Origin of the sequence: Sphingobium limneticum, from assembly GCF_008710155.1 — a bacterium.
GTDB lineage: Bacteria > Pseudomonadota > Alphaproteobacteria > Sphingomonadales > Sphingomonadaceae > Sphingobium > Sphingobium limneticum.
In genome coordinates, this window is record NZ_VYPZ01000005.1 from 223,333 (window position 1) to 278,021 (window position 54,689).

64 protein-coding genes and 1 tRNA gene (1 of these 65 running past the window's edge) are annotated in these 54,689 nt (G+C 62.4%); 32 read left to right on the top strand and 33 right to left on the bottom strand.

Annotation, left to right across the window (positions count from 1 at the left end):
- Positions 1–162, top strand: partial view of a 3-keto-disaccharide hydrolase gene (locus F4U94_RS08840; RefSeq protein ID WP_120252226.1) — the 3' portion only. Its footprint begins 606 nt before the window's first position; the window shows 162 of its 768 coding nt (coding positions 607–768); its start codon lies beyond the left edge, outside the window; it ends in the stop codon at positions 160–162.
- 115 nt (positions 163–277) lie between these two features.
- On the opposite strand, the gene uvrB is transcribed toward F4U94_RS08840, so the two are convergent.
- Together uvrB and F4U94_RS24965 are read right to left on the bottom strand one after the other, a co-directional pair.
- On the bottom strand, positions 278–2,461 hold the full coding sequence (gene uvrB, locus F4U94_RS08845; protein WP_120251209.1) for an excinuclease ABC subunit UvrB: 2,184 nt from the start codon (positions 2,459–2,461) through the stop codon (positions 278–280).
- 458 nt (positions 2,462–2,919) lie between these two features.
- Positions 2,920–3,411, bottom strand: coding sequence for a DNA/RNA non-specific endonuclease (locus tag F4U94_RS24965; RefSeq protein ID WP_341897531.1), 492 nt, complete (start codon positions 3,409–3,411; stop codon positions 2,920–2,922).
- A gap of 630 nt (positions 3,412–4,041) precedes the next feature.
- On the opposite strand from F4U94_RS24965, the gene F4U94_RS08860 reads away from it, so the two are divergent.
- The 3 genes from F4U94_RS08860 to F4U94_RS08870 all read left to right on the top strand — a co-directional run bounded on the left by F4U94_RS08860 (position 4,042) and on the right by F4U94_RS08870 (position 5,480).
- Positions 4,042–4,608, top strand: a complete 567-nt coding sequence (locus tag F4U94_RS08860) for a DUF3617 domain-containing protein (RefSeq protein WP_120252225.1) — start codon at positions 4,042–4,044, stop codon at positions 4,606–4,608.
- Positions 4,584–4,892 (top strand): HNH endonuclease, encoded by a 309-nt coding sequence (locus F4U94_RS08865; protein ID WP_232015752.1) that lies wholly within the window; start codon positions 4,584–4,586, stop codon positions 4,890–4,892. Before F4U94_RS08860 ends, F4U94_RS08865 begins: the two co-directional genes overlap by 25 nt.
- Before the next feature lie 69 nt (positions 4,893–4,961).
- The gene (locus F4U94_RS08870; protein WP_120251207.1) at positions 4,962–5,480 is read left to right on the top strand and encodes a DUF3617 domain-containing protein; all 519 of its coding nucleotides are present in this window, start codon (positions 4,962–4,964) and stop codon (positions 5,478–5,480) included.
- Between the two features lie 7 nt (positions 5,481–5,487).
- On the opposite strand, the gene F4U94_RS08875 is transcribed toward F4U94_RS08870, so the two are convergent.
- From F4U94_RS08875 to F4U94_RS08900, 6 genes are all read right to left on the bottom strand, one after another.
- Entirely contained in the window at positions 5,488–5,928 is a 441-nt protein-coding gene (locus F4U94_RS08875; protein ID WP_197716406.1) for a GFA family protein, read from the bottom strand.
- A 75-nt stretch (positions 5,929–6,003) separates the two neighbouring features.
- Positions 6,004–7,221 (bottom strand): MBL fold metallo-hydrolase, encoded by a 1,218-nt coding sequence (locus F4U94_RS08880; protein WP_120251205.1) that lies wholly within the window; start codon positions 7,219–7,221, stop codon positions 6,004–6,006.
- Between the two features lie 351 nt (positions 7,222–7,572).
- On the bottom strand, positions 7,573–8,934 hold the full coding sequence (locus F4U94_RS08885) for a methyl-accepting chemotaxis protein (RefSeq protein WP_120252223.1): 1,362 nt from the start codon (positions 8,932–8,934) through the stop codon (positions 7,573–7,575).
- A 98-nt stretch (positions 8,935–9,032) separates the two neighbouring features.
- Positions 9,033–9,950 carry a DMT family transporter gene (locus F4U94_RS08890; RefSeq protein WP_120251204.1) on the bottom strand — a complete coding sequence of 306 codons (918 nt, stop codon included), beginning with the start codon at positions 9,948–9,950 and terminating at the stop codon, positions 9,033–9,035.
- Between the two features lie 197 nt (positions 9,951–10,147).
- On the bottom strand, positions 10,148–10,384 hold the full coding sequence (locus tag F4U94_RS08895; RefSeq protein WP_120251203.1) for a hypothetical protein: 237 nt from the start codon (positions 10,382–10,384) through the stop codon (positions 10,148–10,150).
- A 110-nt stretch (positions 10,385–10,494) separates the two neighbouring features.
- Complete coding sequence (locus tag F4U94_RS08900) at positions 10,495–12,015, bottom strand: fumarate hydratase (RefSeq protein ID WP_120251202.1); 1,521 nt, start codon at positions 12,013–12,015, stop codon at positions 10,495–10,497.
- A gap of 723 nt (positions 12,016–12,738) precedes the next feature.
- Here F4U94_RS08900 and F4U94_RS08905 point away from each other — a divergent pair.
- The 7 genes from F4U94_RS08905 (at position 12,739) to F4U94_RS08935 (ending at position 17,870) form a co-directional block, all read left to right on the top strand.
- Positions 12,739–14,634 carry a ribonucleoside-diphosphate reductase subunit alpha gene (locus F4U94_RS08905; protein WP_120251201.1) on the top strand — a complete coding sequence of 632 codons (1,896 nt, stop codon included), beginning with the start codon at positions 12,739–12,741 and terminating at the stop codon, positions 14,632–14,634.
- A 4-nt stretch (positions 14,635–14,638) separates the two neighbouring features.
- Positions 14,639–15,115, top strand: a complete 477-nt coding sequence (locus tag F4U94_RS08910) for an endonuclease domain-containing protein (RefSeq protein ID WP_249042036.1) — start codon at positions 14,639–14,641, stop codon at positions 15,113–15,115.
- Between the two features lie 6 nt (positions 15,116–15,121).
- Positions 15,122–16,171: a ribonucleotide-diphosphate reductase subunit beta gene (locus F4U94_RS08915; protein WP_120251200.1), complete on the top strand. Its 1,050-nt coding sequence runs from the start codon at positions 15,122–15,124 to the stop codon at positions 16,169–16,171.
- Positions 16,172–16,243: 72 nt separating this feature from the next.
- Positions 16,244–16,486 (top strand): DUF4160 domain-containing protein, encoded by a 243-nt coding sequence (locus F4U94_RS08920; RefSeq protein WP_120251199.1) that lies wholly within the window; start codon positions 16,244–16,246, stop codon positions 16,484–16,486.
- Positions 16,470–16,724, top strand: coding sequence for a DUF2442 domain-containing protein (locus tag F4U94_RS08925; RefSeq protein WP_120251198.1), 255 nt, complete (start codon positions 16,470–16,472; stop codon positions 16,722–16,724). The genes F4U94_RS08920 and F4U94_RS08925 overlap by 17 nt, the downstream gene beginning before the upstream one ends.
- 79 nt (positions 16,725–16,803) lie before the next feature.
- A complete protein-coding gene (locus tag F4U94_RS08930) occupies positions 16,804–17,001 on the top strand; it encodes a hypothetical protein (RefSeq protein ID WP_120251197.1) in 198 nt (65 codons plus the stop codon).
- Positions 17,002–17,318: 317 nt separating this feature from the next.
- Positions 17,319–17,870: a glycine zipper 2TM domain-containing protein gene (locus tag F4U94_RS08935; RefSeq protein ID WP_120251196.1), complete on the top strand. Its 552-nt coding sequence runs from the start codon at positions 17,319–17,321 to the stop codon at positions 17,868–17,870.
- Here F4U94_RS08935 and F4U94_RS08940 read toward each other — a convergent pair whose 3' ends face one another.
- Complete coding sequence (locus F4U94_RS08940) at positions 17,871–18,389, bottom strand: thermonuclease family protein (protein ID WP_120251195.1); 519 nt, start codon at positions 18,387–18,389, stop codon at positions 17,871–17,873.
- Between the two features lie 149 nt (positions 18,390–18,538).
- Between F4U94_RS08940 and F4U94_RS08945 the strand changes: the two genes are divergently transcribed.
- Positions 18,539–18,955, top strand: coding sequence for a group II truncated hemoglobin (locus F4U94_RS08945; RefSeq protein WP_120251194.1), 417 nt, complete (start codon positions 18,539–18,541; stop codon positions 18,953–18,955).
- Here F4U94_RS08945 and F4U94_RS08950 read toward each other — a convergent pair.
- Positions 18,952–19,251 (bottom strand): hypothetical protein, encoded by a 300-nt coding sequence (locus F4U94_RS08950; RefSeq protein ID WP_120251193.1) that lies wholly within the window; start codon positions 19,249–19,251, stop codon positions 18,952–18,954. The genes F4U94_RS08945 and F4U94_RS08950 overlap by 4 nt on opposite strands.
- Before the next feature lie 140 nt (positions 19,252–19,391).
- On the opposite strand from F4U94_RS08950, the gene F4U94_RS08955 reads away from it, so the two are divergent.
- From F4U94_RS08955 to F4U94_RS08975, 5 genes are all read left to right on the top strand, one after another.
- Positions 19,392–19,772, top strand: a complete 381-nt coding sequence (locus tag F4U94_RS08955) for a RidA family protein (RefSeq protein WP_120251192.1) — start codon at positions 19,392–19,394, stop codon at positions 19,770–19,772.
- 15 nt (positions 19,773–19,787) lie between these two features.
- Positions 19,788–20,144, top strand: a complete 357-nt coding sequence (locus F4U94_RS08960) for an ArsC family reductase (RefSeq protein ID WP_120251191.1) — start codon at positions 19,788–19,790, stop codon at positions 20,142–20,144.
- Positions 20,141–21,184 (top strand): glycerophosphodiester phosphodiesterase, encoded by a 1,044-nt coding sequence (locus tag F4U94_RS08965; protein WP_120251190.1) that lies wholly within the window; start codon positions 20,141–20,143, stop codon positions 21,182–21,184. Before F4U94_RS08960 ends, F4U94_RS08965 begins: the two co-directional genes overlap by 4 nt.
- 91 nt (positions 21,185–21,275) lie before the next feature.
- Complete coding sequence (locus tag F4U94_RS08970; protein WP_120251189.1) at positions 21,276–21,701, top strand: RrF2 family transcriptional regulator; 426 nt, start codon at positions 21,276–21,278, stop codon at positions 21,699–21,701.
- Between the two features lie 134 nt (positions 21,702–21,835).
- Positions 21,836–22,495, top strand: a complete 660-nt coding sequence (locus F4U94_RS08975) for an MBL fold metallo-hydrolase (RefSeq protein ID WP_120251188.1) — start codon at positions 21,836–21,838, stop codon at positions 22,493–22,495.
- Positions 22,496–22,617: 122 nt separating this feature from the next.
- Here F4U94_RS08975 and F4U94_RS08980 read toward each other — a convergent pair whose 3' ends face one another.
- The gene (locus F4U94_RS08980; RefSeq protein ID WP_120251187.1) at positions 22,618–23,049 is read right to left on the bottom strand and encodes an MAPEG family protein; all 432 of its coding nucleotides are present in this window, start codon (positions 23,047–23,049) and stop codon (positions 22,618–22,620) included.
- 207 nt (positions 23,050–23,256) lie between these two features.
- Between F4U94_RS08980 and rpmF the strand changes: the two genes are divergently transcribed.
- The 5 genes from rpmF to F4U94_RS09005 all read left to right on the top strand — a co-directional run bounded on the left by rpmF (position 23,257) and on the right by F4U94_RS09005 (position 26,439).
- Positions 23,257–23,436: a 50S ribosomal protein L32 gene (rpmF, locus tag F4U94_RS08985; protein WP_066606737.1), complete on the top strand. Its 180-nt coding sequence runs from the start codon at positions 23,257–23,259 to the stop codon at positions 23,434–23,436.
- A 68-nt stretch (positions 23,437–23,504) separates the two neighbouring features.
- Positions 23,505–24,530 carry a phosphate acyltransferase PlsX gene (gene plsX, locus F4U94_RS08990; protein WP_232016087.1) on the top strand — a complete coding sequence of 342 codons (1,026 nt, stop codon included), beginning with the start codon at positions 23,505–23,507 and terminating at the stop codon, positions 24,528–24,530.
- On the top strand, positions 24,527–25,507 hold the full coding sequence (locus F4U94_RS08995) for a beta-ketoacyl-ACP synthase III (RefSeq protein ID WP_120251185.1): 981 nt from the start codon (positions 24,527–24,529) through the stop codon (positions 25,505–25,507). The genes plsX and F4U94_RS08995 overlap by 4 nt, the downstream gene beginning before the upstream one ends.
- Before the next feature lie 112 nt (positions 25,508–25,619).
- Positions 25,620–25,916: an integration host factor subunit alpha gene (gene ihfA, locus F4U94_RS09000; protein WP_120251184.1), complete on the top strand. Its 297-nt coding sequence runs from the start codon at positions 25,620–25,622 to the stop codon at positions 25,914–25,916.
- 151 nt (positions 25,917–26,067) lie between these two features.
- Positions 26,068–26,439 (top strand): MerR family transcriptional regulator, encoded by a 372-nt coding sequence (locus tag F4U94_RS09005; RefSeq protein ID WP_120251183.1) that lies wholly within the window; start codon positions 26,068–26,070, stop codon positions 26,437–26,439.
- A gap of 6 nt (positions 26,440–26,445) precedes the next feature.
- Here the strand turns inward: F4U94_RS09005 and F4U94_RS09010 are convergent, their stop codons facing one another.
- The 3 genes from F4U94_RS09010 to F4U94_RS09020 all read right to left on the bottom strand — a co-directional run bounded on the left by F4U94_RS09010 (position 26,446) and on the right by F4U94_RS09020 (position 28,113).
- Positions 26,446–26,862, bottom strand: coding sequence for a hypothetical protein (locus F4U94_RS09010; RefSeq protein WP_120251182.1), 417 nt, complete (start codon positions 26,860–26,862; stop codon positions 26,446–26,448).
- A gap of 88 nt (positions 26,863–26,950) precedes the next feature.
- A complete protein-coding gene (gene gloB, locus F4U94_RS09015; RefSeq protein ID WP_120251181.1) occupies positions 26,951–27,673 on the bottom strand; it encodes a hydroxyacylglutathione hydrolase in 723 nt (240 codons plus the stop codon).
- Between the two features lie 5 nt (positions 27,674–27,678).
- Entirely contained in the window at positions 27,679–28,113 is a 435-nt protein-coding gene (locus F4U94_RS09020; RefSeq protein WP_120251180.1) for a VOC family protein, read from the bottom strand.
- Positions 28,114–28,217: 104 nt separating this feature from the next.
- Here F4U94_RS09020 and F4U94_RS09025 point away from each other — a divergent pair, with 104 nt between their 5' ends.
- Positions 28,218–28,925, top strand: coding sequence for an SIMPL domain-containing protein (locus F4U94_RS09025; RefSeq protein WP_120251179.1), 708 nt, complete (start codon positions 28,218–28,220; stop codon positions 28,923–28,925).
- A gap of 117 nt (positions 28,926–29,042) precedes the next feature.
- On the opposite strand, the gene F4U94_RS09030 is transcribed toward F4U94_RS09025, so the two are convergent.
- The 3 genes from F4U94_RS09030 to F4U94_RS09040 all read right to left on the bottom strand — a co-directional run bounded on the left by F4U94_RS09030 (position 29,043) and on the right by F4U94_RS09040 (position 31,013).
- The gene (locus F4U94_RS09030) at positions 29,043–29,285 is read right to left on the bottom strand and encodes a hypothetical protein (RefSeq protein WP_120252221.1); all 243 of its coding nucleotides are present in this window, start codon (positions 29,283–29,285) and stop codon (positions 29,043–29,045) included.
- Positions 29,286–29,373: 88 nt separating this feature from the next.
- The gene (locus F4U94_RS09035) at positions 29,374–30,246 is read right to left on the bottom strand and encodes a tetratricopeptide repeat protein (RefSeq protein WP_120251178.1); all 873 of its coding nucleotides are present in this window, start codon (positions 30,244–30,246) and stop codon (positions 29,374–29,376) included.
- Complete coding sequence (locus F4U94_RS09040) at positions 30,246–31,013, bottom strand: alpha/beta fold hydrolase (protein WP_120251177.1); 768 nt, start codon at positions 31,011–31,013, stop codon at positions 30,246–30,248. The genes F4U94_RS09035 and F4U94_RS09040 overlap by 1 nt, the downstream gene beginning before the upstream one ends.
- A 187-nt stretch (positions 31,014–31,200) precedes the next feature.
- Here F4U94_RS09040 and F4U94_RS09045 point away from each other — a divergent pair.
- A tRNA-Leu gene (locus F4U94_RS09045) sits at positions 31,201–31,287 on the top strand.
- 174 nt (positions 31,288–31,461) lie between these two features.
- Positions 31,462–32,697, top strand: coding sequence for a tyrosine-type recombinase/integrase (locus F4U94_RS09050; protein ID WP_120252220.1), 1,236 nt, complete (start codon positions 31,462–31,464; stop codon positions 32,695–32,697).
- Here F4U94_RS09050 and F4U94_RS09055 read toward each other — a convergent pair.
- The 14 genes from F4U94_RS09055 to F4U94_RS09120 all read right to left on the bottom strand — a co-directional run bounded on the left by F4U94_RS09055 (position 32,694) and on the right by F4U94_RS09120 (position 45,769).
- A complete protein-coding gene (locus tag F4U94_RS09055; RefSeq protein WP_024018360.1) occupies positions 32,694–32,894 on the bottom strand; it encodes a helix-turn-helix domain-containing protein in 201 nt (66 codons plus the stop codon). The genes F4U94_RS09050 and F4U94_RS09055 overlap by 4 nt on opposite strands.
- Positions 32,895–32,897: 3 nt before the next feature.
- The gene (locus tag F4U94_RS09060; protein ID WP_062731525.1) at positions 32,898–33,113 is read right to left on the bottom strand and encodes a DUF2274 domain-containing protein; all 216 of its coding nucleotides are present in this window, start codon (positions 33,111–33,113) and stop codon (positions 32,898–32,900) included.
- 1 nt (position 33,114) lies between these two features.
- Positions 33,115–34,344, bottom strand: a complete 1,230-nt coding sequence (locus F4U94_RS09065; RefSeq protein ID WP_120251176.1) for a TraB/TrbI/VirB10 family type IV secretion system protein — start codon at positions 34,342–34,344, stop codon at positions 33,115–33,117.
- Positions 34,341–35,198 (bottom strand): P-type conjugative transfer protein TrbG, encoded by an 858-nt coding sequence (gene trbG / locus F4U94_RS09070; protein ID WP_120251175.1) that lies wholly within the window; start codon positions 35,196–35,198, stop codon positions 34,341–34,343. Before trbG ends, F4U94_RS09065 begins: the two co-directional genes overlap by 4 nt.
- Positions 35,195–35,995, bottom strand: a complete 801-nt coding sequence (gene trbF / locus F4U94_RS09075) for a conjugal transfer protein TrbF (protein WP_120251174.1) — start codon at positions 35,993–35,995, stop codon at positions 35,195–35,197. The genes trbG and trbF overlap by 4 nt, the downstream gene beginning before the upstream one ends.
- Before the next feature lie 19 nt (positions 35,996–36,014).
- Positions 36,015–37,319, bottom strand: a complete 1,305-nt coding sequence (gene trbL, locus F4U94_RS09080) for a P-type conjugative transfer protein TrbL (protein WP_120251173.1) — start codon at positions 37,317–37,319, stop codon at positions 36,015–36,017.
- Positions 37,320–37,432: 113 nt separating this feature from the next.
- Positions 37,433–38,176: a P-type conjugative transfer protein TrbJ gene (gene trbJ / locus F4U94_RS09085; protein ID WP_120251172.1), complete on the bottom strand. Its 744-nt coding sequence runs from the start codon at positions 38,174–38,176 to the stop codon at positions 37,433–37,435.
- A 6-nt stretch (positions 38,177–38,182) separates the two neighbouring features.
- On the bottom strand, positions 38,183–40,621 hold the full coding sequence (gene trbE, locus F4U94_RS09090) for a conjugal transfer protein TrbE (RefSeq protein ID WP_120251171.1): 2,439 nt from the start codon (positions 40,619–40,621) through the stop codon (positions 38,183–38,185).
- Entirely contained in the window at positions 40,615–40,890 is a 276-nt protein-coding gene (locus F4U94_RS09095) for a VirB3 family type IV secretion system protein (protein WP_120251170.1), read from the bottom strand. Before F4U94_RS09095 ends, trbE begins: the two co-directional genes overlap by 7 nt.
- A complete protein-coding gene (locus tag F4U94_RS09100) occupies positions 40,887–41,222 on the bottom strand; it encodes a TrbC/VirB2 family type IV secretion system protein (RefSeq protein WP_062731517.1) in 336 nt (111 codons plus the stop codon). The genes F4U94_RS09095 and F4U94_RS09100 overlap by 4 nt, the downstream gene beginning before the upstream one ends.
- A gap of 1 nt (position 41,223) precedes the next feature.
- Complete coding sequence (gene trbB, locus F4U94_RS09105) at positions 41,224–42,243, bottom strand: P-type conjugative transfer ATPase TrbB (RefSeq protein WP_425505072.1); 1,020 nt, start codon at positions 42,241–42,243, stop codon at positions 41,224–41,226.
- Positions 42,240–42,644 (bottom strand): CopG family transcriptional regulator, encoded by a 405-nt coding sequence (locus F4U94_RS09110; protein WP_120251169.1) that lies wholly within the window; start codon positions 42,642–42,644, stop codon positions 42,240–42,242. Before F4U94_RS09110 ends, trbB begins: the two co-directional genes overlap by 4 nt.
- A 7-nt stretch (positions 42,645–42,651) precedes the next feature.
- On the bottom strand, positions 42,652–44,676 hold the full coding sequence (locus F4U94_RS09115; protein WP_120251168.1) for a conjugal transfer protein TraG: 2,025 nt from the start codon (positions 44,674–44,676) through the stop codon (positions 42,652–42,654).
- Positions 44,677–44,848: 172 nt separating this feature from the next.
- Positions 44,849–45,769: a HEPN domain-containing protein gene (locus F4U94_RS09120; RefSeq protein ID WP_120251167.1), complete on the bottom strand. Its 921-nt coding sequence runs from the start codon at positions 45,767–45,769 to the stop codon at positions 44,849–44,851.
- 388 nt (positions 45,770–46,157) lie between these two features.
- Between F4U94_RS09120 and F4U94_RS09125 the strand changes: the two genes are divergently transcribed.
- The 7 genes from F4U94_RS09125 (at position 46,158) to F4U94_RS09155 (ending at position 53,528) form a co-directional block, all read left to right on the top strand.
- A complete protein-coding gene (locus F4U94_RS09125; RefSeq protein ID WP_145986239.1) occupies positions 46,158–46,382 on the top strand; it encodes a hypothetical protein in 225 nt (74 codons plus the stop codon).
- Positions 46,383–46,957: 575 nt separating this feature from the next.
- A complete protein-coding gene (locus tag F4U94_RS09130; RefSeq protein WP_249042037.1) occupies positions 46,958–47,797 on the top strand; it encodes an AAA family ATPase in 840 nt (279 codons plus the stop codon).
- A gap of 1 nt (position 47,798) precedes the next feature.
- Positions 47,799–50,303, top strand: coding sequence for a S8 family peptidase (locus tag F4U94_RS09135; RefSeq protein WP_120251165.1), 2,505 nt, complete (start codon positions 47,799–47,801; stop codon positions 50,301–50,303).
- Between the two features lie 119 nt (positions 50,304–50,422).
- The gene (locus tag F4U94_RS09140; RefSeq protein WP_145986238.1) at positions 50,423–51,481 is read left to right on the top strand and encodes a ComEC/Rec2 family competence protein; all 1,059 of its coding nucleotides are present in this window, start codon (positions 50,423–50,425) and stop codon (positions 51,479–51,481) included.
- A gap of 146 nt (positions 51,482–51,627) precedes the next feature.
- The gene (locus F4U94_RS09145) at positions 51,628–51,999 is read left to right on the top strand and encodes a TIR domain-containing protein (RefSeq protein ID WP_120251163.1); all 372 of its coding nucleotides are present in this window, start codon (positions 51,628–51,630) and stop codon (positions 51,997–51,999) included.
- A gap of 2 nt (positions 52,000–52,001) precedes the next feature.
- Positions 52,002–52,991: a caspase family protein gene (locus F4U94_RS09150; RefSeq protein WP_120251162.1), complete on the top strand. Its 990-nt coding sequence runs from the start codon at positions 52,002–52,004 to the stop codon at positions 52,989–52,991.
- A gap of 117 nt (positions 52,992–53,108) precedes the next feature.
- On the top strand, positions 53,109–53,528 hold the full coding sequence (locus F4U94_RS09155; RefSeq protein WP_145986237.1) for a hypothetical protein: 420 nt from the start codon (positions 53,109–53,111) through the stop codon (positions 53,526–53,528).
- A 6-nt stretch (positions 53,529–53,534) separates the two neighbouring features.
- On the opposite strand, the gene F4U94_RS09160 is transcribed toward F4U94_RS09155, so the two are convergent.
- Positions 53,535–54,017 carry a toll/interleukin-1 receptor domain-containing protein gene (locus tag F4U94_RS09160; protein ID WP_120251160.1) on the bottom strand — a complete coding sequence of 161 codons (483 nt, stop codon included), beginning with the start codon at positions 54,015–54,017 and terminating at the stop codon, positions 53,535–53,537.
- A gap of 61 nt (positions 54,018–54,078) precedes the next feature.
- Positions 54,079–54,510, bottom strand: coding sequence for a TIR domain-containing protein (locus F4U94_RS09165; protein ID WP_120251159.1), 432 nt, complete (start codon positions 54,508–54,510; stop codon positions 54,079–54,081).
- Positions 54,511–54,689: the final 179 nt, after the last annotated feature.

Below are 54,689 nucleotides of genomic sequence, written 5' to 3' on the forward strand. Positions count from 1 at the left end.
CTGCGCTATTCAGCTATCGAACTCGACCCGGAAGATGCGGACGCCAAACCTCTGATTGCCGCTGCGGGTGGTGCGTTGCAACTCACGCGCGGCTATATCGCCCTGCAAGGCGAGGGTCATCCCATCGAATTTAGGAATATCGAGCTGCAACGGTTGGACTAGGACGCAGGGGCAGAAACAAGGAGCCGTTCCCCGGCGCAGGCCGGGGCCCAGTTGGGAGCGTGGTGCTGGACCCCGGCCTGCGCCGGAACGGTGCGCCGCAGATTCAAATCTGGCCCTACCGCCCGAACTTCTTCTGCACTTTCCCGTAACGCAGTTTCCGCGTCCCCGGCTTGCCCTCGGTCGCCCGCCCACGCGGTGCCGCGACCTGTTCATGCGCGGGCAGGCCCAATTCCTCGGCCTCCAACTTCCTGATCTCATCGCGAATCCGCCCGGCTTCCTCGAACTCCAGGTCCGCTGCCGCCGTGCGCATCTTCTTTTCCAGATCCTCGATATAGGCGCGCAGATTATGGCCGACGAGGTGCGGGCGGTCCTCCAGCCCCGTCTCTACCGTAACCTGATCCTTGCTCGACACATGGGCGATGATGTCGCCGATATTGCGCTTGATCGTGGTCGGCGTGATGCCGTGCTCCAGATTGTACGCCTCCTGCTTCTCGCGCCGCCGCGACGTTTCGTTCAGCGCCCGCTCCATCGACCCGGTAATCCGGTCGGCATAGAGTATCACGCGCCCTTCGACGTTACGCGCCGCGCGGCCGATCGTCTGGATCAGCGACGTTTCGGACCGCAAAAACCCTTCCTTGTCCGCGTCCAAAATCGCCACCAACCCACATTCGGGAATGTCCAGCCCCTCGCGCAGTAGGTTGATGCCGATCAGCACGTCATAGACGCCCAGCCTGAGGTCGCGGATCAGTTCGATACGCTCCAGCGTCTCGACGTCGCTATGCATGTAGCGGACCTTGATCCCCGCCTCATGCATGAATTCGGTCAGATCCTCGGCCATCCGCTTGGTCAGCGTGGTGACGAGCGTGCGGTATCCCTGCGCCGCGACCTTGCGACATTCGTTGATAAGGTCGTCCACCTGATCCTCGACCGGCTTGATCTCGACCGGCGGGTCGATGAGGCCGGTGGGGCGGATCACCTGTTCGCTGAACACGCCGCCGGTCTGCTCCATCTCCCACGGGCCGGGCGTCGCGGAGACGCTGACGGTCTGCGGACGCATCGCATCCCATTCGTTGAAGCGCAGCGGGCGGTTGTCGATGCAGCTTGGCAGGCGGAACCCATATTCGGCCAGCGTGATCTTGCGCCGGTGGTCGCCACGCGCCATCGCGCCGATCTGCGGCACGGTCTGGTGGCTTTCGTCCACGAACAGCATGGCGTTTTCGGGCAGATATTCGAACAGGGTCGGCGGCGGCTCGCCAGGCAGGCGGCCGGTCAGGAAGCGGCTGTAATTCTCGATCCCCGCGCAGCTACCCGTCGCCGCGATCATCTCCAGATCGAAATTGGTGCGCTGCTCCAGCCGCTGGGCCTCCAGCAACTTGCCTTCCTCGACCAGCTCCTTCAGCCGCTCGGTCATCTCGAACCGGATCGCTTCCATCGCCTGCTTGAGCGTCGGGCCGGGCGTCACATGGTGGCTGTTGGGGAAGACCTTCACATAGTCCAGGCTCGCAACCTTCTTGCCGGTCAGCGGGTCGAACTCGACGATATCCTCTATCTCATTGCCGAAGAAGCTGATGCGCCAGGCCGTGTCCTCATAATGGGACGGGAAAATCTCCAGATTGTCGCCCTTCACGCGAAAATTGCCGCGCGCAAAGCCTGCATCGTTGCGCTTATATTGGAGCGCGACCAGCTTGCGGATGATCTCCCGCTGATCCTCTATCCCGCCCTTCTTCATGGCAAAGGTCATCGCTGAATAGGTTTCGACCGAGCCGATGCCATACAGGCAGGACACCGACGCCACGATGATGACATCGTCCCGCTCCAGCAGCGCACGGGTGGCCGAATGGCGCATCCGGTCGATGCTTTCGTTTACGCTCGACTCCTTCTCGATATAGGTGTCCGACCGTGCGACATAGGCTTCGGGCTGGTAATAGTCGTAATAGCTGACGAAATATTCGACCGCATTGTCGGGGAAGAAGCTCTTGAATTCCCCGTATAATTGCGCCGCCAATATCTTGTTTGGCGCCAGGATCAGCGCAGGCCGTTGCAGCGCCTCGATCACCTTCGCCATGGTGAAGGTCTTGCCTGAGCCGGTGACGCCCAGCAGCACCTGATCCTTCTCGCCCGCCAGCGCCTGTTCGACCAGTTCGGGGATCGCGGTGCGCTGGTCGCCCGATGGTTCATAGTCGCTGACCAGCGTGAAGGGTCGCCCCCCCTCGCTCTTTTCGGGGCGCGCGGGGCGATGGGGGACGAAACCCTCGCCGGTTTCCGGTTCATCGAGCGTGGTGCGGATCTGAATCGACATGGGCGTAATATGGGGTCTTGGGCCTGCGGTGCAATCGGGATCAGGGCTTCAGTTCGAACGCAGTCCTGGGCATGGGCGGATAGACGACCGGCTTGTCGCCGAATCGCGCGCGCAGGGCGGCCTGACGGCGTTCCATGCTGATTGTTTCGACATTGACTTCGTCGGGAAAACGGAAGCTGATATCGACTTTCCCGTCCTTGATTTCATATTCCATGATCGACCAGCGCTTGATGCCACCTTCATCTGACTCGGTATACCAGGCTTCCCAAATCAGGTCGGACAGCATTTCGTCGTCTTCGTCGAAATAACGAATCTGGGCGCCTTCATCCTTGAAGATATTCGGGCTGATCCAACCCTCTCCAATCTCGACGTAAAGAAAGATGCCGTCGGGATCGCCGCCGACGATATCGACCAGTTCTACGCCGATCTGGTTGAAGAGACGGCTCAAAATATCGAGCTTATCTTTTGCCACCGGCTTTGCCTTTCGCTTCATTGGGGAATTTCTGGCTGGTTCTTTCGCCATCGACCTCCCAGTTGACGTTGATCTGATAAGGACGTTTCGACGCGCCGTGATAAAGCGGTTCGATATCCACGAATATCTTATGCCCGGCGCGCAATGCCTTGGCCCATCCATCCTCCATGACGCGATAGCTGCCGCGGTTGAAGTTTGAGTTCTGGGCGAAATGGTTGAAGCTGTCGCTGGGTCCGTTGAAGCGAGCAGCAATGAAATGCCCGCCATCGTCGTCGCCAAGCCGGTTGGGCTTGCCAGCCTGCGCCTGATTATGGCGCGATCGCACAGGTGAGACGGCCAGCGACAACGGGCCAAATATCCGCCGACCGCGTGCAATGACATCGATATGGAAATCATAGCCATTCTTCGTTTCCCGCTTCCAGTTTGCATCGAGAATCTGGCTTTCCAGCGATGGCGCTTTGCTGGGTTCTGGCGGCAGGTTGCGCCATGCCGCTCCATATAATGGGCTAGGCCAAGGACTTTATTCCTGGCCGCCTGGCCAGCATCCAGATAGGCCTGATGCGGCAGCTTGATCCGTTGTCCAACCCGTAAGGGCTGATCGACGCCCTGCCCATTGAGCCAGGCCAGATCGCGCGCCGTCAGCCCCCTTCGTTGTGTGGCGATACGGGACAGCGAATCGCCCGGCCGCACGATATGAATTCCATGATTATCTGGATGATCCGCCCGGTTGCGACTGCGATCCGGCACATTATCATCGTCTCGCACCTTTCCAGGGTTAGTCGTCGCCGGGCCACCGGAACCGCCACTGGCGCCAAAATAACGCCCCTGTCCTGCAAAGGTGAACCGCCCATTTTCCTCGTCATGCCAGGGATTGAACTTCACTTCGACCGCTGCCGGCGCGACACGACGTCCGGTCCGCAGATAGAGGTTGAAGGCAATACTTTCGCCCTACATCGTTCGCCGCATCAAAATTCCCCCCAAAGTTTCGCAAAATCCCCTAGTGGATTAGATAGAACAAAACAAGAACATGTATCATTTTGTCCTGCGTCATTGAACCCTCCCGCTGCGCTGATATGCTCGCGTCGGGACAGAAACAGGGAGGATGACGATGCGCCGGACCGTGATGATGCTCGCGATGCTGACGACCCTTGCCGCCTGCGGTGACAAGCCCGGCGACAAGACGGGCGACATCGCAGCCACCGACGCCATGAGCAAGCAGGAGGTAAAGGCGCAGGTCGACAAGGTGCAGTTGAAACCCGGCCAGTGGGAAGGACGCTTCACCGTCAAGGATATCGATCTGTCCGACATGCCCGGCGCGCCGGCGAACATGAAGGATCAGATGAAGCGCATGATGAGCCAGACCTCGCTCAAATATTGCGTCACGCCGCAGCAGGCCGCCAATCCCAGTGGCGAGATGTTCGCGGGTCAGGAGAATAAGGACTGCACCTATGGCGGGTTCGAGGCGAAAGGTGGTGCGGTGAAGGGCCAGATATCCTGCAAGTCGCAGGGCGGCACGATGAACGCGACCATGTCCGGCACCTATGCGCCGGAAAGCTATGCGATGGATGTGGACATGAAGATGGCGGGCGGCGCGCAGGGCACGACCATGGCGATGACCGCCCGGTCGGAGGGCAAGTGGATCGGCCCGGATTGCGCACCGACCCAAGCGCACTGATCGCGAGCGACGACAGGCCCCATCGCTGCTGGTTGTGCGATCGGCCGCTGGGGCGGCGGGTGGAGTGGCACCATCCGCTGCCCAAGAGCCTGGGCGGGCGGCAGGTCGTGCCGCTGCACCCGATCTGCCACCGCACTATCCACACAACGCTTTCCAACGCGGAACTGGCGCGCTCTTATGCCGATGCACCCGCCCTGCGCGCCCAGCCAGCCATCGCCCGCTTCCTGGCATGGATCGTGGACAAGCCGGCCGACTTCCATGCGCCCACCCGCCGGCGCCGATAATTTCCCTTGCGCTTCACGGCCAAGCGGTAGAGCCTTTGCCCGGTTCCTACGAAGAACAGGGGAGAGGATATGCGAAAGACCTGGCATGCGGCGCTGCCGCTAACCCTTATATGCGGCAGCACCCTTGGCCTGGCCGGCTGTGGCAGCGACCCCGCCCCGGCGCCGAAGGCAGAAGAGGCGCCCGTCCTGATGCGGGCGGGGCAGTGGACGCTGACCCGCAAGACGACGGGCTATAATACCCCCACCGTCACGCCTGCTCAATATCAGGAGGCCCTCAGCCAAGTGGGTGAGGACAAGATCTGCGTCGCCATCGACAAGGATGGCCTGCCCGATCCCGATGCGATCGCGGGCAAGGAAGGCAGCGCATGCAGCTACAAGGACAAGATGGCGCGCAAGGGCCGCCTGATCGCGACGTTGAGCTGCAAGGCGGGTGCCGGCACGTCCGACATCACGGTCGAGGGCAATTATACCGCCGACACGCTGACGTTGGGCACGACCATGACGAAGACGGAGGGTGGCAAGCCCGTCCTGCGCACCACCCATGACTTGACCGGCACCCGCACCGGCGATTGCGCCAAGGCGGGCTGACTCTGCTCTAGCTGTCCTGACCGGGCGCGAAGGCTGCAAACACCTGCGCGCCGGTCATGTCCCGCGTCGCTTCGCTAAAATGATAGCTGGCGGGCTTTTCCTCGATGAAGATTTGCGTGGCGAAGGGGAAGGCGCCCGGATCGGCAAAGGCCTGGATCGACACGGCCAGATGCGCGCCATCCTTCGACCGCCATAGCAGCGAACTGCCGCAATTCTTGCAAAAGCCCCGCTCGCCCCATTGGGACGAGGCATAGATGCCCAGCGCATCCGGATCGGCCATGACGATGTCGGTGCAGGCGACCGACAGGAACACGCCGCCCGACCAGCGTCGGCACAGAGCGCAATGGCAGGCGCCCATGGCTGCATCGGCGATGGTCGCGTCGAAACGCACCGCGCCGCACAGGCATTGCCCTGCCTGCTTCATCCCTTTTTCCGCCGGCTGCGTCACCTGTGGATTCTCCTGTGCATCAACTGTGGCCAGTACCGGTATCACCCTGTGCATGGCCTGTGGATAAGTTGTGGATCATTCCAGCGCGCGGATCGCCCGTTCGTCGCAACGCTTGGCGCCGACCGGTACCGGACTGACCGTGGGTACCGGCAGGCTCTGGCCGATGCGCAGCGGTGCGAAGCGCTTCCGATCGATCCCGGCGCAGCGCAGATAGAGGTCCAGCATCTTGGGCGGCGTGTCCCATTGTTCGTAGGACAGGCGGAACGTGCCCCAGTGGATCGGGATCGCGGTCGATGCGCCCAGCCGCTGGAACACTTCCACCGCCTGCGCCGGGCCGATATGCGCGTCCGACGCCATCTGCCCCTTCCAGAAGCGAAACGCGCCGATCGGGATCAGCGCCAGCCGGATCGGGCCGTACCGCCTGGCTTCATAGGGCCAGCCCATGTCACCCGCACCGGTATCGCCGGCGAAGAAGATGTTGCCCGCCCGGGTTTCGATCAGGAAACTCGACCAGAGCGCCCGGTTGCGGTCGGTGCCCCAACGGCTGCCCCAATGATGGTTGCGGGTCACATGGACGCGATAGTCGGGGCAATGTTCGTAATTGCCGCACTGGATCACCGCCTGCGGGGCCAGCCCGTTCAGGGCAGCACCGCTGACCGACTGGCCCCAATCCAGCGCCGTCGCCGGGATGCCCTGCGCCTTCAGGATTGCGTCATTGCCCAGGCTCGTGACGATCTTGGGCCGGTCGCGCTCCCATAATGTCTTCAGCGTGGGCAGGTCCATATGGTCATAATGATTGTGGCTCAGCACGATCAGGTCGATCTTGGGCAGATCGTCGAGGCGGATGCCTGGCTCCGCCACGCGTTTCGGCCCCAGCGGCGGCAGGGGGCTGGCATAGTCGGACCAGATCGGATCGGTCAGGATATTGAGGCCCGCCGCCTGCACCAGCACGGTCGCATGACCGACCCAGGTCGCCACCATGCCGCGCGGCGCGGCGAACGACGCGGGGCGGGCGGGCTTGACCGCAATCCCCAACGGCCATGGCGGCCGGTCGTCATTCCCCAGCAGCCAGCGTGCGATAAAGCCCTGCCGGCTGGTGCCCGGCGGCGCCGGCGCCTCGATCGCGCCATCGGGATTGAAGAAGCGCGCCCCGTCATAATGGCGGCTGGCCGGCCCCTCATAATAGAGGCGGTCCAGGAAAGGCGGGATGATCGTGATCGCCAGACACAGGGCGATGATGGCGAACAGCAGGGCGATTCCAGCGCCTCTGGCTATGCTGACAAGGCGACCCATGGCTGCTCCCGAAGACGATATGTGAGCGACATAACGCAAGAGGGCTGCGGAGCAAGGGGGCGAAGGGGATTAGGGGTGGAGGGAATGACGAAACTGCTTTGAAGGGTGAGGGTCTTTCTCTTGCTGGCAGGAAATGCTTGTCCAGAAAGAAGAAAGACCCTCACGGACATCGACTAGGCAGCAAGCTTCCAAGTCTCCGTAGCCTCTCCCGCGAAGGCGGGAGAGGGGAGCAGGAGCGCCCGCAAATGGCCGTCATCCGCCATAGCCTCATTCGTCATGGCGGGCTCGACCCGGCATCCCGCTTTTTCAAAGCACCGACGTAGTCACAGTGCGAAACGCGACCTTCGCCCGTCAGCCCTGATCCTGATAGGCCATCTGCAATATGCCCCAATGGCGGCCCTTCACATGGATGGACGCGATCACTTGTTTCAGCAGGATGACGTCGCCTTGGGCGGTTAGGCGGCGATAGGCCTTGATGCAGAAGGGCTGGGTGATCTTCGCCTGCTCGCGCGTGTCGGGGAAATCGAATACTACGCCCTGGCGCGCATATTCCATATTCCATTTCTCGTCGCCCGGCCGCTGCTGCTGGGCGCGTTCTGGCATGGCGATCGCGCCATAGGCGTTGCGGTCGGTGAAGGTCATGCCAAACAGGCCGGGGAAACCGCGTGCCCGTTCCTGCGCGGCGCGGGCGGCGGGCAGCATCACGGCCTGCGCCGGATGGGTGAAGAGGGGCGGATTGGTGCCGGCAATTGGCGCATAATCGTTGCTGAATATCGCCGATTCGCTGACCTCGCCCGCGTCGATCGCCCGCTCGATCGCCTCGCTGACCTGTCGGGCGCTTTGCAGGCTGAAGTCGATATAGGGCGAATCGGGAATATCGACTCCGCTTTCGGCCAGATATTGCAGCAGGTCGTTGGTGTCGTCGCTGGCGGTGGACACGCGGCCGGACAGGCGTTGCAGGCCGTCGGCATTGTCCGTCGACGTGCTGGCCAATGCTGCCAGCCCGCCCCGGATCTCGCTTGCCGATCCCACCATCGACACGATCCGGCTGGCCATCGTTTCGCTGTTGCTCGACAGGCCCTGCATCAAAGTGCCCAGCCGCTCGACCAGCGCTTCGATCGTCTTGGTGTCGTTCAATGCGGTGCGGGCCGTCTGCGCGCCATGGGTGATGCTGGACAGCATGCCGCCCGCCTCGCCAGTCAGCGCGCCGATCGACTGTTCGATCGTGTGAGTCGCGGCTGCGGTCTCCTGCGCCAGCTTCTTCACTTCGGATGCGACCACGGCAAAGCCGCGCCCGGCGTCCCCGGCACGCGCCGCCTCGATCGTGGCGTTCAGTGCCAGCAAATTGGTCTGGCTGGCGATCCCGCTGATGACGCTGGTGACATGGGCGACGGTCTTCAATGCCTCGCCAAAGCCGTCCAGCCGCGCATGGATGCGACTCACCTGTTCGATCAGATCGACGAAATTATGATTGGCGGTGGACAGCTGCCGGCTCGAATCATCGATGATCATGCGGGCGGCGACGGCCTGCTCGCGCGCGGCTTGTCCTGCCATTGACACGCTGTCGCCATCGCGCGACAATTGCGACGCGGCGCCGCTGATCGCCTCGATCGTGCGGGCCTGGTGCGTCACCCGGTCGGCCAGCTCGCTGATATCTGCCTGAAGGTCGAGCGTGCGGATGCCCAGGTCGCCAGACAATTTGGCGACCTTCATCACCGCACGGGCGACGGTTTCGGATTGCGCTTCTTTTCCCACGGAATCGATGGCTATCGTACCATGGTAAAATAAGGGTTAGCGATGCAGCGCGTGAATCAGAGCGATCCCGCCAGCGCCAGCGCCACGCCGCTCACCACCAGCATTAGCCCGGCGACTTCGCTGCCGCGCATCCGTTCCTTCAAATAGAAGTGGCCGAACGCCATGGTGAAGGCGACCTCGATCTGGCCGACGATTCGCACCAGCGCGACCGGGGCGGTGGCAAATCCGGTGAACCAGCAGGCGCTGCCCAGCGCGGACAACAGGCCGACCTGCCCCGACACCCGCCAGTTGGCCAGCACCCGCCGCATCTCGCCCGGTTCGCGCCACATCAGCCACGCCCCCTGCAATAGCGTCTGCATCAGCACCGTCGCCACCAGCACCAGCAGGGCGGCCAGGATGCGATCGTCGCCGCCCACGCTCTGGGTCGCGCGACGGATGCCGATCGCGGTCAGCGCGAAGAAGAAGCCCGAGGCGATGCCGGTGATCGCCGCCGGCTGGGTCAACGCGCGCAGGAAATCGCCCGGTCCCATCCGCTTGCCACCGGTCGACAACAGCATCACCCCCATCACGCCGCAGCCGATGCCGGCCCAGGCCAACGGATGAAGCCGCTCGCCCAAAAGCAGGAAGGACAATACGGCCCCCTGCACCGCCTCCGTCTTGGAATAGGCGGTACCGACGACGAAATTGCGATGCTTGAACGCCATGATCAGCAGGTTGGTGGCGATGATCTGCGCCAGCCCGCCAGCAAGGCAGAATGGCAGGAAAAGCGGCCCGATCGCCGGCATCGCGGTGGGAAAGACCAGCCGATACCCACCCAGCAGCAGCAGGGCGAAAGGGATGCCGTAGAGATAGCGGACCAAGCCCGCCGCATTGATCGACAGGCTGTGGCTGACCCGGCGCTGCACCGCGGTGCGCCACGCCTGCACCGCGCCCGCGACCAGCGTTGCCGGTAACCAGATGGGGGACGTAATCATGCCCGCCCTATACAGGGTCGCCCGCCCGCGTCACCCCGGCGCTGGCGCATTTTGAAGTCAGCCGGCACGGCTGACGGCGCGCAAGACGCGGAAAACAGCGGACTCTTAGAGCATGTTCCGATTCATTCTCATCGGATCATGCTCCAGGACTGGCGCGAAGGCTAAGAGAGCCATCCGCCAAAAGCCGGGACCGGGCGTCAGCTGGGCTTGGTGCCGGTCGGCGCGGCCAAGGACCATCCCTGCCGCCCCATCGTCCAGTTCGCCTCCAGCCGCACCAGCGGATTGGGCGCACACCATATTTCGCCGCTGTCGGACAGGCCCGTCACCCAGATCAGATTATGCTCCTGCCCATAGTCGATGACGGCCAGGGCATAGCCCTTGCCCTTGCCTTCGACATGGACGGGCAGCGGCGGGTCGAGTTGCGTGAAGGACATGACAGTCTGCGGCTATGAGGTGCCGGACATAATGCGGCGCGCGAAAGGGGGTTCCTCTTTCGCGCGCCGGCTTGATCCGTATCAATCAGATAGTTGGAAAAGGGAGCGGTTTACGCCCCTTCGAGCAGCTTCTCGCGCTTGATCTTCTCCTGCCATACCAGCGGGGCGAGGCGGTGGACATTCTGGCCTTCGCTGTCGACGGCCACGGTGACGGGCATGTCCTCCACCGTGAATTCGTAGATCGCTTCCATGCCCAGATCTTCAAAGCCCACGACCTTGGCTTCCTTGATCGCGCGCGCGACCAGATAGGCCGCGCCGCCGACCGCCATCAGATAGGCGCTCTTGTGCGTCTTGATGCTCTCGGTCGCGGCCGGACCGCGCTCGGCCTTGCCGACGCAGGCGGCCAGGCCCTGTTCCAGCATCATGTCCATGAAGCTGTCCATGCGGGTCGCGGTGGTGGGGCCGGCCGGGCCGACCACCTCGTCACGTACCGGATCGACCGGGCCGACATAATAAATCACGCGGCCCTTGAAATCGACTGGCAGCGCTTCGCCCTTGGCCAGCATATCCTTGATCCGCTTGTGCGCGGCGTCGCGGCCGGTCAGCATCTTGCCGTTCAGCAGCAGCCGGTCGCCATGCTTCCAGCTTTGCACCACGTCCGGCGTCAGATTGTCGAGATCGACCTTGATCGCTTCCTTGCTCGGCTTCCAGTCGACCTGCGGCCAGTCGGACAGCTTGGGCGTCTCCAGATAGGCCGGACCCGAACCGTCCAGCGTGAAATGCGCGTGGCGCGTTGCGGCGCAGTTCGGGATCATCGCCACCGGCTTGCCCGCCGCATGGCAGGGATAGTCGTGGATCTTGATGTCCAGCACGGTGGCCAGGCCACCCAGGCCCTGCGCGCCGATGCCCAATGCATTGACCTTGTCGAACAATTCGATGCGCAGTTCCTCGATCTTGTTCTGCGGGCCGCGCGCCTTCAGCTCGCCCATGTCGATCGGGTCCATCAGGCTTTCCTTGGCCAGCGCCACGGCCTTTTCCGCCGTGCCACCGATGCCGATGCCCAGCATGCCGGGCGGGCACCAGCCAGCGCCCATCTGCGGCACCATTTCCAGCACCCAGTCGACGATCGAATCGCTAGGGTTCATCATCTTGAACTTGGTCTTGTTTTCGGAGCCGCCGCCCTTGGCCGCGACGTCGATCACGACCTTGTTGCCCGGCACCATTTCCACGTTCAGCACGCAGGGCGTGTTGTCCTTGGTATTCTGGCGGCTGAAAGCGGGGTCTTTCAGGATCGACGCGCGCAGGCGGTTTTCGGGGTTGAGGTACGCCTTGCGCACGCCGTCATCGATAATCTCCTGCATCGACCGGCTATTATCGTCCAGGCGGCACTCCATGCCCCACTTCACGAACACATTGACGATGCCGGTGTCCTGACAGATCGGCCGGTGCCCTTCGGCACACATGCGGCTGTTGGTCAGGATCTGGGCGATGGCATCCTTGGCCGCCGGATTGGCTTCGGCTTCATAGGCGGTGCCCAATGCCCGGATATAATCCATCGGATGATAATAGCTGATATATTGCAGCGCGTCGGCGACGCTCTCGATGAGGTCGGCGGTCTTGATGAGCGTCATCTACCCTGGTCCCTATATCCTGCGGCCCACCTCTGCACGGCGGGTCTTGCAAGGGGCAGCGGCTAGTGCGGAATCACGCCCAAGTCCAGTGAGACACGCTCGCAAGAGCGGCCAAAGGAAAACGGGCGATAGTAGGGAATCGTCCGATATCACCCTGCCGACCACAATATCTTGTGTGTGCGATTCCCTGCGACCGGATGTGCGTCTGCCCTGGGCGGCTGCACCATGGCCATCCCGGTGCGATCGCGATGACGATCTCTGTCATGATTTTTAGACCTTTGTCGGAAAATCCGTGGCAAGGATTTTTTATTTTTTATCTGCCCGAACCCTCTTGCCTTTTGTGGGGGCAAGGCAACTCCGCGCGTCGCTCGTGGCAGGGGCGATGAGAGGACTCATTTTGGCGACGGACGGTTTCATCATCCTGTCACCTCCCGATGATTCGCCTCTTGTCGGGCGGCCGATAGTTATGCACTATCTGTGGTATCGGGTTAACGGGGGTCACCCAACAGATTGTGATTGCATCGTCGGATGATTTTTCGGCGATAGGGGCTTTTTGTCTCCGCATTCTGTCGGTTGGACCACTTTCCGTCCCCGCAACGATAGGGTTCATGCTAGGATGCGCGGCTTGTCGCGACCCGCTGGACCGAATCGAACGGAACAGGAACAACGGGGACTCGCATGGATTTTCGAGATAGTGGACAAGGTGGCGACGTGGCGACTGTAATGGATGATCTGTTGGAAGAGGCGAAGGTCGCCGTGGCGGCAGCGCAAGCGGCGCCGGCCCAGGCCGAACCGATGACCTCTTCGACCGTGCTGGCGCGGCGTTTCCCGGTCACGACCGATTCTTCGCGTGACGCTTTGCTGACGGAATTCGGCAAGGAAACGCTGAACGACCGCTATCTGCTGCCCGGCGAATCCTATCAGGATCTCTTCGCGCGCGTCGCGGCGGCCTATTCTGACGACGCGGACCATGCCCAGCGCGTCTACGACTATATTTCGAAGCTGTGGTTCATGCCCGCTACGCCGGTCCTGTCGAATGGCGGCACCGGTCGCGGCCTGCCGATCAGCTGCTATCTCAACAGCGTCGATGACAGCCTGGAAGGCATCGTCAACACCTGGAACGAGAATGTCTGGCTCGCCTCGCGCGGCGGCGGCATCGGCACCTATTGGGGCAATGTGCGCGGCATCGGCGAACCGGTCGGCCTCAATGGCAAGACCTCAGGTATCATCCCCTTCGTCCGCGTGATGGATTCGCTGACTCTCGCGATCAGCCAGGGCAGCCTGCGTCGTGGTTCGGCCGCCTGCTATCTCGACGTGTCGCACCCGGAGATCGAGGAATTCCTCGAAGTCCGCAACACCACCGGCGATTTCAACCGCAAGGCGCTGAACCTCCATCACGGCGTTCTCATCACCGACGCCTTCATGGAAGCGGTGCGCGCCAATGACGAATGGAATCTGACCTCGCCCAAGGACGGGTCGGTGCGCGCCACCGTCAACGCCCGGTCGCTGTTCCAGAAAATCGTGGAAACGCGCCTGCGCACCGGTGAACCCTATATCGTGTTCAACGACACGGTGAACCGCATGATGCCCAAGCATCATCGCGATCTGGGCCTGAAGGTATCGACGTCGAACCTCTGTTCGGAAATCACCCTGCCGACCGGTTTCGACCATCTGGGCAACGACCGCACGGCCGTCTGCTGCCTGTCGTCGATGAATCTGGAAACCTGGGACGAGTGGAAGGATCATCCGACCTTCGCGGAAGACATCATGCGCTTCCTCGACAATGTCCTTCAGGATTATATCGACCGCGCGCCGCCCGAAATGGCGCGCGCCAAGTACAGCGCCACCCGCGAACGTTCGGTGGGCCTTGGCGTGATGGGCTTCCACAGCTTCCTGCAGGCGCGCAACATCCCGTTCGAAGGCGCCATGGCCAAATCGTGGAACCTGCGCATCTTCAAGCATATCAATGCCAAGGTGAACGAGGCGTCGATGCTGCTGGCGCAGGAACGCGGTCCTTGCCCGGACGCCGCCGACATGGGCGTGATGGAACGGTTCAGCTGCAAGATGGCGATCGCGCCCACCGCGTCGATCAGCATCATCTGCGGCGGCACGTCCGCCTGTATCGAGCCGATCCCGGCGAACATCTACACGCACAAGACGCTGTCGGGCAGCTTCTCGGTCAAGAATCCGTACCTTGAAAAGCTGCTGGTGGCGAAAGCCAAGGACAGCAGCGCGGTATGGAATTCGATCCTGGAGCGCGGTGGTTCGGTCCAGCATCTCGACTTCCTGACGCAGGAAGAAAAGGACACGTTCAAGACCAGCTTCGAAATCGACCAGCGCTGGCTGCTCGAACTCGCGGCCGACCGCACGCCCTATATCGATCAGGCGCAGTCGTTGAACCTGTTCATCCCGGCGGACGTCGAGAAGTGGGATCTGCTGATGCTCCACTTCCGCGCATGGGAATTGGGCATCAAGTCGCTCTATTATCTGCGCTCCAAGTCGGTCCAGCGTGCGGGCTTTGCGGGCAGCGGCGGCGTGGAGGCCGACAATACGATCGACGCCCCCAAGTTCGAAATCGGCGAGACAACCGACTATGACGAGTGCCTCGCCTGTCAGTGACCCTGTGATTTCCTCTCCCCTTGTGGGAGAGGAAGGGGCCCGCGTCGCGCAGCGGCGTGGGAAGGTGAGGGGGAAAGCCCCGAACCCGAAGACAGCGCGTGCTCGCGAATTGCGCTGCAACGCAACCGACGCCGAAAAGCGCCTTTGGGCGCTGCTCCGCGAAAAGCTGCCAGCCGCGAAATTCCGCCGTCAGGTGCCATTTGGCCCCTATTTCGCTGATTTCGCTTCGCATGGAAGCCGACTGATCTTGGAGATCGATGGTGGCCAGCATGATGAAGCGACGGATGCGGACCGCACGGCCTTCCTTCAAGGGGAAGGCTATCATGTGATCCGTTTCTGGAACCATGATGTGATGCAAAATTCTGAAGGCGTGTTGGCAGCTATTGCCAGCGCTTTCTCCCCTCACCCTCCCGTCGCTGCCGCGACGGGCCCCTCCCTCTCCCACAAGGGGAGAGGGGCTGGAACAGATTTCGCGGAGTAACCACCCATGCCCCTTCTTCAAGCCTCCAAGGTCTACAAGCCCTTCGAATATCCCTGGGCCTATGAATTCTGGAAGCGCCAGCAGCAGCTGCACTGGCTGCCCGAAGAAGTACCGCTGGGCGAGGATTGCCGCGATTGGGCGCAGAAGCTGTCCGATCATGAGCGCAACCTGCTGACCCAGATTTTCCGCTTCTTCACCCAGGCGGACGTGGAAGTGCAGGATTGCTATCACGAAAAATATGGCCGGGTGTTCAAGCCGACCGAAATCAAGATGATGCTGACCGCGTTCAGCAATATGGAAACGGTCCATATCGCCGCCTACAGCCATCTGCTCGACACGATCGGCATGCCCGAAAGCGAGTACAGCGCCTTCCTCCAGTATAAGGAGATGAAGGACAAGCATGACTATCTCGCCACCTTCGGCGTCGATAGCGATGAGGATATCGCCCGCACGCTCGCCATGTTCGGCGGCTTTACCGAAGGCTTGCAGCTTTTCGCGTCCTTCGCGATGCTGATGAACTTCCCGCGCTTCAACAAGATGAAGGGCATGGGCCAGATCGTCACCTGGTCGGTCCGCGACGAGACGCTGCATTGCGAGGGCATCATCAAGCTGTTCCACGCCTTCTGCGCCGAACGCCAGTGCCTGACCCCCGCGGTCAAGGACGACATCATGGACATGTGCCAGAAGACCGTCCGCATCGAAGACGCCTTCGTCGATCTGGTCTTCGAAATGGGGCCGGTGCCCGGCATGACGCCCAAGGACATCAAGAAATATGTCCGCTACATCGCCGACTGGCGCCTGGGCCAGCTGGGTTTGAAGCCCATCTACATGATCGACGAGCATCCGCTGCCCTGGCTGACCCCGCTGTTGAATGGCGTGGAGCATGCCAACTTCTTCGAAACCCGCGCCACCGAATATTCGAAGGGCGCGACGCGCGGCCAGTGGAACGACGTCTGGGACGCCTTCGACCGCCGCCAGCAGGTCAAGGGCGGCGAAGCGGCCAACATCGATACCGACCCTGATATGTTCAAGGCAGCGGGCATCGCGGCGGAGTGATGCGTGAGGGAAGGTCGGGCGTCCGATCTTCCCGATACCATCGCCATTCCAGGAGAGGCCGGGAGCGTCTCCATGCCAAAGGTCTTTTCCTGGAACGGCCACCGCTTTCATTTCTACGCGAACGAGGGCGATCCGCGCGAACCTTTGCATATTCATGTGCGCAAAGGGCGCGACAATGCGAAATTTTGGCTCTGGCCAGACGTGGTCGTCGCCGAAAGCAAGGGCTTTCCTGCCCATATGCTTTCGCAGCTATCCCATGTTATAGAAGGACGTCGTACAGAGATAGAAAGCGCATGGAATGACTTCTTCTCCTGAACCTTTGGCCGTCCGTTTTGACGAAGATAGTTTCTGGGTCGATCTGGAAGATGGCCGCACCTTGGGCGTGCCCCTTGCCTGGTTTCCGCGCCTGCTTCATGCCACGCCGGAGCAGCGGGCGCAGGTCGAACTCAGCCGTTCGGGCCTCCATTGGGATGAAATAGACGAGGATATTTCGATCGCGGGCCTGCTGGCCGGGCGTGGCGATCAGACCCGTTCGCGCAAGGCTGCTGCCTGATCCTCAAAGCCGCATGGTTGCCCCAAGCATGTAACCGGAGTGAAGTTTCCTTAACCTCGCGACCTTATTCTGCGACACCATGTTCTTCGGCGTCCGCCTCCGCTCGCTTTTTACCAGCCGCTGGTTTGCGCTGCTTTGGGCGGTGCTGGTGATTTTGACCGCGATCCAGTTCGTCGGCTCCGGCCCCGACAAGGACGACCCGGCGCAGGGCGATAATGCCGCCGGCGCCGATGGCCTCACCAACGAACAGCGACAGGCCATCACCAACGCCTTTTGATGACGGCGTCTGGCCCAAATGCGCGACCTGCTCGCCATGGCCTGCTGTCCTATCGCCATGCCCCACGCTATCATGCAGCGTCGCGCTGGCACCATTATGCCGCCATGAAATAATATGTCGGCGATAGGATATGCAATGTCGCAATCAGCGGGAAATGTGCGAAGTTAAGCGTTCGATTTCCTACTTACCCCGACGCCAAGAGGCTGGTCTGCTCGCCTGTCCCCGGACTGAATGCGCCGTTCTGTTCCGTTCATGTAACATTCTCTATCGTTGCGCGTTCTACGGCCAAGACCACTGGAGGGAAGGAACCCCACCTCATGAAAATCTCGCTTAAACAGGCCATCATCGCGCTATCGCTGGGCGCGATGACGTTGACCGGCCTTGCCGCTACCCCGGCCTTCGCTCAGCCGGGTCGCGACCGTCAGGACAGGCGGGAGGATCGCCGTGACGACCGCTATGATCGTCGGGATGACCGCCGCGATGCGCGCCAGGACCGTCGCGACGATCGCCGTGACTGGCGTCAGGACCGGCGTGGCAATATCCGCCCCGGCCGCCCGGTCTACAGCTATGATTGGAACCGGCCCGATCCGCGCTATGGTCGCGGCTATCAGGCCAACCGCTATTATCGCGGCGGCTATGAGCCGATCCGTGTCGATCGCCGCACCCGCATCTATCGCGGCAATGACGACCGTTATTATTGCCGCCGTTCGGACGGCACCACCGGCCTGATCGTCGGCGCGGCGCTGGGCGGCTTGCTCGGCAACCAGATCGCGCAGGGGCAATCCAACCTGCTCGGCACGCTGATCGGCGGCGGCGCGGGCGCCCTGCTGGGCCGTGAGATCGACCGTGGCGGGGTCAGCTGCCGCTAACTAGCACCAGGGATGGCGACTGCCGTCCCAGCGTCGGGCCAGTCCTTCGGTGACGAGTTGTTCGCCGATCGACTGGCCCCCGCGCGTCACGACCCGCAACGCCCGGCCATAGCGATCGGTGTCGCGCCCCTCGACCTCCAGCGAGAAGGGGCCGTCATTCATCAGCGCCTGCAAACGCCGCGTCGCCCGCGCGCCCAATTCGCCCTCGGCCGTGCAGCGTGGCCCGTGAGTTTCGGGCGTGTCGATGTCGGAAATCCGATATTTGTCGCCATGGAACCAGAATGTGTCGCCATCGACCACGCAATTGGTCCCGCCGCCGCTATGGCAATAACCAAAGTCCGCCGACAATCGATCCACCGCGATGCTCTGCGCCGGAATGCCCATGTCCGGCCGATCAAGCCGCGCCATCCAGTCCGGCCCATACCAGCCCAGCAGCAACCCCAGGCACAGAGTATAAATCAGCGCCGGCCCGCTAAATCCGGTGCGTCGCTGTCCACGCGCATATTTCGTTTTCGCCATCACCCCGCTCTAGCGGCGGGTCGGCAAACGGTCCGTTAAAGCCGCTCCACCTTTCCACCGATCCGGCGATATCGGGATTTGACGCGCATCAATGCCATGCCCGGTCGCGCTGCCATGCTGCACCGGCCCATCCGAAACGGAGCCGATCGATGAACGCCGCCGCGCCGCCCAGCCCCTATGCCCGTATCGGCGGCGATCCACCGATCCGCGCGCTGGCCGACCGTTTCTACGATCTGCTGCAAAGCGACCCGGCCTATGCCGAGTTGCGCGCAATCCATGCGACCGACCTTGGCCCGGTGCGTCATGGCCTGACCCGCTTTCTGATCGGTTGGCTTGGCGGTCCGCGCGACTGGTTCGAGCGCGGACCATGCATCATGTCGCTGCACCGCGCTTTTCCGATCACCCCGACGCTGGCCGATCAATGGGCGACCGCCATGGCCTGCGCCATCGCCGGGGTGAAGGATATCGACCCCGCCATCGGTGATGCCATGGCGGAGGCGCTGGGCCATATGGCGCGCGGCATGATCAATTTCGGCCTCGATTCAGGTGCCGGTCGCGGCGCCTAATCCTCGTCTTCGGTCGGCCCGTAGGCGTCCTCTTCCTCATCGTCCATTTGCGGCTCGCCGGCATAGGCGTCCATATCGATCCGGCCGGACCGGTTCATCGCCTCCATCTTCTCGACCAGATCCTCGGTATCGTCCGGAATGATCTGCGCCGGATTGGCCTTGCCACCGCGCTCACTTTCTTCGCTCAGGTCGGTCGACCGTGCGCGCGCATCGTCCGCCACATCCTGCGCCTGTGTGCCGGCTTCGGCCTGCTCGCTATTCTCTTCATAGTCCCGGTCAGGGGTAGGGCGGTCCATAGCGTGTCTCCTTGATGATCCCTCTTTAACGGCCCGCAACCCGCGCCGTTCCGGAAAATACTGGCCGGAAATTACTGGACAGTCTGCCGTCTAAAGCGCAAAGGCCCCTGCGATCCTTTCGCACTGCAACAGGAATCCCCATGTCCCGCCAGCTCATTTCCTCCGGCTCGCCCTTTGAGGCGCAGGTCGGCTATTCGCGCGCCGTCGTCCAGGGCGACTGGTGTTTCGTCGCCGGCACCACCGGCACCGATCCCGAAACCAAGACGATGCCCGAAGATGTGGTCGAACAGGGGCGCAATGCGCTCAAAGTCATCGGCAAGGCGCTGGACGATGCGGGCTTTTCCTTCGCCGACGTCGTGCGCGTCACTTATTATATCACTGACGCGGCCTATTGGGACGTGATGGGCGATATTGCCGGCCCGGTGTTCGGCGATATCCGCCCGGCCGCCAGCTGCGTCATCGCCGGCCTGGTCAAGCCCGAGATGAAGATAGAAATCGAAGTCACCGCCTTCAAAGGGTAACGGGAACACAGCATCATGATTACCATGTATGGCATAAAGAATTGCGACACGATCAAGAAGGCCCGCAACTGGCTGGACAATGAGCGCGTCACCTATAATTTCCATGATTATAAGGTCGCCGGCGTCGACAAGGCGAAGCTGGAGGAATGGGTGATGGAGCATGGCTGGGAAACCATCCTCAACCGCTCCGGCACTACCTTCAAGGCGCTGGATGCGGGTGACAAGGCGCATATCGACGCGGAAAAGGCGATCCTGCTGATGATCACCAACCCATCGATGATCAAGCGCCCGATCCTGGACACCGGCCGCGAAACGATCGTCGGTTTCAAGGCGACGACCTATGAAAATGCGCTGCAGGGCGTGAAGGCGTGATCGGGCGGGGGCTGGCGCGCATCGGGTTGATCCTTTTGATGAGCCTCATCCCCCTCTCTACCGCTTCTGCCGAACCGCTGCTGATCGCCCATCGTGGCGCCAGCGGCGAACGGCCCGAACATACGCTGGCGAGCTACGAACGGGCGATCGACCAGGGCGCCGACTTCATCGAGCCGGACTTGGTGCTGACCAAGGACGGCGTCCTCGTCGCCCGCCATGAAAATGAGATTAGCGGCACCACCGACGTCGCCGATCATCCCGAATTTGCCGATCGCAAGGCGACCAAGCGGATCGACGGCATCGACATGGTGGGCTGGTTCACCGAGGATTTCACCCTCGCCGAACTGCGCACGTTGCGGGCGCGCGAGCGGCTGCCCGACCTGCGCCCGGCCAACAAGCGTTTCAACGACCTTTATCTCATCCCGACCTTCGAAGAGATTTTGAAGCTGGTCCGCGCCAAGGAAGCCGAAACCGGCCGCCGCATCGGCCTCTATCCCGAAACCAAGCATCCCAGCTATTTCGCGGGCATCGGCCTGCCGCATCAGGCGGCGCTGCTCGATCTGCTGAGCCGCTACGGCTATCAGACGGAGGCCGACCCGGTCTTCATCCAGTCGTTCGAGGTCGGCAATCTGAAGGCCCTTCGCGCCGCGACCCGCCTGCGCCTCGTCCAGCTTGTGGATGGGGAGGGCGGCCCGGCCGACCTGCCAAGCACGACCTATGCCGACATGCTCACCGTACAGGGCCTGACCGACATCGCCGCCTATGCCGATGGCCTTGGCCCGTCGGCGGGGCAATTGATCGACGCGCAGGGGCCGACGGCTTTGGTCGGCCGCGCCCATGACGCCGGCTTGCAGGTCCATGTCTGGACGCTGCGGATGGAAAACAGCTTCCTCCCCGCCCAATATCAGCGCCCCGACGATGCGCAGGGCCGGGGCGACTTTGCCGGCTATGTCCGCGCGATCGCCAACACCGGCGTCGACGGCATCTTCAGCGATTTTCCGGGACAGGCCAAGGCGGCTTTGACACCTGCCAACCCCTGATCGCAGCCAGAGCGCGTCGATCCGGGAAAACTTCTTTGTCTTGCGCATCGCTTGACTTGCCAAAGCCCGCCGGCACGCGAATAACAGCCCCATGTTGTCCCAGAAGACCCGTTATGCCATCCGCGCGCTTCAGCATCTTGCCGATCGCTACCGTCAGGGTCCGGTGCCCCTCAATGAAATAGCCACGCGGCAGAATATTCCTTCCAAATTCCTGACGGTCATCCTGTCCGAATTGTCGCGCGAAGGGCTGGTCGCGACCCAGCGGGGCCGGGACGGGGGCTATTGGCTGGCACTGGCGCCGGTCGACATCAGCTATGGCGACATCGTCCGCCTGACGCGCGGCTCTCTGGCGCTGACGCCCTGCGCCAGCCGTTTCGCGCATGAAAGCTGCACCAATTGCCTGCCCGAATCGGAATGCCGCCTGCACCGCGTGATGCTGCGCGTGCGCGACGAAACGGCCAAGGTGCTCGACAGCATCAGCCTGGCCGAACCCTTTGCGGCGATGGACGAGGCCTAACTTTCCCCGGCAAAGGCTAGGGTCCAGTCCAGAGCGCGGAACTGGACCCCGGCCTTCGCCGGGTAACGGCATTTGGGATGGTCCCCTATAGAGACGCCCTTGCGCCTCGCGCTCCGCTTCGCCACATCAGCCCTATGACCACGCCGCCGCTCAAAGCCACCCTGATCCCCGTCACGCCGCTGCAGCAGAATTGCACGCTCTTCTGGTGCACGGAAACGATGCGCGGTGCCTTCGTCGATCCGGGCGGCGACCTGCCCGTGCTGAAAAAGGCGATCGCCCAGCATGACGTGACGATCGAGAAGATTCTCGTCACCCACGGCCATATCGACCATTGCGGGCAGGCCGGCGTGCTGGCCCGCGACCTCAATGTCCCGATCGAGGGGCCGCATGAGGACGACCGTTTCTGGATCGACCGACTGCCGCAGGATGGCGAACGCTGGGGCCTGCCGGGCGAAAGTTTCGAGCCGAACCGCTGGCTGAACGACGGCGATCAGGTAACGGTCGGCCATCTGACGCTGGACGTTTTTCATTGTCCCGGCCACACGCCCGGCCATGTCGTCTTCCACCACGCGCCCAGCAAGCTGGCGATCGTGGGCGATGTGTTGTTTCAGGGATCGATCGGCCGCACCGACTTCCCGCGCGGCAATCATCAGGATCTGATCGATGCGATCACCGGGAAGCTCTGGCCGCTGGGCGGCGAAACCGCCTTCGTCCCCGGCCATGGCCAGATGAGCAATTTCGCCCATGAACGGCGCACCAACCCCTATGTCGCCGATTCGGTGCTGGCGGGGTAGCTCGCCCGTATAAGAACAAGCAATGACGTGAATGTTCCCCGGCGCAGGCAGGGGTCCAGTTCCATGATCCGATCTGGACCCCTGCCTGCGCCGGGGAATGCTTACTTCATCGTATCTTGTTGTTACCCCCGTGCCGCCATCGCCGGCGGCACCGTGACCTCCCGCGTCGCGCCATAAGCGATGCTGAGCGCCACCCCCGCCATCACCAGCATCACGCCCCAGGTCAGCAGCGCGCCGCCCGCGCGCCATAGAGTGGGCTTGTCCGCATCCATGCCGAACGCATGGACCACCCGCGCCACCACATAGACCAGCGCGCCGATCCACAGTCCCAGCGACGCGCCCGCCGCCATCTCCACCAGCGCGAAGAGAATCAGCACGATCGGCGTATATTCCACGAAGTTCGCATGCGCCCGCATCCGCTTCGCCAACAGGCCGTTGCCGGCATCCCCATGCAATATCTTGTCCTTCACGCGAAACCGCGCGCAGCGAATCGCCAGCCACATGTTCAGCAGCGCGCAGGCGGCGGCAAAGGTCAGCGTGATCGGCAACAACATGGACTATCCCCTCGATTTCACGGTCTTTACCCTAGCTTGCCGGGGGTATGGGGCAAGGAAGGACTTGCACCCCGAACAAAAACCGCTATAGGCGCAGGGCTTCGCGATCACCCGGGCCGCATGGGTCTGCGGCGCCGTTGGCGTCAGCTTTTCCATGGGAACTGGCCGGTCGTACAACTTGATTGATATACGGAACAAGGTGCCGACATGGCTGTCCCCAAGCGCAAAACTTCTCCCTCCAAGCGCGGCATGCGCCGTAGCCACGATTCGCTCCGCGTCGAAGCATTCCAGGAATGCTCGAACTGTGGCGAACTGAAGCGTCCCCACAATCTGTGCGACGCCTGCGGGCATTATAACGGCCGCGAAATCGTCGCCGTCGGGGCGTAAGCCCGTCTCTCTACTCCGCAAAGGGGTGCTCTAAAGTGTCAGGCCAACCGCGAATCGCAATCGACGCGATGGGCGGGGATGAAGGCGTGCACGTTATGATGGCGGGGGCCGCACTGGCCCGCCGCCGGCATGACGGTTTGCGATTCACCCTGTTCGGCGACGAGGTGCGGATCAAGGCGGCGCTCGACCAGCACCCGAATTTGCGGGCGGCGTCGGACGTGGTCCATGCCGATACGGTCGTCGATGGCTCGGATAAGCCGAGTGTCGCGATTCGCAAGAAGAGCAGCTCCATGGCGATGGCCATCGCCGCCGTGAAGGCGGGGGAGGCCGGCGCGGCCGTCTCCGCCGGCAATACCGGCGCGTTGATGGCGATGGCGAAGCTTGCCCTGCGCACCATGCCGGGTGTCGATCGTCCTGCGCTGGCGGCTTTGCTGCCGACGCTGGGCGACAATGACGTCGTCATGCTGGATCTGGGCGCCAATACCGAATGCGACGCCCGCAACCTCGTCCAGTTCGCGGTGATGGGCGCCGCCTATTCGCGCATCGCCTTCGATCTTGAACGGCCGCGCGTGCGTCTGCTCAACATCGGCACCGAAGATCTGAAGGGCACGGACGAGATCCGGGACGCCGCTGCCGTGCTGCGCAGCGCGACCAGCCTGCCGCTCCAGTTCGACGGCTTTACCGAAGGCGACAAGATCGCCCGCGGCGACGCGGACGTCATTGTGTGCGACGGTTTTTCCGGCAATGTCGCATTGAAGACGGCGGAGGGCACCGCCCGCTTCGTCACCGATGTGCTGCGCAAGGCGTTCACCAGCTCGATTCGCTCGAAGATCGGCTTCCTGATCTCGAAGCCGGCGATGCACCTGCTCAAACATCATCTCGATCCCAACAATCATAATGGCGCGGTATTCCTCGGCCTCAACGGCGTTGTGGTGAAAAGCCATGGCAGCGCGAACGACAAGGGCGTGGCCAATGCCGTCCATGTCGCCGCCCGGTTGCTGGAGGAAGATATCACCCGTCGCATCGCCGCCGACATGGCCGGCATCCAGTCGCTGTCGGCCGCCGCATCCAAGCTGGAGCAGCCCGTCAAGTGATCCGCCGGTCCATTTTGCTCGGCACGGGTTCGGCCCTGCCTGTTCGCACCGTCAGCAACGCCGAACTGGCTGAAACTGTCGACACCAGCGACGAATGGATCGTCGAGCGGACCGGCATCCGCAACCGCCATATCGCGGGTGAGGGCGAAACCACGGCCAGTCTCGCGGCCGACGCAGCTGCCAAGGCGATTGAGGCCGCCGGCATCGCCGCGCAGGATATCGACCTCATCATTCTGGCGACGGCCACCCCGGACCAGACCTTCCCTGCCGCCGCGACCAAGGTGCAGGCGGCGTTGGGCATCAACGATTGCGTCGCCTTCGACGTCGCGGCCGTCTGCTCGGGCTTCCTCTATGCCGTGACCGTGGCGGACAGCATGATCCGTTCGGGCGCCGCAACACGCGCGCTGGTGATAGGCTCTGAAACCTTCAGCCGCATCCTCGACTGGGAAGATCGCACCACTTGCGTCCTGTTCGGCGACGGTGCCGGCGCCGTGGTGCTGGGCGCGGAGGAAAGCGCGGACGCCGATCCCAAGACGGCACGCGGCATCCTGGCGGCCAAGCTGCATGCCGATGGCCGGCACAACCAGCTTCTCTATGTCGATGGCGGTCCGTCCACGACCCAGACTGTGGGTAAGCTGCGCATGAAGGGGCAGGAAGTGTTCCGTCATGCGGTGGTCAACCTCGCCTCCGTGCTCAAGGAAGCGATGGAACTGGCAGGCCTGACCCCCGACGATATCGACTGGCTGGTCCCGCATCAGGCCAATGCCCGCATCCTGGACGCGACCGCGCGCAAGCTGAAGCTGTCGCCCGATCGGGTGGTGGTGACGGTCGATCGCCACGCCAACACCTCCGCCGCCTCGGTGCCGCTCGCGCTGGATTATGCGGTGCGTGACGGCCGGATCAAGGCGGGCGACCTGATCGTGCTGGAAGCGATGGGCGGCGGCTTCACCTGGGGCGCCTGCGTTCTGCGCCTGTAGCGCCATCATTTGTAAACCATAGCTACCGCTTGCCAAAGCGCCGCGAATCAATCACATTTCCAGATGACCGTCCGGGGGGGAGGGTCGTTGGGCTTGAATGAGGGGATGGTCGATGACCGGCAACGGAACGCTGACGCGTGCGGACTTGGCAGAAAGCGTGAATCGCCATGTGGGCCTGTCGCGGGCCGAAGCGGCTGCGCTGGTCGAATCCATTCTCGAACATATGTCCACCGCGCTGGAGCGTGGGGAAAATGTGAAGATTTCCAGCTTCGGCACTTTCGTCCTGCGCGACAAGACGGAACGCATGGGCCGCAATCCCAAGACCGGCGTGGAAGTGCCGATCGAACCGCGCCGGGTGCTGACTTTCCGCGCCAGCCAGACGATGCGCGACCGCGTGGCCTCCGCCTGAAAGTCCAGCGCCGCGATCGCCAAAAAAGGCGTTACGCGGATGCCTGATCGTCTCCTTTGCCCGCACTAATCGGCAATTGGCCGCTTTTCCAATATTAGCATAGCTTTACCATGGTTGACCTTGGCGCAAATATGGGTGCAACATCCCTGTCATGGAAAAGGCAGAGGGTGCATTTCTGACCATCAGCGAGCTGGCTGGCGAGCTTGGTCTTCCCCAACATATCTTGCGCTATTGGGAAACGCGCTTTCCCCAACTGCGTCCGCTGCAACGATCCGGCAATCGTCGCTATTACAGGCCCGCCGACGTCGCATTGGCGCACCGCATCCACCAACTGCTCAATGTCGAGGGTTTCACCGTCAAGGGCGCGCAAAAGGCGCTGGTGGATGGTAATGGCGCATCGCCGGTCGAAGAATCGGCGGCACCGGCGCCGGTCTTCACTGCCCCCGTGGCGCTGGAACAGGGCGATCTGCTCGCCCGCCTGCTGGCAATCCGCACGGATCTTGCCAAAGCGATCGGCGATTAAGCCGCTCTACTTTGCGGGCGCGCGATAGGGGATGAAGTCGCCCAGTGCGCAGGCGCCCGACATCATGCCGGTCATCCGGTCGGCCGTGGTGGTGAAATCGCCCCGGCACAATTGCGATCCGAAGCTGCGCACGATCATGATGTCGCCTCTGGACAGCCCGCTGCAACTGCCGATCAGCTCATTCTTGTACACCAGCTTGCGGCTGACCCTGTAGAGCAGCACATTATTGCTGATGACGGTCAGGTTGGTCTGCGGCTCGCGATTGATGCAACTGACCTTCTCGCCCGCCACCTTGCCGGCCAGCGCCTTGTCCAGGGTCGCCGCCTGCTTTTCGGTCAGCAGTTTCGGCGCATAGCTGCCGGTGCAGCCCGCCATCAGCAACGCCGCCGCCGTCATCCCCGCGCGCCCGATCCACGCCACCATCGCGTCTCTCTCCATCGTCATGCCCCAAAGAAAACTTTAAATCGAACGGCTCGGCAAATCTTAGGACGCCATCATAGCGCAAAAACCGTCAGGCCGCGTCCTTTGCCGCCCGCCGTTCCGCCAACTGCGCCACGCTGTCAGCGCGCATGAAGATGTTGGTCGCCCGCTCCAGCCCGATACTGGTCGGCACCGTCGCCTCGCCCCGTGCCCGCGCCGCCTCGACCGCTTCGACCCGCTGCGCCAGCGCCGCATTGCCCGGCTCCACACCCAGCGCGAACCGGCCGTTGGAGAGCGTATATTCATGCGCGCAATAGACGGTCGTGTCGTCGGGCAGTGCGGCGAAGCGCGCCATATTGGCGAACATCTGCGCTGCTGTCCCCTCGAACAATCGGCCGCATCCCATGGCGAACAATGTGTCGCCGACGAACAGGATATGATTGTCGGCCAGATGATAGGCGATGTGGCCCGCCGTATGGGCCGGCACAGCCATCACCGTCGCCACATGCCCGCCGATCCGCACGCTATCGCCTTCACCCACCGTTCGGTCCAGCGTGCCGATCTTTTCCGCCTCGGCGGCCGGCCCCGTTATGATACAGCCCGTCGCCGCCTTGATCGCCGCATTGCCGCCGACATGGTCGCCATGCCAATGCGTGTTCCAGATCTGGCCGATGGTCCAACCGCGCGAGGCCGCCGCCTCCAGCACCGGCTCGGCCACGGCGGGGTCGATCGCCACAGTCTCGCCGCTGGCGGCATCATGCAGCAGCCAGACATAATTGTCGTTGAGAACGGGGATGCGAACGACCTCCAGCATGGTGCTTACCAAGCCCCGATATTGGGCATGGAGGTCCAAGGCTCTGCCGGCTCCAGCCGCCCGTCCTGCAACAGTTCGATCGAAATATTATCCGGCGTGCGCACGAAGGCCATGTGCCCGTCGCGCGGCGGCCGGTTGATGGTGATGCCCGCGTCCATCAACGTCTGACACGTCGCGTAGATATTTTCCACCCGATAGGCGATATGACCGAAATTGCGCCCGCCGTCATAGATTTCGCCCGCGCTGCCATCGGCCGGCGGCCAGTTGTAGGTCAGTTCGACCTGTGCATCCTCATCCCCCGGCGCGGCGAGATAGACCAGCGTGAAGCGCCCCTGCTCGCTGTCGAAACGCTTCACCTCTTTCAGGCCCAGCAGGTCGAAAAAGGCGATCGTCTTGTCCACGTCGGTCACGCGGATCATGCTATGCAGGAATTTGGGCAAGATAGTCTCCGTTCGTCGTTGGAAAGCAACGGTTCATCTCGGTGATTATAGATAGGCTCCCAAGATAAGGTCGCGCATCACCGGACGGAAGAGGAAAGCGGACAATGGCACTGGAAATGCGGGACAAGATTTTGCTGGGCAGCGCGGCACTGCTGGCCTTCGGCGTGATATCGGGCGGTTACCTGCTGGGCGACGGGCTCAAGCGGGCCAAGGCGGCGGACCGATCGGTCACGGTGCGCGGCCTTGCCGAAAAGGATGTGACGGCGGACCTTGCCACCTGGTCGATCAGCTATTCTGCCACCGGGTTCGACCTGCCCACAGTGCGCGCCGAAATCGACAATAATACCAAGGAATTGCAGGGCTATTTCAGTGGCCTGGGTTTCAAGCCAGCTGATCTGACCCCGACCGGGGCCGGTGTGAACCAATATCTCAACAACGGCGTCAACACGATCACCATCACCCAGCGCATGTTGCTGCGCACCACCGACATCGCTCGCGCGCAAAAAGCGGTGGCGCAGCAATTCGACCTCGTCCGTCGCGGCGTGACGCTTCAGGAAGGGTCGGGCATGAAATACAGCTTCACCAAGCTGAATGACGTGAAGCCCGACATGGTCGCCGCCGCCACGCGGGATGCGCGCGCCGCCGCCGAGCAGTTCGCCAAGGATTCAGGGTCGGGCGTGGGCGGCATCAAGAGCGCGACCCAAGGCTATTTCTCGATCGACGCCCGCGATGGCGAGGGCGGCGACGGATCGAGCGACACGCCCTACAAGAAGGTGCGCGTCGTCACGACCGTCGACTTCTACCTTAAATAGGGGCGCCGCAATCACCCGATTCCGTTCGCTTCAAGCGAAGGCGAGAAGCGGCCAGTGCCGTGCTTCTCGCTTCTCGACATGCTCGAAACGAACGGAGGTGCGTGAAATTCGCCAACCTTAGCAACGGCCCCGGCGGCGTTCACGGCGCGAACAATCGCTCTTGTCGCCGATGACCGCGCTGGCAGCCCCGCCGATCACCGCGCCCTCAGTGGTGCCAAGGCCCGTCGCGCTACCCACGATCGCGCCGCCCGCACCGCCGATCAGCCCGCCGCGCGTCGCCCCGCGCGAGCAGGCCGTGGTCGCGCTCGCCGCGACGATCAGCAGGCCGATGCCCGCAATTCTCTTCCAATGACTGTCCATCTCGCTGTCTCCTTCATCCAATCCCGCTACGGACAGGCGAACGGGTCGGGCGCGAAGCCAGTTCCGTGACAAAGTCTTGCTGCTAAACTTAACCGGCTGGTTTCTCGGCAGGAAGGCGCGACAGATTGTCCGCCGCCGCCTTGCCCGCGGCCGCCGTCGGCGCCAATTTGACCGCCCGACCCCAGGCGGCACGCGCCACATCCTCATGATCGGTCAGCACTGCGATATTGCCTTCCTCCAATGCGACCGAAGCATCATCGGGGGAAAGTTGCACGGCTCGCGCGATATGGGCCTGTGCCAGGCGCATGTCGCCCGTGCGCCGCGCCAGCGTCGCCGACAGCAGCCAGGCCAGCGGATCTTTGGGCGCCTGTGTCAATGCGATGTCCAGCGAATCGCGCGCGGCCTTCATATCGTCCAGCGCCACCAGCGCTCGCGCCCGGTCCAGATGCACCTCACCCTTCTCCAGCCCGTCGGGCAGGCCGCGCGCCAGTGCCGCGTCGAAATCGCTTCGCGCCTTGGGCAGGTCGCCGTTCGCCATGGCGGCGTTGCCCGCCTGCGCCCATAGCCGCGCCGCCTCGACCATCTCGCCGCTGCGCTCGGCTTCCTCGGCGGCCTGTTCGAAAGCGACGATGGCGGGCGTCCAGCGCTCCGCCCGCGCATAGGCAAAGCCCATGCAATGACGCGCATAGAAGCTGCCGCCCTCGATCCGCCATTTCTGGGCGAAGGCGACGCCGGCATCGGGGGATTCCATCGCCTGGTCCAGGCATGCCTGGAAGGGCGCGGCGAATTTGGCAGGCACGGGCACCTTGCCATCATCCCGCGCCGGGGCGGTCGCCGCCGGTGTGGCCGCCGCAGCGGCAGCGGCGCGTTGTTCCTGTTTTTGCTTGCGGCTGCGATTCATCACCGCCTCGATCTCGGGATCATAGGCCTGAAGCAGGATCGGCAGGAAGAAAAAGGGCATCAGAAGCTATCCGGAATGAGGGCCAGCAAAGCGGCGACGGTGCGGATCAGCAGGGCGATGTCGCCGTCGCGGGAAAGGCGGTGGTCGCCGTCCTTAATCAGCAGGGTCTGCACGTCGGATGAACGCACGCGCTCCGCCGTCCTGACGGCAATGGCCCACGGCACATCCTCGTCCTGTTGCCCATGCAGCAGCCGTACGGGGCAATCGATGCCGATCTCGCCCTCCAGCAGCCGCAGCGCCTGCCCCGACTGCCAGAAACCCAGCGTCGTCACACAAGGCTGGTCCCCATAGGGCGTCGGTTCCTCGATCCGCCCCTCGGTTTGCAGCAGCGCCTTGTCGGCATCGGTAAAGCCCCATTCGGTAAAGTCGGGCGCGGCCGCGATGCCGACCACTCCCTGGACCTGCTCGGGCCGCGCCAGCGCCACCAGCAGCGCGAGCCAGCCGCCCATGGACGATCCGACCAGCACGACCGGCCCCTCGACGAGATTGTCGAGCAGCAGCAGCACATCGTCGCGCCAACTGGCCAGCGTGCCGTCCGCAAACCGTCCATCGCTGGCACCACAGCCTGCATAGTCCATTCGCAACATTGCGCGGCCCTGGCTCGCTGCCCACCGGTCCAGCGCGATCGCCTTGCTCCCTTCCATGTCGGACATATAGCCCGGCAGGAAGACCATGGTCGGCCCGGTCCCAGCCCGATGCCGATAGGCAAGGCGCAACCCGTCGGGCCGGGCGAACAGCGCGGGCGGGGCGGCGGGGGTATCGGTCACGATCTCATCCTTTGATAGGCGGCACGAACCTGCCTTAACCTTCCAAAGACGCCGGGAACAGCGCAAGTCCGGCACGATGGGGCGTTGATAGGGGCGTGAACGAAGTTTTTTCGTCGCTGATTAAAATAATGCGGACAATGCGTTGACAGCTCTGGAGGCCGCCGTTAGAGGCGCACTCCTACCCCGTGCCCAGATGGCGGAATTGGTAGACGCACCAGCTTCAGGTGCTGGCGATCGCAAGGTCGTGGAGGTTCGAGTCCTCTTCTGGGCACCAGAGACCTTTCCGGCGACGTCCGGGAAGGTCCAGCAAGCAGCTGGTTTTACAGCATTTTTTCAGTGAAAATCGCCAAATGAAATCCGGGCTCATCCACCCGAATCCATCGACAGCACCATCAGTTTGATGGTGTTTTTGATGGTGCCGGAGAGCCCCTTTGGAGCTGGCACCATCATGGCACTGAATCACATCCAGATCACCAACGCCAAACCCCGGGACAAGGCCTATAAACTGGCCGACGCCGATGGGCTGTATCTCGCCGTCCAGACGAACGGCACGAAACTCTGGCGCATGAACTACCGATACCTCGGTCGACAGAAGACGCTCTATTTCGGCGCGTGGCCCGAGGTAGGGATAGCTATGGCGCGCCAGCAGCGCGCCGCAGCAAAGGAGCAGATCGCCGCCGGGCTCGATCCCGCCGCCGAGAAGCGGAGCGACACACTTGCGCGCAAGGTGGCCGCAGACAACACGTTCAAGACGATCGCCGAGGAATGGGTGGTGAAGAATGAGCGGGAGGGGCGCGCGCCGATCACGCTCGACAAGATTCGCTGGCTGCTCGGCATGGCCTATCCCATGATCGGCAGCTTTCCTGTCTCAAAGATATCGCCGCAGGAAGTCCTGGCCGTGCTGCGCAAGGTGGAGGCGACCGGCCGCTACGAAAGTGCGCGCCGGATGCGCAGCGTGCTCAGTCGGGTTTTTCGCTATGCGATCGCGACTGCTAGGGCGGATCGCGATGTCGCGGCCGACCTACGTGGCGCGCTCATCACTCCGAAGGTCCGGCATCTCGCCGCGATCACGACGCCCAGAGAGGCTGGCGCGCTCCTGCGCGCAATCGACGGCTACACAGGTCACGAAATCACCGCGATCGCTCTGCGGCTGTCGCCCCACCTGTTCGTCCGGCCGGGCGAGTTGCGCAAGGCAGAGTGGGAGGAAATAGATATGCAAGCCGCCATCTGGTCGCTTCCGGCGGAAAAGATGAAAATGCGCCGTCCGCACCGTGTATCGCTGTCGCAACAGGCGCTGGCGCTACTGGAGGAACTTCGTCCGCTGACAGGCGACGGAAGGTATCTTTTCCCGTCGTTCCGGTCACCACGCCTGTGCATGTCGGAAAACACAATCAACGCGGCGCTGCGTCGACTGGGCTATAGCCAGGAGGAAATGACGGCGCACGGTTTTCGGGCGATGGCTGCGACCCTGCTCAACGAGATGGGCATCTGGAACCCGGACGCCATCGAGAAGCAGCTCGCCCACCTGGACAGCTCAATGGTGCGCCGTGCTTACACTCGCGGTGAATATTGGGATGAACGCGTCCGCATGATGCAGCACTGGTCCGACTATCTCGACCAGTTGCGGGACGGCGCAAGGATCCTGCGGCCGAACTTTGGTAAAGGCAGAGGCACGCCGGGCTAGGCGCCGGTCAGGGCTTTCAGGCTTTTATATGGGATCAGCGTGGATCGCCCTACCTTGACGGTTTCCAGATCACCGGACTGAATCAGCTCGTAGAGACGTGAACGGCTGATACCGGTGAGCTGGACCGCCGTAGAGATGCGGACCGTCAGAGGCTCTATGAGGACGGCTCCGCCTTGGGGAGCGTTACTGTGCATCATAGATCACCGTTTCGTCCTGTTTCGCGCAAAGCTCCTGTCACTTTCGAGGAAGGCAGCGAGCATGGCAGGGATCAGCTCGGCAACCGGCTCGTCACGACCATAGGTCGTTGCGTAGAGCGCAGCATAGTCGATCAAGGCTTGATGGAGGTCCGGCATGACAGCAATGCTGAGCTTGACCGGATTGCGATCGGGAAGCTGGGGCAATTTGAGGTCGGTCATTTCAGTGCTCCTTCTCTCGCCAGGGTGCGAGAATGAGATCCTTGTGCACAACCAGCCGAACGGCCGCGCCGGGGCGGACCGTGATGGTCGGTTGGATTTGCAGGTTGCGGGATGTGATCTGGTCTCCGGCGCGGGACACATTTTGCTGCGTGGATTCACGGATCGCCTGAACGAGATCGCTCTCTCCGGAGAAAGTGACGTTCGCCCCCACGCCAAGTAATGTCGAAATCGCGACGCCCTTGAGCAGCGTCCAGGTGTGGAGATCGACCTTGTCGGCAAGTCCGGCATAGCCTGAAGGGTCCGTCGCGGGCACGTTGTCGAGCCGGATCGAACTGCCGTCCGGCAGGATGATCCGCTGCCACACTACCAGCGCGCGCTTCTGTCCAAAAGCGACCACGCTGTCGTAGCTGCCGATCAGCCGCGCGCCCTGCGGAATGAGAAGAATGCTGCCCGTCGCGCTGTCGAAGACCCGCTCGGTTACCTGGGCAGTAACAAGGCCGGGGAGGTCGGACCTGAGTCCCGTAATTAGGCTCGCCGCGATGACGCTGCCAGCGGACAGCATGTCCGGCGACGCCGGTGGGCTCAGCCGATGCTCGTTGACATCGCCGCCAGTGTCGCGCGCCGCGACGAAGTTGGCCTTGCGCTGCTGCGCATTAGGATCACGATCAGGATCAATCGCGAGCCGCGCCTGCTCCGTAGCTGCTGCCGGGGGAGAAGATAGTGTCGCATCAGCGACCCGGGTCGGATCGTTGCGAATGCCAGATTGCACCAGTAATCCAGATTCCCGCGCCGCCCTCAACTCCGCAGCCCGTCGATCCCGTTCGGTTTCGGCGGTCTGGTCGGCGCGACCGGCTTCGCCGCTCGCAGGCTCCATGCCCATCGCACGCTGATGATTGAGGATGGGTCGGCCAAGATCGCCCGGTAGGGGCGGCCCGAGTTTGGGCACGTCTCCATAGCTGCCTGGCAAGCGGCTCAATGTATCGGTCGGCGCCTTCGCCGCGACCGTCTGGTCGTTGGCTTGTCCAGCGAGGTGCAGCGCGGACGGCCGCAGCGCGACCCAGGCTGTCGCGATCAGGCTGACCGAACCAAGCGCCGCGATCACCACCACGGCGCCCCGCTTGAATCGGATCGCCCGCGCCGGCTGGGCGCGAAGCGCCAGCGTTTCCGGATCAACCTTGCTCGGTGCGGCGGTGGTCTCGGGTCCCGCTGGGGCTGCCGCCTCGCCGGTCATGATCCCCTCCCCTCGTGCGAGCCTTCCGCCACCCGACTAATGCGGACAATCTGCTGGTGCTTCGTGCCGAGGCGAAGTTCGGCGACGTCGAAGATGCGATCGACGACATAGAAGCGGCCCTTCACGCGATAGTTGACGAGCTGGGCCTCGCCTTTCCTATCCACCAGAAAAATCGGCGGTGCCTCGCCCACGGCCAGCGTTGCCGGAAATTCGATGAATGTCTGCCGCCCGTCGTCAAAAGCACGAAGCGGCCGCCAAGCCGGTTGATCACCCGAGACGGCATAGTTGAAATGGAGTTGCTCGACCTCAATGCCGGCCGCCACGGCAGCCGTCTCCTGGGACGCTGCGGCGGCGCGCTTCAGTGCGATCAATGCATCATGGGGATAGGTCCAGGAAAGTGCGGCCATCGCCGTCGTCATCCCGCTGGTCAGCGCGATATGATAGCTGCGCCGGTCGGTGGTGATGACCAGGTTGGTGGACAGGCCGGCACTGAATGGCTTCACCAGTATATGGGTCTGCTTCTCCGTGCCCGACCCGCTGGTTGTATCGCCGATCACCCAGCGCACCGTGTCTCCGCTTGCCACGGCGACCAACGTCTCGCCCTGTTGCAGCGCAATGTCGGTCACCCTCTCCGGTGCGGTGATGGCTCGATAGATGGCGCCGTCGGTGAAAGGATAGACCTGGACGGCGTTGATGAACCCCTGCGCGGTCGGCTCGATCGTCGCCGCGCGGTTGGCGATGGCGACCGGCGCGACTTCGTGCGACGCGTTGCGGATCGGCGGACTCGCCCCTGCGCTGCCTGCGAGAAGGATGAAGCAAGGCGCCAGCAGCGTGGTTGTGAGAGTTCTAGTCATGGCTTGGTCTCCGTATTGACGGTCGGTTGAGCGGCAAGGTTCGGGTCGAGCGGCGAGCCGAGTGGCACGTTGCTGGGCGGTTGCGCGGTGCGCGCGGGAGCAGTCGACGCCGCGGGCTCGAGTTCGCGGCTCCAGTCGATCGCGTCGATGTAGATGCCGAGCGGGTTCTTCCGGAGCGTGTCGGTCGATACGGGCGGCTTCGTCAGGATCGTCAGGATACCGGTCCAGTGGGAGGAGCCAGCCTCGCTCCCACGCTCATAGGCCGTTTCGGTCCATTTCACCTGGAACGACCGGTCCGATGCCCGGACAACGCTGGTCACCTGGACCGACACGGTGCGCTCGCCGATCCTGGCGAAAGGGTCTGCGGCCCTGGCATAGTCGCCGAGAAACTGGCTCCCCCGCGTCGTGGTGAAGTCATAGGCCGAGAGCCAGTCGCGGCGCATCAGCACCGGGTCGAGCGAGACCCCACGCACATTCTCGATAAACTTCGCCAGATGCCAGGCGATCTGGGAATCGGTGGGGCGATAGCCCGCTTCGGCCTCGGTCACCGCCCGGGCCTCGCCCAGGCGATCGACCTCGACGACATAGGGCGTGACCCTGCTCTGCAGCGACTGCCAGATGAGCGCGCCCGACATGGCGGTCGACAACGACAGTGTGCCGAACGCCATCAATCGCCAGTTGCGGGCCTGGACACGGGCCGACCCGATGCGGTCATCCCAGACTTGGCCGGCGCGTTGATAGGGGGTCTCCGGCTCGGGCGTCTGCGCGTAGCGCTGGACGGCGCGCTTAAAGAACATGGGATATGAAGATCATGGCTCAATCTTCCCTTTCCTTGATATCTGGAGTGGCGGATGCGCCGCCGCGATCGCCTTCCTTCAATGTCTGGAGCGCAACGTGGCGGTGATGACGGGAGTCTTGTTGTCGGCGCAGCGACTGCGCCCAGGAGGGAGCGCCGTCGGCGGGGGCGTCCGCAGCCTGCCCGCCCGATCCAGCTCCACCGTTGAGTGCGGACCAGGCGGCGTCACGACCGCGCTCGGCGGCCTGGCCCAAGCCCAGCGCAGTCGATGCTTTCTGGCGGGCGGCGTTGCCTGCTGCCTGCGCCATGCCGCTGATGCCGGCGCCGACACTCGAAGATCCGGCCGCGGTCTGGCCAAGCTGGTATGAGGTAGAGGCCGCCGACCCCATCGTCGTGCCGGCCCGGATTGCACCGAGTGCTGCACCACCCGCGGCGCGAGCTGCCCCCATGGCGGCACCGCCGCCCAGCGCAACGATACCGGCTGCGCCGACCGTCGTGCCGACCGCTGCACCCGCGCCGAGCTGCGGGGCACCGGCGACAAGGCCCGAGGCAATGCCGGGACCGAAGATGCCGAGGCCGAACAGCGTGAGCGACGCCAGCACGAGGCTCATGGCCTGGCCGATGTCGGGTTCCTGGCCCTGCAGGGCAGCGGTGAACTCATTGAAGAAATTCGAGCCGATACCGACGATGACGGCGAGCACCATCACCTTGATGCCGGAACTGACCACGTTGCCCAGCACGCGCTCGGCGAGGAAGCTGGTCCGGTTCCAGAGCGCGAAGGGCACCAGCACGAAGCCGGCGAGCGTGGTCAGCTTGAACTCGACGATGCACACGAACATCTGCACGGCGAGGATGAAAAAGGCGATGATCACGATCACCCACGCGAACAACAGCACGATGATGGTCAGGAAATTGTCGAAGAAGCTGGTGAAACCCATCAGTTTCGACACCTGTTCGAGGAGCGGCCAGGCGGCCGAGAAACCTGTGCCAGCAAGGCGGCCGGGTTTCAGAAGATCGTCCGCCGAGAGCGTGCCGCCGCCCGCGGTCAGGCCGGCCGCCGCAAAGGAGTTGAAGATGATGTCGGCCAGGGTCGAGAAGCGGTTCAGGATGAAGGCGAACGCGCCGACATAGAGGATCTTGCGCAGGAAACGCCCGATCACGTCCTGCTCGCCGCCCATCGCCCAGAATAGTCCGGCAAGCGTGATGTCGATGCCGATCAGGGTCGTGGTCAGGAAAGCGACGTCGCCGCCCAGCAGCCCAAACCCGCTGTCGATGTAGCGGATGAAGGTCTGGAGGAACCGGTCGATGACGTTGAGGTCGTTCATGCGGAATGTCCTGATGGAAGAAGCCGCGGGGTCCGATCTGGGGAGCGGGACCGAACACCGCGGCGGCAGCGGCGAAGAGGCGAATTCCCCGCTGCCTGCGCGCCGGCTCGGGCCTATTGAGGGGTGTAGGCCGAGCCGGAACCGAGAAACTTGGTGGTCATGGCGCGGGCGTCGATCTCGGCATGCGCGCGGCGCGCCTGCTCGACCGCCTGCGCCCGATATTGCGCCGCCATCAGGTTCTGGATCTGGAACTGTTGCTTGGCGGTCAGTGCGAGCAGCTGGTTGGTCGCCTGTTGCGCTTGCAAAGCGCCCTCGGCGCCCTGGCTCCGCGATACGATGCTACCCAGGGTCTGCGCGTCAGCCTGGACATTCTCGACGACCTGCGCCTGCACGCCCATCGTCTGTTTGTAGGCCGTCATCTCGGTATCGAGCCGGGTCCGCGCGGCAACAACCTGGCCGTTCATGGTCAGCGCCTGGTTGAAGCTCTGGGGAAAGAGCTGGCGGAATTGCTGGTCGAGACCGTCGACACGAAACTGGATACCCTGCGCCTGTCCCATCAACTGGTCGATCTGCTGAAGCGTCTGGGTGATCGCCTGGATCTCGGGGAAGCCAATCGTGGTAAGATTTTTCGCTTGGTTGACCAAGCTCTGTGCCTGGTTCTGAAGCGAGCGGATCTGGTTGTTGACCTGCTGAAGGGTTCGGGCGGCGGTAAGCAGATTCTGGCTGTAATTGCTTGGATCGAACACGGTGAGCTGCGCATGAGCGGGCGCACTCGGCACGATGAGCGCGCCAAGCGAACCGATGGTGCCAGCCCCGAGCGCGGTCGCGATCAGATATTTGCGGGTTGGGATACGCATGATATTTTACTCCTTGGCTTGGGGGACGGGAAAGTCGGCGAGGAGGCTGGCGGCCCAATCGAGCCCGCTTCCTTCAAGGAAGCGGGTCGCGAAATCCTCCGGGCCATGCTCGGCCAGCAGGGCGTCGATCCGCGTCTGAGTCACAGGATCGGATGCGCCGCACAGGGCGAGCGCAATCGGACCGAGGCCCAGTTCGAACAGGCGATTCCCGCGTGCGGATTGCAGGTAATAATGCCGCTTTGGCGTGGCGCGACTTACCAGTTCGATTTGCCGGTCGTTGAGGCCGAACCGCTCATAGGCGGCGCGGGACTGCGGTTCGATCGCGCGGTCGTTGGGCAGCAATATGCGCTGCGGGCAGCTTTCGATGATGGCGGGCGCGATGCTGCTGTCGGCGATGTCGGCGAGACTCTGGGTCGCGAACAGCACCGCGACATTCTTTTTGCGCAGCGTCTTCAGCCATTCGCGGATGCGCGCGGCGAAAAGCGGATGGTCGAGGAAGATCCAGGCCTCGTCGAGCACCAGCAGCGTTGGCCGACCGTCGAAACGCTCCTCGAGCCGGTGGAACAGGTAGGTCAGCACCGGGGCGACCACGCCGGCCTGTCCCATCAGCGACTCGGTCTCGAAGCATTGGACGTCGGCAAGGGCAAGATTCTGCTCGGCCGCGTCGAGGAGCCGACCATAGGGGCCGTCGAGCGTATAGGAGGTGAGTGCGGTGCGCAGCGCATTCGATTGGAGCAGCATGGCGAGCCCGGTCAGGGTGCGCTCCTCGGGCGGTGCCGATGCGAGACTGCCCAGCGCCGACCAAACTGCATCCTTCACTTCGGGCGTGACGACCACCTTTTCGTGCGCCAGCAGCGCCGCGATCCATTCCGCTGCCCAACTGCGTTCGCTTTGATCATCGATGCGGCGGAGCGGCTGGAACGCGAGGGCGTCACCGCTGTCCGCGCCAAGCCCGAGGGCATGATGCGCGCCGCCCATCGCCAGGACTGCCGCACGCGCCGAATAGCCCTTGTCGAAGATATAGAGCTGGGAGCCGGGATAGCGCCGGAATTGGAGTGCGATAAGCGCCAGCAACACCGACTTGCCCGCGCCAGTCGGGCCGACGACGAGCATATGCCCGACATCGCCGACATGTGTGGAAAGGCGAAACGGGGTCGATCCGCTGGTCTGGGCGTAGAGCAACGGCGGTCCGCCGAGATGGTGGTTGTCCGTCGGTCCTGCCCAGACCGACGAAAGCGGCATGAGATGGGCGAGGTTTAGTGTATGGACCAGCGGCTGGCGCACATTGGCGTAGGCCTGGCCGGGCAGCGACGACAGCCACGCTTCGACCGCGTTGACGCCCTCGCGCTTCGCCGTGAAGCCGAGGCCATTGACGATCCGCTCGACCGCGCGGACCTTGTCCTCGGCGCTGGTGCGGTCGACGTCCGACACCGTGATTGTCGTCGTCAGATAGCCGAAGGCGACGTGATCGCCGCCAAGCGCCTGCAGCGCGAGATCGGCATCGACGACCTTGTTGTCGGCGTCGGTGTCGAGAAGCTGGACCGGCTGGTTGTACATCACCTCGCGCAGCAGTGCTGTGATCGACTTACGCTTGTTGAACCATTGCCGGCGGATCTTCGTCAGCGCCTTGGTCGCATCGGTCTTGTCGAGCGCTATGAAACGCGTGACCCAGCGGTAGCCGAAATCCGATAAGTTGAGCGCGTCGAGGATGCCGGGCCGGCTGAGGTTCGGGAATCCCAACACCGTCAGGGTTCGCAGATGGCGGTCTCCAAGCTTGGGCTCCAACCCGCCGACCAGCGGCGTATCGGCGAGCAGCGCATCAAGATAGATCGGTGTCTCCGGCACGGCGACCGGATGGCGGCGGCTGGAAACGGTGCCGTGGAGATAGGTCAGCGTCTCGGCGTCGCTTAAGGGCCGCACCTCGGGCATGAAGCCCGACAGGAGGTCGAACACACGATCGGTCTCGGCGATAAAACCGGCGAGGCTGGCGTGCCAGTCCCGGCCCTTCGCGTCGTCAGGCCGCTCGACCAGCGTCCGTCCCGCCGCATCGCTGCTGTCCGCGGGTGGCAACCAGACCAGCGTGCCGTGAAAGACACTCTCGAAATGCTGGCCCTCGGCTTCGAACCCAGCACGCCGCTCCTGCTCGACCAGCCAGGACGCTGCGTCGGGAAAGGCACTCTCGGGATAGCCGAGCGCCTCACGCCGTTCGGCCTCGAAGAACAAGGCCCAGCCCGAGCCAAGCCGTTTGAGGACGTTGTTCGCCCGGGCGCAGGCCGACACCAGTTCCGCTTCCGTCGCGCTTTCGAGATCAGGACCGCGAAAGGCGAAGGACCGCATGAAGCTGCCGTCCTTGTTGAGGATAATGCCGGGTGCGACCAGCGCGGCCCAGGGCAGATGGTCGGCCAGCCGGTCGGCGCGCGACCGGTATTCCGCTAGGTTCAGCATGCCAGATATCCTTTCTGGCGCAGATGGCGGAGCAGCACCGGCACGAAGTCCGGGTCGCGACGGGCCGCGAACACCGCGATGCTGTGGCCAATCGCCCAGATGCCGATCCCGACCACCCATTGCTGCAGGCCCAGCCCGACCGCGGCGGCGATCGTGCCGTTGACGATCGCGATGCCCCGAGGGGCGCCACCAAGCAGGATGGCTTGCCCCAGGCTGGCGTGGATAGGCGCCTCGAATCCAGCAACATGACCGTTGTCGATGTGGCTCATGCGACGAGCGCTCCCCCGCCGAAGCTGAAGAAGGACAGGAAAAAGCTCGACGCCGCGAACGCAATCGATAGGCCGAAGACGATCTGGATGAGCTTGCGGAAACCGCCGGACGTCTCGCCGAATGCGAGAGCGAGCCCCGTGGAAATGATGATCAGAACCGCGACGATCTTTGCGACTGGTCCTTGGACCGACTCCAGTACCTGCTGGAGTGGTTCTTCCCACGGCATACCCGCGCCGCTGGCATAGACGCGGCTGGTCATGGTGATAGACAGGCCGAGCACCAGCCCGGTGAGAAAGAAGCGGTCGCGGTTGGAAATACGAACGATAGTCATGTCAGTCTCCTTCAAAGTCGTGGTTGGGGTCTGGGAAGAGATCGACGACGGCATAGCCGCCATCGGGGTCGAGGCCCGCGACGCAGGCGATCGTCTCGATCCGCCGCGCGGTGCCGCGGCCGGCGATGAAGACGATGATGTTGATCGCCTCGGCGACCAGGTGGCGCGGCACGATGACCACGGATTCCTGGATGAGCTGCTCGATCCGGTAGAGCGCGGAAGCGGCGCTGTTCGCATGGACGGTCGCGATTCCGCCAGGATGGCCGGTGTTCCAGGCCTTGAGCATGTCCAATGCTTCGCCGCCCCGGACCTCGCCGACAATGATGCGATCGGGTCGAAGGCGCAGCGTCGAGCGCACGAGATCGCCCATGGTGACGGCGGTGTTCTTGTCAGATGAGCTTGGCCGGGTCCTGAGCGCCACGGTGTCACGCGCCGGCGATTGCAGCTCGCGGGTATCCTCGATCAGGATCACCCGTTCGTCGAGATCCGCCATCTCGGCCAGCAACGCGTTGGCGAGCGTGGTCTTACCCGAACTGGTCCCACCCGCGACGAGGATGTTGCGGCGATCGACGACGGCGACCGATAGCAGGCGCGCGGCCTCCGCCGACATAATGCCGTCGGTCACATAGTCCTTCAGCGTGTAGATGCGGGCGGCAGGTTTTCGGATAGAAAAGCACGGGGCGGTCGAAACGGGCGGCAGGATTCCCTCGAACCGCTCCCCGGCGCCAGAACCAAGTGGCGGCAGTTCGGCCGACACGATGGGTTTGTCGCCATGGACTTCGGATCGGACATGGGATGCCACCAGCCGAATGATCCGCTCGACTTGGGCCGGATCGAGCTTCACGTCGGTATCGACACGGCCTTCGCCGAGAATGTCGACCCGCAGCGCACCGTCGGGATTGACCATGATCTCGATCACACGGCTGTCGGAAAGCGCGGCGGCAATCGCCGGTCCCATTGCGGTGCGCAGCATGGCACGGCGGCGTTCCGCGGAGACGCTTGTCGTCTGGGCGGACATCATGATGTGCCTCCGTCGGATTCGACGGGTGCCAGCGTGCGCTTGCCGCCCGCTATCTGGCGACCGACCTGGGAGACGAACGCCTCGAACCGGTCACGCCCGATGGCGCGGGCCGCGGCATCGGCTTCGGGTAATGGCGCCGTCACCATCAGCTGATAGCGGACGAACAGCGACAGGCTTTCAAGTAGCACATCGATGTCGCGTCGTGCGCCTGCGAGCTCGCGTGTCAGACGGTCGAGGCGAACCTTCAGAAGGTCGTCGACTTCCTTGGTCCCCCGGCGCGCCAGCCAATCCTTCAGTGCGTCGTTGACGAGGTGGCTCTTGTTGCCGCGTGGACCGGCGGCGAGAGCCTCCAGCGAGTCGCTGAGTTCGCGGTCGATATAGAGATTCTGTCGGATTTTCATCGCTGCCTCAAAAGTCCGGTATGAGGTCGCGCTTCGCGCCCTCGTTGATGGCATGGCCCCGCACGATGGCGTTCTGCCCTTGCGCCTGGTCCATGGCGCGCTTGTCGGCGGCGACATCATCGTCGTCGGGCACGATCTGGGGATCGCGCGTTTCGGCGGGGTCGGTTGCCTTGGAGACCTGTTCGGGAAGGCCGGGATGGCGCTGTTGCTGCATGCCGCCATCGTCCTCGCCACCCGCGGCATCCTCGGCCTGGTGCAGGCGGGCGTCGATGCCGCGCACCTGATCGAACCAGTCGTCGCCGCGCGGCTTCGGCCGATCGGCATATTGACCCGATGCCAGCACCGGCGCCGGTGCCACGCGCGCAGCGAAATTGCGGTCGCGGAAATAGCGCAATTTGCGCGCCCGGATCGGCGCGAGACCGGACACCAGCACAAGCTCCTCATCGGGCGAAAGCTGCATCACCTCGCCCGGCGTCAGGAGCTGGCGGGCGGTTTCCTGGCGGCTGACCATGACGTGCGCCAGCCAGGGCGCGAGCCGGTGCCCGGCATAGTTGCGCATGGCGCGCTGCTCGGTCGCGGTGCCGAGCGCATCGGAAATGCGCTTGGCGGTGCGCTCGTCATTGGTCGCGAAAGCGACACGGACATGGCAGTTGTCGAGGATAGCGTTGTGATCGCCATACGCCTTCTCGATCTGGTTGAGGCTCTGCGCGATCAGGAAGGCGCGAATGCCGTAGCCGGCCATGAAGGCAAGGCTGGTCTCGAAGAAATCGAGACGCCCCAGCGCCGGAAACTCGTCGAGCATCATCAGGAGTTGGTGCCGGCGCGATGATGTACCGGGCTGGTCCAGTCGCTCGGTGAGACGGCGGCCGATCTGGTTAAGCACGAGGCGGATCAGCGGCTTGGTACGGCTAATGTCCGATGGTGGGATGACGAGATAGAGTGACAGCGGTTGGTCGGCCTCGATGAGGTCGGCGATCCGCCAGTCGCAGCGCGACGTGACCTCGGCGACGGTCGGATCGCGATAGAGGCCAAGGAAGGACATGGCGGTTGACAGCACGCCGGACCGCTCGTTCTCACTCTTGTTGAGCAGCTCGCGCGCGGCGGAGGCGACAACTGGATGCACTCTGGGGTTCTTGTCATCGCCGAGATGATTGGTGGTCATCATCCGGCGGAGCGTGGCGACGAAGCTGCGCTGTGGGTCGGACAGGAAGGTCGCGACGCGGGCCAGTGTCTTTTCCTCCTCGGCATAGAGCATGTGCAGGATCGCGCCGACGAGCAGCGAATGGCTGGTCTTTTCCCAGTGATTGCGGCGTTCGAGCGCGCCTTCGGGATCGACCAGGATGTCGGCGATGTTCTGAACGTCGCGCACCTTGTCGATGCCGCGCCGGACTTCGAGCAGCGGATTGTAATGCGCCGACGCGGCGTCGGTCGGGTTGAACAGCAGGCAGTGCGAGAAGCGCGCACGCCAGCCAGCGGTCAGCGTCCAGTTCTCGCCCTTGATATCGTGGACGACGGTGGATCCGGTCCAGGACAGCAAGGTCGGAACGACGAGGCCAACGCCTTTGCCCGAGCGGGTCGGCGCGAACGCCATGATGTGTTCGGGGCCATCATGGCGAAGATAGCGTCCACCGAGCGTGCCGAGCATGACGCCGGCGTCGCGATGCAGGCCGGCGCGTTCGATCTCGCGGGGGCTTGCCCAGCGGGCCGAACCATAGGTGGTGACATTGCTCGACTGGCGCGCGCGCCACAGCGAACCGAAGATCGCTGCCGCGCAGCCGATAAAGCCGCTGGCGCCGGCGAGCATGCCCGCCTTGTCGAAGACGATCGGGGCATAGGCATCATAGTGATACCACCAGCCGAAGAGCGCCCAGGGATGGTAGATTGGCATAGTGCCGAGCCGGAACCACGGCAGGCCGAGTTCGGGCTGGTAGGCGAGCATCGCCGCCGCCCACTGCGTCGCGGCCCATACCCCTGCGATCACGATTGCGAAGACGACAAGGATCTGGCCGATAAGCAATTTTGTGGGTGTCATGTCGAGGCTCCCGCCCGCCGGACAGGATCGGCTCGGGCGGATTCAGACTCGGTGATAGGCTCGAAAAACGGAACGGTGTTGATGGGCGCAGATGGGCTCGCCCCGGTTCAGATAGGCTTTTGGAGAAAAAACCGGAAGTTGGTGAAGCGAAGCAGCCGTCGAGCGATTCCGGTCAGAGGCCGGCGTCGTTCCTAAGCGCTTCGAGGCGCTCGCCCGAGACGATCGCCACGATGTCGCGAAGAGATCTGACCGACTGCGACAGCGCGTCTAGGTCGTCATTGGCGATCTCATAGCTGGCCGAATAACGCGCCTCGACATAGGCGCGCTTGAGTAATTCGAAGCGGCGGCGCTCGAACCGGGCAGCACGCGGCCATGCCTTGATCAGGCGAGCTTCGCTGTCCTCTGCAAGCGACCGCAGGAATTTGATGTTGTGCGAACGGGGGAAGTAGAGGGTGCGGACGAGAAGGAAACAGGCGTAAGCCGTTTCCGTTGCTTGGTGAAGGTTGAAAGCAGCCTTTCGGCTCCAATCCGGCTCCTGTGACGTCCGCGACACCGAATATTCGGCAAGCTCGATCCATTGATCAAGGGACCTGAGCTGGTCGCGGAAGTAACAGCTCGCCATTTGATAGGCATCGGCGGCAGTCAGCGGTTGGGGCGTGGCGAGCGCATTACCAGGCAATTCGTAGAGAATAATTCCGTCGCGCGCGATATCGACCCAGAAATATTCGCCGCGGCTCAGCGCCTGATTCACCTCCTGAAGAGTGTGGACGATGATGTTCACTGGTCGCCCAATGGCTGCGTCGCGCAGGATCTTGTCCTCGGCGATGTACCAATAGTCGGCGATATCGGTGAGATCGGGATGGCTGACGATGATCAACAGATCGTAGTCGGACTGGTAGCCATTCTCGGGCTCGTCGACCCAATCCTCACGCGCGTAGCTACCGAACAGGACGATCTTGAGGATGCTGCCGTTCTTCTTCCATGGCTGGGTCGCACGCGCGGTCGCCTCGGCGAACTCGCCCATCAGCAAGTGCTTCACGCGGTCCAACTCGCCTTGCTGGACCGAGGGCAGATGATCGATGGCGTCCTTCATGCAAGCGATTCTCGTTAGAAAGCCAAATCTTAGCAACCCTCAATTTCCAGCCATCGTCGCGCGGCTAACCGCCCGCGCATCCAAACGCTTACTGTGAGACGCCTACGATCGCTAATTAAATGCCCTTACCTTGGCCAATCGTTATTTAAGTGAACGAGCTTTCACTTAAATAGGCTGAACGGTTAGATCCTCGAAATCCCGGTCGTCACAGTCTTTTGGGCAGCAAAGTCAGAACGGATTGCTTTTTGTTCACCCATGCGGCGGCAACTGGATTGCGCCATGCTATTATGTCATGAATGCGTTGGTACCCATCGGCCACGCTGCGCGTGAATATCGGCTCATGACGGACGATTTGGTTCCGTAATCGCCTGATCGACTGGAGGTTATTATGAGCAGTCTCGCGGCACTGGCTGATGAACTGATTTGTTGGCGCACCGGGAAAGCACGTTCGGAAGTGGACGTTCCAAATCCGGTTGTCTTGGCCTCGGGTGAAGATATTTTCCCAAAAGGCGAATTTAAGATGGGCGACGATTTTGCTGGTTGTCGGCAATCCAGCCGCACGGCGGATAAGGTCCGACGTCGGATTATAGTCGAATTGTCGCTTTGGGCGTAAAAAGGCTGCGGATAGCCAAGACCTATTGTAAAGTGAGCGGACGAGAACCTAATCGCTACGACCATCAGCAAACCTATCAGAACCGCAGCGAAGAGGAAAAATCGCTGAAGCTATTTATGACCACAATTGGGACATTCGCGACTGTCGGCTTCGGAACGCCGAAGCGGCGATAGCGGACGCAGAGAACAAGCGACCTTACGGCCCTTTGACGCCGCCACACTGACCCTGTCCCGGAAGATGCCAGCAGCAGGGAGAGCGGGAGATGACGGATCTCGTGGAGCCAAAGATTGTTTTATGCGTGGAACAACGATAAACCTGCCAGGAGTTTTTTGGGGGGCTATCGATTTCCCTGAAGTTTCACGGCGTTGCCGTAACGAGACAGCGCGAGTGTTGATGATGAAATCGTTTGGTACAGTCAGGATTGCGATAGGGGTGTGACGACAGCCACGCATCTCGTCGCGCTGCTCCAGAGCCATTTCGATGGCGACGACGAACAATTCTATACTGTTGCCATGCAAGCTGCCGCGAACGAAGCGCGTCGCGGCCACGGCAAACTTGCGCAGCAGTTGCGGGACATGCTCGATCAGGCCCGCGAAAGCCAGAAGCGGCCAGCGCGTGGCAAGACGATCCCCTTGGTCCAGCCAAAGGGCGATCTCGCTAATTTGGTTGCGGCCAGATATGTCGATACACGCCTGTCGAGCATGGTGCTCCCTGAAGAACTGCATGAGCGGCTGCGCCGTGTGCTAGTGGAGCAGCGGCAACAGCATAGATTGCGCCAGCATGGCCTCCAGCCACGTCGCAAGCTGCTGCTGATCGGCCCCCCAGGCGCTGGCAAGACGATGACGGCCGCCGCTATGGCAGGCGAACTCAAGATGCCGCTGTTCACAGTGCTGCTCGATGGTCTTCTGACCAAATTTTTGGGTGAGACTGCTTCGAAGCTGCGGGTTGTGTTCGAAGCGATGGCCGAAACACGCGGCGTCTATTTCTTCGATGAGTTCGATGCGATCGGCTCACGCCGCAGCGAGCGCAACGATGTCGGCGAGATTCGCCGCGTGCTCAATTCCTTTCTCCAGTTCCTGGAAGAGGACGAGAGCGAGGGGCTCATCGTCGCAGCCACCAATCATCCCGAACTGCTCGATCCGGCCTTGTTTCGCCGGTTCGACGATGTGATTGAATATACGCTACCAAGCGATGCCGTCGCCCAGGCTATTCTCGAAAGCAGATTGGCGCTTTTCGATACGGTCGGAGTGGAATGGCCGTCGATCGTCGGTGAAGCGGCCGGCCTCAGTCAGGCGGAATTGGCGCGTATCGCCAATGAAGCCGCCAAATATGCGCTGCTCGATGATCGCGAACGGATAACGAACATCGACCTCCTCCAGGCAGTGAGTGAGCGCAAGGCGGCGGCACGCGGATAATATGGCTGACGAGCCGGCAAGGCCTCATTCCCACTTCTATTGGCCTGCGTCGGGGAACTCGGCGAATTATACCGCTTACCCGCCAAAGGGTAGCGGATCGGTCGCACCCGAACGAGACCGAGCAACGCATGCCCAGCAACTGACGCAGGCACTGACCGAAGTGGTCGCGGCGGGCGAGACGCTGCTTGCAAGCCGTGACCCGCAGATCGCGTCCGGGACACCGGGTTTCTACATCGAGTTCATCCTGCCGTCCGGACAGGCTCAGATGGTCGACAAGCTGGAGCGCAAGGGGAAGTTTCCCATCGAGCTAGTGAGCGTTCAGCCCGCCGATGAGCAGCATGTCGCAGCAACGGTCTTCGTGCCCGAATCCCAGCGCGGCTATTATCTCGGCAAGGTTGAGGCCTACGGGACGCAGGATAACGTCAAGGTCAAGACCTTGGACGACGGCAGTGTCGTGGAAACGCGCAAGCCCAAGAATGAGCGCTTGGTCGCATCTATAGAGACTGCCCGGCTTGCTGTGGCCCGCTCCTTCTATACTGACGCTGCGGACCTCTTCCCCGCTCCCAATTTGAAAGCATGGTGGGAGGCCTGGCTACGCAAGGGCACGCGCGCGCAATTTGAGGCTGCCGCGCAGACGCTTGGCCTTCCGCTCCGTGAAACCGTGCTTGAATTCGCCGAACGCGAGGTTCGCATTGTTCATGCCTCGGCCGAGGATCTGGGGCGGATTATCGCAAACACCGAGACCGTCGCGGAATTGCGGATGGCGCGCGACACGCCGGCCTTCTTCATGGAGATCGATGGCGCCGAGCAGCACCTTTGGTCGGACGATCTGGCGGGGCGGCTCGATCCATGTGATGCTGATGCCCCTGCTGTCTGTCTGCTCGATTCCGGCACTACTATCAGCCATGCCCTGATCGCCCCGCTGCTCAGCCCGGCTGACCAGCAAGCCTGTGAAGCTGGATGGCATGGTGAGGATGTAAGCCTGCAAGGCCATGGTGGGCACGGTACGCAGCTATCGGGTATTGCCCTTTACGGCGATCTCACGGACATATTGGCCAGCGCTGGTCAAGTTACGGTGCGCCACCGCCTCGAATCCGTGAAAATCCTGCCCGATCATGGCGCCAACGACCCTGACCTGTACGGGGCGATCACAGCGCGGGCCATCGCACGCGCTGAAATCACTGCACCGACCCGACCCCGTGCCATCTGCCTGGCGGTGACAAGCCCTGGCGATCATTGGCGTGGGCGGCCATCATCATGGTCGGCCAAGCTGGATGCATTGGCATTTGGACGGGACGAAGTGCCCCGGATCATCACCGTGTCCGCCGGGAATATTCGCGAAGCTATCAATGCCGCCGACTATCCCGACCGGAACGACCTGATGCCGATCGAGAGTCCGGCCCAGGCATGGAATGCGCTGACCGTTGGTGCATTCACCGAAAAATCTGTCATCACAGACACCAGTTTTGCCGGATGGAATGCCCTTGCCAGTGTCGGAGACATTGCAGCTCGAAGCCGTACTTCCGTTTCCTGGCATCGCGACTGGCCGCTCAAGCCGGATGTGATGTTCGAGGGAGGCAACATCGGGATCGATCCGGCCAGCGGTATGGGCGATCATGTTGACGATTTGGCGCTGCTGACGACCTATCGCAAACCGACCGAGCGGCCATTTACCACTACAGGCGACACGAGCGCAGCCACCGCGCTGGGCGCTCGAATGGCTGCGCAGATACTGGCAGAGAAACCGGCTTTGTGGCCGGAAACGGTGCGCGGGCTTATCGTGCATTCGGCCGAATGGACACCGGCCATGACCGGCTATCTCGGTACGCTCAATAGAACCAGCCTGGTTCGGCGCTACGGCTTCGGGGCGCCATCGCTGGTGCGTGCACTCGGTAGTCTCGACAATGACGTGACGATGGTTGTCGAGGACAGTCTCATCCCCTTCAAGATGGAGAAGGGAAAGGCCGTCACCGATCAGCTCATGGTGCATGAGTTGGTCTGGCCGAAGAAGAAGCTGGCCGAATTGGGCGAGGTTCTGGTGCAACTTCGCCTGACGCTAAGCTATTTTATTGAGCCCAATCCAGGCGAGCGCGGCCAGTCCCGCCGGCACAGTTATGCTAGCCATGGGTTGCGCTTCGCGCTCAAGCCCGCAGACGAAAAAGCGGACGTGTTCCTGCGCCGCATTACGTCGGAGGCTGGCCCGCGTCCTCCTGCACGGCAGGCCTCCGACACCGGGTGGACGATCGGGCCGCAACTGCGCCATCGTGGTTCGCTCCATGCCGATATCTGGGAAGGCACCGCCGCCGATCTCGCGGAGCGCAACAGCATCATCATCTACCCGACAGGTGGCTGGTGGCGGGAGAATCTCGCGCAAGACCGGGTCGGAGAACCCGCGCGCTACAGCTTGATTGCGAGCATCCGAGCCGCTGATGGGATCGATCTGCGGACTGAAATCAGCGCCCAGATTGCTCCTGAAATTACGGGCGAAGCGGTGATTGAGGTCTGATTTTACAGGGCCCACCCGTCAGAGCTGCGGCCCCAAGGCGGATCAAGCGAGCTTCTCTGTAGCAGCTGGGGTATCGCCATAGAGTGAGAGCAATGGAGCCCCCTGGGGAGGGAAGCGATATGTCGACGTTACGCTTATTGATGCTGCCAGCCGCCGATGGCGACTGCCTGCTATTGTCGTGGGGAGACGATAGCCATCTGCATCACATGGTGGTGGATGGAGGTAGGACGTCCGCCTATCCGCATCTGAAGAAACGGCTTTCGAGCATCGCTGATAAAGGAGAGAGCCTCGAGCTATATGTGCTGACACACATTGATGCCGACCACATTGAAGGAGCCCTAGCCTACCTTCGGGATTCAAATCGACCGCTGGTGCCGAAGCAGGTTTGGTACAATGGTCGGACTGAGATGACATCGACCGGCATCCGGAGCATGAAGCAGGGTGACGCCTATTCAGTCGCTCTTGCCAAACTTGAGTGGCCTTTAAACACCTCTTTTTGTGACGGGGTTGCAAAGATCGAATCGGCGCCCGGCGTTATCGACATCGCAGGGCTGAAGATCACGATGCTCTCGCCGGACGAGCTGCATCTTGCCGCCCTAGGAAGCAAATGGAGCCAGTGGCATCAGCAGCAGGGTGTTCGGGCGCGAGGTCTTGTCAAAAAGCCAAAACGCCCCCTGCCGCCGAATCCTCTGATCGTCGAGGATCTGATCGCCCCCGGACCGATCGACACCGAACTGCCCAACGGATCCAGTATAGCCTTCATTGCCGAATGGGGCGAACGGAGAATTCTGTTCGGCGGTGATGCGCATCCCGATCTGCTCGCGGCCTCCCTAGAACCGCTCGCCGCTGGAGAGGGCGGGCGCTACCGCGTCGATGTCCTTAAAGCCTCGCATCACGGCAGCGCGAAGAACACCTGTCGCAAGCTGATTGAGATGCTCGACTGCCGCCGGCTGGCAATCTCTACCAATGGTAACATACATTGCCATCCCGACCCGCAAGCGATCGCGCTGTTTCTTCACTTTGGACCTGAAGGGCGAAAACACCTCTACTTCAACTACGTTACCGAACAGACCCGGCCTTGGGCCAAGCCGGAGGTCGCGGACCGTTACGGATATAGTGCGCATTTTCCGCCGGACGAGGAAGGCATGATCGCCATCGATGTGCTTGCCGACGATTGATGTCTGCTTGCGATCAAACTTAAATTGTCAGGATGCAAGGTAAACGATGTGTGTGATCTAATTTTGGATTTTTTCTCTCTTGCGGGAGGGAGGCGTCGTACCAATATTCTTTCGGACGCATGTTGAACTTTGGGGGACTAACTAAAATGGCCGACAGGAAGGTAGTCTTCGTCGCATTCGCGATCGAAGACGAAGCCCAGCGCAATCTGCTGAAAGGGCAGTCGCTCCATACGGATTCGCCGTTCGAATATATCGATATGTCGGTGAAAGAGGCCTACACCGAGGAGTGGAAGACCAAGGTGCGCACTCGGATCAAGCGCTCTGACGGCGTGATCGCGCTTATCAGCAAGGACTCGCTGACCAGCTCTGGTCAGAAGTGGGAGATCGCGTGCGCTAAGGAGGAAGGCGTGCCGGTTCTCGCGATGTGGGCTTATTCGACCGACCGCACCGCCGTCGTCGGCCTGTCACCGAAGGCTTGGAGCTGGACCACGATCGCCGAATTCATCGACGGTCTCTGAAAGTGGGTAAGGGACGCAAGGCGCTGGTCGTTGGCATCGACTATTATCAGGATCTCGAGCAGCTCTCCGGTTGCGTAGACGATGCCCACAAGGTGAAGGCTGTCCTTGACCGCAATACCGACGCCGGTCAGACTAAGAACTTTCAGACCAACATTCTGACTGGTACGGGTCCTAACGACATCGTCACACGCAAGCAGCTTAAAGAGGAGATCCGTGATCTCTTCTCTGGGGATGAGGAAGTCGCCCTGCTGTACTTCGCGGGGCATGGTCACATCGAAGCGACAGGTGGCTATCTCTGCGCGACGGACACGGAGACCGGTGACGACGGCCTTCCGATGGGCGAGGTTCTCAAGCTCGCAAACGATTCGAAAGTGTCGAACAAAATCATTCTTCTCGACAGCTGCTATTCGGGAATTGCCGGGACGGCGGAGAACGATCCGCGCTTCGCTGAATTGAGCCACGGATTGACCATTCTGACTGCGTCATCGGAGAAGCAGTATGCCCTCGAAACGGATGAGGGGGGCGTCTTTACAACGTTGTTGGTTGACGCGCTCGAGGGAGCTGCCGCCAATCTGGTGGGCGAGATCACGCCAGGCAGCGTTTATGCGCACATCGACCAGTCGCTCGGTTCGTGGGGCCGTCAGCGTCCGATCTTCCGGACTAACGTCAACAGCTTCGTGTCGCTCCGCCAGGTGCAGCCGCCGATCTCGCTTGAGGATCTGAGAGCGATCTCTGGGCTCTTCCCGACTGCTGATTTCGAATTCGATCTGGATCCTACTTTCGAGCCGGACCGTCCGATCGAAGGCGTTACCGTCGACCCTATCGAAGAGAACACGCGTCGCCTCGCGATCCTTCAGAACCTGAACCGTGTAAATCTGGTCGTTCCAGTCGGGACCAAGCACATGTATCACGCCGCGATCGAGAGCAGATCGTGCCGGCTAACGATTCTCGGCGAGCATTATCGTCGCCTGGTCGTGAAGGAGCAGATCTGATCGTTGGGCGAAAGGGGCAGTCGGGCTAAGGTGGTCGCGATGCATACTACTGGAAAGATCGGTGTTACTGGCCATCAGGCACGCGAAGGCCTGGATTGGGCTTGGACCCGAACCAAAGTGGCTGCCATTCTTCAGGAGGCGGCTGCAGTCGATCAGGCTCTGACCTGCCTTGCAGTGGGCACCGATCAACTCTTCGCCGAAGAAGCACTCGCGATTGGCATCGCCTTGACCGCCGTCATACCGTTCGAGGGATATGATCGCTGCTTCGAGGGTGTCGGCCTCGAAGCCTATCGCAATCTGCTCGCCCGCTCCGCCCGCACCGTTATGATGGAGCAAACGGGAACGGATCAGGAGGCGTTTCTCGCGGCGGGCGTCCGCGTTGCCGACGATAGCGATCTGCTGATCGCTGTCTGGGACGGCGAACCGGCCGCGGGCCTTGGTGGGACAGCCGACGTGGTCGCGCACGCGATCGCATGCGGACGCCAGGTTCTGCAATTGAATCCCTTTTCTCGAACCGTCCGGCGGCTGGCGGGCTGACTTTCTTCAGCGTTGGCCGAGGTCAGCGCGTAGTCCGGTAAAGAATTCGTTGGTCGAGCGGATGCGGGCAACACCGGCGGTGACGATGCGGCGCTTTTCCTCAAAACTCCGCTCAGCGTTCTTTGATCGTCTAGCGTATGCATCCAGATCGGCGTCGCTCTGTAAATACGGCCATTTGCGTAAGAATTCGGGTGGCAAGCTTGAGCCCGTCGAGAAGGTAGCCAAGGGGTAGTCCTTTTCAGTCGCGACACCAATCTCCCAAGGCACCCACTGCGAATAGCGCGTAGTGTCGGAAACGATCGCGAGCAGCTGGGTGCACTTGCCCATCTCGGTCTGAATGTGGAGGGCCAAATTTTCTCCACGGCCGCTAATGTATGGATCGATGACGTCGAGGTAAGATTCAATTCCGTGCAGTTCACGGAGACGGCGTTCGATCCGCGTTGCGAGCAACGAGTCGGCAGATTGGTGGGAGAGGAACACTTTCACCATTGGGATATATCTCGCTTCACGTTTCGAGGCGCTGAAGTGCGACGGGGCTGCAGCTAGTGCATCACCGGTAGTAAAGATCCCAAATCCCACCGACAACAGACTTGGAATTCCATGCGACGCACTTGCTGGCTGCTTGTCCGACGACACTTGCGGTCCGTTGCGCGCCGCGTAGGTCTACCGCGAGGATCGGCTTTCCGTAGATGCCTGCGCCGTCGATTTCCTTGCCGATCCACTTGCTGTAGTGCGTGTACATACCAGTCGGGATCACGATGACGTGACTCCGGCAAATCTGACGGTGGATCGCCTCGCGCAGAGCCTTGTCAGTGTTGGCATTGAGGATCGGATCGCTGCTCGGGACTGAGAAGTTCCGTAGGTCGAGCGACGCTTGACCCACCCTCCAGGTCTGCTCGAAGATCCAGTTGGATAGCGTGGCATAATGGCCAGAGTAAGCCCACGAGTGGCTGATGAATACGTGGATCTGATGGGTGCTCATCTCAAACTTGCCGCTAGAGTATATGCCCGTACGTACTCTATTTGTTCGCGAGCAACAACGCCCGATGATGCTGAATTTTTTGACCATACCAGACCGGTCTGAGGCGGGTTCCTGAAAGGGATCTGAATAGGTAGCTAATGGTCCCTCCAAGAGCAGGCGGCCATTGACAGTGTTGCTCG

Bases quoted from the DNA above. Each gene is read 5' to 3' on its own strand.
- F4U94_RS09135 (WP_120251165.1), top strand. From the start codon at position 47,799: ATGGCTGACGAGCCGGCAAGGCCTCATTCCCACTTCTATTGGCCTGCG.
- F4U94_RS09125 (WP_145986239.1), top strand. From the start codon at position 46,158: ATGAGCAGTCTCGCGGCACTGGCTGATGAACTGATTTGTTGGCGCACC.
- F4U94_RS09055 (WP_024018360.1), bottom strand. From the start codon at position 32,894: ATGATGCACAGTAACGCTCCCCAAGGCGGAGCCGTCCTCATAGAGCCT.
- F4U94_RS08905 (WP_120251201.1), top strand. From the start codon at position 12,739: ATGGATGATCTGTTGGAAGAGGCGAAGGTCGCCGTGGCGGCAGCGCAA.
- F4U94_RS08955 (WP_120251192.1), top strand. From the start codon at position 19,392: ATGTCCCGCCAGCTCATTTCCTCCGGCTCGCCCTTTGAGGCGCAGGTC.
- trbG (WP_120251175.1), bottom strand. From the start codon at position 35,198: ATGACTAGAACTCTCACAACCACGCTGCTGGCGCCTTGCTTCATCCTT.
- F4U94_RS09005 (WP_120251183.1), top strand. From the start codon at position 26,068: ATGGAAAAGGCAGAGGGTGCATTTCTGACCATCAGCGAGCTGGCTGGC.
- F4U94_RS09160 (WP_120251160.1), bottom strand. From the start codon at position 54,017: ATGGTGAAAGTGTTCCTCTCCCACCAATCTGCCGACTCGTTGCTCGCA.
- F4U94_RS08915 (WP_120251200.1), top strand. From the start codon at position 15,122: ATGCCCCTTCTTCAAGCCTCCAAGGTCTACAAGCCCTTCGAATATCCC.
- F4U94_RS09060 (WP_062731525.1), bottom strand. From the start codon at position 33,113: ATGACCGACCTCAAATTGCCCCAGCTTCCCGATCGCAATCCGGTCAAG.
- F4U94_RS08930 (WP_120251197.1), top strand. From the start codon at position 16,804: ATGTTCTTCGGCGTCCGCCTCCGCTCGCTTTTTACCAGCCGCTGGTTT.
- F4U94_RS09035 (WP_120251178.1), bottom strand. From the start codon at position 30,246: ATGCCCTTTTTCTTCCTGCCGATCCTGCTTCAGGCCTATGATCCCGAG.
- F4U94_RS08885 (WP_120252223.1), bottom strand. From the start codon at position 8,934: ATGAAGGTCGCCAAATTGTCTGGCGACCTGGGCATCCGCACGCTCGAC.
- F4U94_RS09165 (WP_120251159.1), bottom strand. From the start codon at position 54,510: ATGAGCACCCATCAGATCCACGTATTCATCAGCCACTCGTGGGCTTAC.
- F4U94_RS08960 (WP_120251191.1), top strand. From the start codon at position 19,788: ATGATTACCATGTATGGCATAAAGAATTGCGACACGATCAAGAAGGCC.
- F4U94_RS09145 (WP_120251163.1), top strand. From the start codon at position 51,628: ATGGCCGACAGGAAGGTAGTCTTCGTCGCATTCGCGATCGAAGACGAA.
- F4U94_RS08935 (WP_120251196.1), top strand. From the start codon at position 17,319: ATGAAAATCTCGCTTAAACAGGCCATCATCGCGCTATCGCTGGGCGCG.
- F4U94_RS09050 (WP_120252220.1), top strand. From the start codon at position 31,462: ATGGCACTGAATCACATCCAGATCACCAACGCCAAACCCCGGGACAAG.
- F4U94_RS08950 (WP_120251193.1), bottom strand. From the start codon at position 19,251: ATGGACCGCCCTACCCCTGACCGGGACTATGAAGAGAATAGCGAGCAG.
- plsX (WP_232016087.1), top strand. From the start codon at position 23,505: ATGGGCGGGGATGAAGGCGTGCACGTTATGATGGCGGGGGCCGCACTG.
- F4U94_RS08940 (WP_120251195.1), bottom strand. From the start codon at position 18,389: ATGGCGAAAACGAAATATGCGCGTGGACAGCGACGCACCGGATTTAGC.
- F4U94_RS08920 (WP_120251199.1), top strand. From the start codon at position 16,244: ATGCCAAAGGTCTTTTCCTGGAACGGCCACCGCTTTCATTTCTACGCG.
- F4U94_RS08980 (WP_120251187.1), bottom strand. From the start codon at position 23,049: ATGTTGTTGCCGATCACGCTGACCTTTGCCGCCGCCTGCGCGCTGCTG.
- F4U94_RS08880 (WP_120251205.1), bottom strand. From the start codon at position 7,221: ATGGGTCGCCTTGTCAGCATAGCCAGAGGCGCTGGAATCGCCCTGCTG.
- F4U94_RS09140 (WP_145986238.1), top strand. From the start codon at position 50,423: ATGTCGACGTTACGCTTATTGATGCTGCCAGCCGCCGATGGCGACTGC.
- F4U94_RS09110 (WP_120251169.1), bottom strand. From the start codon at position 42,644: ATGAAAATCCGACAGAATCTCTATATCGACCGCGAACTCAGCGACTCG.
- F4U94_RS08895 (WP_120251203.1), bottom strand. From the start codon at position 10,384: ATGTCCTTCACGCAACTCGACCCGCCGCTGCCCGTCCATGTCGAAGGC.
- F4U94_RS09115 (WP_120251168.1), bottom strand. From the start codon at position 44,676: ATGACACCCACAAAATTGCTTATCGGCCAGATCCTTGTCGTCTTCGCA.
- ihfA (WP_120251184.1), top strand. From the start codon at position 25,620: ATGACCGGCAACGGAACGCTGACGCGTGCGGACTTGGCAGAAAGCGTG.
- F4U94_RS08900 (WP_120251202.1), bottom strand. From the start codon at position 12,015: ATGACGCTCATCAAGACCGCCGACCTCATCGAGAGCGTCGCCGACGCG.
- F4U94_RS09025 (WP_120251179.1), top strand. From the start codon at position 28,218: ATGGCACTGGAAATGCGGGACAAGATTTTGCTGGGCAGCGCGGCACTG.
- F4U94_RS08870 (WP_120251207.1), top strand. From the start codon at position 4,962: ATGCGAAAGACCTGGCATGCGGCGCTGCCGCTAACCCTTATATGCGGC.
- F4U94_RS09030 (WP_120252221.1), bottom strand. From the start codon at position 29,285: ATGGACAGTCATTGGAAGAGAATTGCGGGCATCGGCCTGCTGATCGTC.
- F4U94_RS08975 (WP_120251188.1), top strand. From the start codon at position 21,836: ATGACCACGCCGCCGCTCAAAGCCACCCTGATCCCCGTCACGCCGCTG.
- trbL (WP_120251173.1), bottom strand. From the start codon at position 37,319: ATGAACGACCTCAACGTCATCGACCGGTTCCTCCAGACCTTCATCCGC.
- rpmF (WP_066606737.1), top strand. From the start codon at position 23,257: ATGGCTGTCCCCAAGCGCAAAACTTCTCCCTCCAAGCGCGGCATGCGC.
- gloB (WP_120251181.1), bottom strand. From the start codon at position 27,673: ATGCTGGAGGTCGTTCGCATCCCCGTTCTCAACGACAATTATGTCTGG.
- trbJ (WP_120251172.1), bottom strand. From the start codon at position 38,176: ATGCGTATCCCAACCCGCAAATATCTGATCGCGACCGCGCTCGGGGCT.
- trbF (WP_120251174.1), bottom strand. From the start codon at position 35,995: ATGTTCTTTAAGCGCGCCGTCCAGCGCTACGCGCAGACGCCCGAGCCG.
- uvrB (WP_120251209.1), bottom strand. From the start codon at position 2,461: ATGTCGATTCAGATCCGCACCACGCTCGATGAACCGGAAACCGGCGAG.
- F4U94_RS08945 (WP_120251194.1), top strand. From the start codon at position 18,539: ATGAACGCCGCCGCGCCGCCCAGCCCCTATGCCCGTATCGGCGGCGAT.
- F4U94_RS08925 (WP_120251198.1), top strand. From the start codon at position 16,470: ATGACTTCTTCTCCTGAACCTTTGGCCGTCCGTTTTGACGAAGATAGT.
- F4U94_RS09130 (WP_249042037.1), top strand. From the start codon at position 46,958: ATGCTCGATCAGGCCCGCGAAAGCCAGAAGCGGCCAGCGCGTGGCAAG.
- F4U94_RS09065 (WP_120251176.1), bottom strand. From the start codon at position 34,344: ATGACCGGCGAGGCGGCAGCCCCAGCGGGACCCGAGACCACCGCCGCA.
- F4U94_RS08860 (WP_120252225.1), top strand. From the start codon at position 4,042: ATGCGCCGGACCGTGATGATGCTCGCGATGCTGACGACCCTTGCCGCC.
- trbB (WP_425505072.1), bottom strand. From the start codon at position 42,243: ATGATGTCCGCCCAGACGACAAGCGTCTCCGCGGAACGCCGCCGTGCC.
- F4U94_RS08970 (WP_120251189.1), top strand. From the start codon at position 21,276: ATGTTGTCCCAGAAGACCCGTTATGCCATCCGCGCGCTTCAGCATCTT.
- trbE (WP_120251171.1), bottom strand. From the start codon at position 40,621: ATGCTGAACCTAGCGGAATACCGGTCGCGCGCCGACCGGCTGGCCGAC.
- F4U94_RS09095 (WP_120251170.1), bottom strand. From the start codon at position 40,890: ATGAGCCACATCGACAACGGTCATGTTGCTGGATTCGAGGCGCCTATC.
- F4U94_RS09010 (WP_120251182.1), bottom strand. From the start codon at position 26,862: ATGGTGGCGTGGATCGGGCGCGCGGGGATGACGGCGGCGGCGTTGCTG.
- F4U94_RS09100 (WP_062731517.1), bottom strand. From the start codon at position 41,222: ATGACTATCGTTCGTATTTCCAACCGCGACCGCTTCTTTCTCACCGGG.
- F4U94_RS08890 (WP_120251204.1), bottom strand. From the start codon at position 9,950: ATGATTACGTCCCCCATCTGGTTACCGGCAACGCTGGTCGCGGGCGCG.
- F4U94_RS09120 (WP_120251167.1), bottom strand. From the start codon at position 45,769: ATGAAGGACGCCATCGATCATCTGCCCTCGGTCCAGCAAGGCGAGTTG.